Genomic DNA, 56,140 nt, shown 5'->3' on the forward strand with positions numbered 1-56,140 from the left:
CCGCGTCCTGGAACTTCTTGTTGTCCTTGAGCGCGTCGACCGTGTCCGCCACCTTGATCAGGTAGCTGTCCTTGGCGAGGTCGTCCTTCGTCTCCTCGGGGTGGTACTTCGTCGAGTACAGCGCGGTCTTGAACTCCAGGAACGCCTCGGGGCTGACGTTCAGCGCGGCGCCGAGCGCGCTCACCCCGTTCTTCGAGCCCTCACCGCTGAGGTTGCCGTCGAGGAAGGTGCCGAGGGTGAAGGAGAGCTTGTAGTCGCCGTCCGTCATGCCCTTGTTGACGGTCTCGCCGATGGTCTGCTCGAAGGAGGCGCAGGCCGGGCAGCGGGGGTCCTCGTAGAGGTGGACCGTGTTGTCGGTCTTGGAGTCGCCGATGACGACGGTCGTGCCGTTCTTGCCGCTGGTGTTGGCGGGGGCGACGACCTTCGCGTCGGCGGCCTCGTCCCACTTGGAGGGCTCGTTGTTCTGTACGACGGCGTAACCGATGCCGCCGGCTATCGCGAGGACCGCGACGATCGAACCGGCGACGATGATCTGCCGCTTGGCCTTGTCGCGCTTGGCCTGGCGCTCGCGCTCGACGCGCAGCCGCTCACGGGCCGCCGACTTCGAGGCCTGGCTGTTCCGCTTGCTCATGGTGTTCTCCGTGGGATGCGTCAGCTGCCCGGTGGGGCAGGTGTACGGGACTGGTGTGCTCAGGCGGGAGAGGCCGAGCACGGCGGTCCACGCCGTCCCAGGGAGTGCACGAAGAGCCGCGTGCGCGTGGCGGCGAGGCGGCGCGTGGGCCGCTCGAGCCGGCGCACCGGAGTGAGGCGGACGGCCACCGCGGTGAACGCGACCGTCAGCGGACGGAAGGTGGTGGCGGCCACCGCGTCCAGGAACTGGGCCAGCGCCCGCTCGCCGCGGCGGAGCCAGGCCGCCGCGAGGAAGCCGACGCCGACGTGCGCGCCGAGCAGCAGCCAGGCGGCGCCCGGGTCGGCGTGCGCGAGGAGGGCCGCGGCGGGCGGGGCCTCGCCGCCCGTCACCCGGGCCAGCGGGGTGCCGACCTCGCCGCCACCGCAGAGCACGTCGAGACCGACGGAGCGCAGCGGTCCGGCGATCGGCCCGCCCGCCTTGCCGTAACAGGCGTGCTGGCCCGCGGTGAACAGCGTGTCGGCGGCCAGCTCCAGCGGGATCAGCAGCGCGGCGATCCGCCCGAAGCCGCGCTCCCGGCCCGCCAGCGCGTACGCGACGACGAAGACGGCACCGGTGATCGCGGCGACGGTGGTCAGCGGCAGGGGGACCCGGGACAGCAGCACGTGCGACGCGGTGCTGAGCGTCACGACCAGTGCCGTGAACAGCGCCGCGCGCACGGCTCTGAGCTGGGTCCCGGATATGTCCATAGCACTGACGAGTCTGTCACGTACTCCGGTAAGGGACCCCTAAAGGGTTCCTGTGGGTGTTCCTCTGGGTGGGGGGACGGTCACAGGCCCGGGATCCGTCCGTTGCGGAAGAGGTCCACGAAGATCTGGTGGTCCTCGCGCGCGCGTGCCCCGTACGCATGGGCGAAGTCCACGAGGAGGTCGCCGAAGCTGTCCTCGTCGCCGGCGATCGCCGCGTCGATGGCGCGCTCCGTGGAGAACGGCACCAGCTCCGAGTGGCCGCTCTCGTCGTCCGCGGCGGCGTGCATGGTGGCGGTGGCCCGGCCGAGGTCGGCGACGACCGCGGCGATCTCCTCCGGGTCGTCGATGTCGCCCCAGTCGAGGTCCACGGCGTACGGCGAGACCTCGGCGACCAGCTGGCCCGCGCCGTCCAGCTCGGTCCAGCCCAGCCACGGGTCGGCGTGCGCCTGGAGGGCGCGCTGGGAGATCACCGTGCGGTGGCCCTCGTGCTGGAAGTAGTCACGGATCGAGGAGTCCGTGATGTGCCGGGAGACGGCCGGGGTCTGGGCCTGCTTGATGTAGATCACCACATCGTTCTCCAGGGCGTCGGTGGCGCCCTCCAGGAGGATGTTGTACGAGGGCAGCCCCGCCGAGCCGATGCCGATGCCGCGGCGGCCCACGACGTCCTTCACCCGGTAGGAGTCCGGGCGGTCGAGGGACGACTCGGGCAGTGTCTCCAGGTAGCCGTCGAAGGCGGCGAGGACCTTGTAGCGGGTGGCCGCGTCCAGCTCGATGGAGCCGCCGCCCGGCGCGAAGCGGCGCTCGAAGTCGCGGATCTCGGTCATCGAGTCGAGCAGCCCGAAACGGGTCAGCGAGCGCGCGTCCCGCAGGGCGTCCAGGAGGGGGCCCTGCGCGGTGTCCAGCGTGAAGGGCGGCACCTCGTCGCTCTTGGCGCCCGTCGCGAGGGCGTGGATGCGCTCGCGGTAGGCGGCCGCGTACGTCCGGACGAGGGCGGTGATCTGCTCGTCGCTCAGCGCCTTCGCGTAGCCGATCAGGGCCACGGAGGCGGCGAGGCGCTTGAGGTCCCAGGTGAAGGGGCCCACGTAGGCCTCGTCGAAGTCGTTCACGTTGAAGATCAGACGGCCCTGCGCGTCCATGTACGTGCCGAAGTTCTCCGCGTGCAGGTCGCCGTGGATCCACACCCGGGAGGTGCGCTCGTCCAGGTAGGGACCGCCGCGCTTCTCCTGCTCCAGGTCGTGGTAGAAGAGCCCTGCCGTCCCGCGGTAGAACGCGAACGCCGAGGCGGCCATCTTCCGGAACTTCACGCGGAACGCGGCCGGATCGGCGGCCAGCAGATCGCCGAAGGCGGACTGGAAGACGGCGAGGATCTGTTCGCCGCGCTGCTCGGCGCTGAGCTGCGGAACCGACATCGCTGGGTGCCTCCTGGTGCAGGTGGGTGCATGACGAGTGGGGACGAGGGGGGACGGAACACGCCGTCCCCGGGGACGGATGTCTCCGTCCCCGTCAACGGACGAAGGAACGCGGGAGTGCCCGCTTCCCCCCGTACGAAGGTACGCATGAAGGTACGGGGGACAGCTCTCGGAGTGTCAGTCCTCAGGCATAGACTTCCGTGCTGTCCCCCGGACTGTCCGCAGCTCGTAGGGACGCCGTCGACGCCAGTTCTTCTTGGAGGCCGAAGCCGTGTCAAAGCCGCCGTTCACGCACCTGCACGTCCACACCCAGTACTCGCTCCTGGACGGTGCCGCGCGGCTGAAGGACATGTTCGACGCGTGCAACGAGATGGGCATGTCCCATATCGCGATGTCCGACCACGGCAACCTCCACGGGGCGTACGACTTCTTCCACTCGGCCAAGAAGGCGGGCGTCACCCCGATCATCGGCATCGAGGCGTACGTCGCCCCCGAGTCGCGGCGCAACAAGCGCAAGATCAAGTGGGGCCAGCCGCACCAGAAGCGCGACGACGTGTCCGGCTCCGGTGGTTACACCCACAAGACGATCTGGGCGGCGAACAGCACGGGGCTGCACAACCTCTTCAAGCTCTCCTCGGACGCGTACGCGGAGGGCTGGCTGCAGAAGTGGCCCCGCATGGACAAGGAGACCATCTCCCAGTGGTCCGAGGGGCTGATCGCCTCCACCGGGTGCCCCTCCGGCGAACTGCAGACCCGGTTGCGCCTGGGCCAGTTCGACGAGGCCGTGAAGGCGGCCTCGGAGTACCAGGACATCTTCGGCAAGGACCGGTACTTCCTGGAGCTGATGGACCACGGCATCGAGATCGAGAGCCGGGTCCGTGAGGATCTGCTGCGGGTCGGCAAGAAGCTGGGCATCCCGCCGCTGGTGACGAACGACTCGCACTACACGTACGCGCACGAGGCCACCGCCCACGACGCGCTGCTGTGCATCCAGACCGGTAAGAACCTCTCCGACCCGGACCGCTTCCGCTTCGACGGGACCGGTTACTACCTGAAGTCGACCGACGAGATGTACGCAGTCGACTCCTCGGACGCCTGGCAGGAGGGCTGCGCGAACACCCTCCTGGTCGCCGAACAGATCGACACCGCGGGCATGTTCGAGGCGAAGAACCTCATGCCGAAGTTCGACATCCCGGACGGCTTCACCGAGGTCACCTGGTTCCAGGAGGAGGTGCGCCGCGGCATGGCGCGCCGCTTCCCCGGCGGCGTCCCCGACGACCGCCAGAAGCAGGCCGAGTACGAGATGGACGTCATCATCCAGATGGGGTTCCCGGGGTACTTCCTCGTCGTCGCCGACTTCATCATGTGGGCCAAGAAGCAGGGCATCGCGGTGGGTCCGGGCCGTGGTTCCGCGGCCGGTTCGATCGTGTCGTACGCCATGGGCATCACCGACCTCGACCCCATCCCGCACGGACTGATCTTCGAGCGGTTCCTGAACCCCGAGCGCGTCTCCATGCCCGACGTCGACATCGACTTCGACGAGCGTCGGCGCGTCGAGGTGATCAGGTACGTGACGGAGAAGTACGGCGCCGACAAGGTCGCCATGATCGGCACGTACGGCAAGATCAAGGCGAAGAACGCCATCAAGGACTCCGCGCGCGTGCTGGGCTACCCGTACGCGATGGGCGACCGGCTCACCAAGGCCATGCCCGCCGACGTCCTCGGCAAGGGCATCGACCTGAACGGCATCACCGACCCCAAGCACGCGCGCTACGGCGAGGCCGGCGAGATCCGGGGGATGTACGAGAACGAGCCGGACGTGAAGAAGGTCATCGACACCGCCAAGGGCGTCGAGGGCCTGGTCCGGCAGATGGGCGTGCACGCGGCCGGCGTGATCATGTCCAGCGAGCCCATCGTCGACCACGCCCCGCTCTGGACGCGGCACACCGACGGCGTCACGATCACCCAGTGGGACTACCCGCAGTGCGAGTCGCTCGGCCTGCTGAAGATGGACTTCCTGGGCCTGCGCAACCTCACGATCATGGACGACGCCATCAAGATGGTGAAGGCCAACAAGGGCATCGACCTGGAGATGCTCGACCTCCCGCTGGACGACCCCAAGACCTTCGAACTGCTCTGCCGCGGTGACACCCTGGGCGTCTTCCAGTTCGACGGCGGCCCGATGCGCTCGCTGCTCCGCCAGATGCAGCCCGACAACTTCGAGGACATCTCCGCCGTCTCGGCCCTCTACCGGCCGGGCCCGATGGGCATGAACTCGCACATCAACTACGCGGAGCGCAAGAACAAGCGCCAGGAGATCACCCCGATCCACAAGGAGCTGGAGGAGCCGCTCGAAGAGGTCCTGGCGGTCACCTACGGTCTGATCGTCTACCAGGAGCAGGTCCAGAAGGCCGCCCAGATCATCGCCGGCTACTCGCTCGGCGAGGCCGACATCCTGCGCCGCGTGATGGGCAAGAAGAAGCCCGAGGAACTGGCGAAGAACTTCGTCCTCTACCAGGCGGGCGCCCGGAAGAACGGCTACAGCGACGAGGCGATCCAGGCCCTGTGGGACGTCCTGGTCCCGTTCGCCGGATACGCCTTCAACAAGGCCCACTCCGCCGCGTACGGACTGGTGTCGTACTGGACCGGCTATCTGAAGGCGAACTACCCGGCCGAGTACATGGCCGCGCTGCTCACCTCGGTCAAGGACGACAAGGACAAGTCGGCCGTCTACCTCAACGAGTGCCGGCGCATGAAGATCAAGGTCCTGCCGCCGAACGTCAACGAGTCCGAGCAGAACTTCGCCGCACAGGGCGACGACGTGATCCTCTTCGGCCTCTCGGCCGTCCGCAACGTCGGTACGAACGTGGTGGAGTCGATCATCCGCAGCCGCAAGGCCAAGGGGAAGTACGCCTCGTTCCCCGACTACCTCGACAAGGTCGAGGCGGCCGCCTGCAACAAGCGCACCACGGAATCCCTCATCAAGGCCGGCGCCTTCGACACGATGGGGCACACCCGCAAGGGCCTCACCGCGCACTTCGAGCCGATGATCGACAACGTGGTCGCGGTCAAGCGCAAGGAGGCCGAGGGCCAGTTCGACCTCTTCGGCGGCATGGGCGAGGCGGACAACACCGAGCCGGGCTTCGGGCTGGACGTGGAGTTCACCACCGACGAGTGGGACAAGGCCTACCTGCTCGCCCAGGAGCGGGAGATGCTCGGCCTGTACGTCTCCGACCACCCGCTGTTCGGCCTGGAGCACGTGCTGTCCGACAAGGCCGACGCGGGCATCAACCAGCTCACCGGCGGTGAGCACGGGGACGGCGCGGTCGTCACCATCGGCGGCATCATCTCCGGCCTCCAGCGCAAGATGACCAAGCAGGGCAACGCCTGGGCGATCGCCACCGTCGAGGACCTCGCCGGCTCCATCGAGTGCATGTTCTTCCCCGCGACCTACCAGCTGGTCTCGACCCAACTCGTCGAGGACGCCGTGGTCTTCGTCAAGGGACGCCTCGACAAGCGCGAGGACGTGCCGCGGCTGGTCGCCATGGAGCTGCAGGTCCCGGACCTGTCGAACGCGGGCACCAACGCGCCCGTGATCCTTACCATCCCGGCCCTGAAGATCACCCCGCCGATGGTCAGCAGGCTCGGCGAGATCCTCAGCCACCACCGGGGCGAGAGCGAGGTGCGGATCAGGCTCCAGGGCCCGAGCAAGACCACCGTGCTGCGGCTCGACCGGCACCGCGTGAAGCCGGACCCCGCGCTCTTCGGCGACCTGAAGGTCCTGCTGGGCCCGGCCTGCCTGACGACGGCGACCGCGGCGGCGACCGGCTGATCCGTTCTGCTCTCTTCTGGCCGTTTGTGGACCGATGGTCATTTGTGGACCGACGCGAGGGGCGTACCCGGTACCGGGTACGCCCCTCGGCGTGTGACAGCGCCCGGGGCCTCAACGGCCCGTGCGCCTGTCTCAGTTGTGGCGCCTCAGTTGTGGCCGAAACGCTTCTGGTGCTTGCGGGCGACATCGGCGGGGCTGCCCTGCGCCTGCGAGATCGGCGACTGCTGGGCCTCGGCCGAGGACCGCTCCGCCTGCTCCTGCGCGCGCTCGGCCTGCGAGGAACGGTCCCGTTCGCCGCCCTGCTTACGGTTCTTGTTCTTGGCCATGGTGATCTGCCTCCTGCGGGGGATCTAGGGGCCAGGGCCGGAACCAGCCTCACATAGGATGAGAAGCCACGCATTTCGGAGAATTACCGTGCGTAATAAGGCCTGTAGCTGAGTGATCGCCCGATCCGCCACGCCGAAGATCGAGTTCCGGCCGTTAACCTCCGCGTGGTCGGGCAGACTCGAAGGAAGCCCGAAGCAAACCTCCCGGAAAGAGGGTGGATCGCGTGGACCGCTGCATTGTCCTGGTGGACGCCGGTTACCTGCTCGGGGCCGCCGCCAGTCTCCTCGCCGGTGAACCCTCGCGATCCCGGATCACCGTCGACCACTCCGCCCTCATCCAGGGGCTGCGCGACCGCGCCGAGTCCGAGACGGAACGGCCCCTGCTGCGCATCTACTGGTTCGACGGGGCCCCCGACCGCGTACCGCAGCCGGAACACCGCAGGCTGCGCGTGATGCCCCGGGTCACGGTGCGCCTGGGCGCGCTGACCCGCAGTGACGGGCGGTGGGCGCAGAAGGGCGTGGACGCCGCCATGCACGCCGAGCTCACCGAGCTGGCGCGCAACCGGGCCTGCTCCGACGTCGTGCTCGTCACCGGTGACGGGGATCTGCTGCCCGGCATGATGGCCGCCAAGGAGCACGGCGTCGCCGTGCACCTGTGGGCCGTCCAGGCCGCGGACGGCGACTACAACCAGTCGGAGGACCTCGTCGCCGAGGCCGACGAGCGGCGGGTGCTCGACCGGGTCTGGATCACCAAGGCCGTCCGGGCCAAGGAGATCGGCGGGGTCTGCGCGCCGCCGCCCGTGCCGCGGCCCGAGATCGCCGCGATCCTCTCCGCGCCGCTGCCCGAGTCCGCGCTGGGCACCGCGGGTGAGCGGCCCGTACGCGCGACGGAGCACGCGCAGGCAGCCCCGAGCGAGAACGGCACGGACGCGCGGGTGCCGGCCGGCAAGGGGGTTCCGACGCCGAAGGACCTGGCCGCGCTGCGCGCCCCCGGCGCACAGACGCCGCAGCACCCTCCGAACGCGACGCTGCGCTGGTCCTCCGACAAGGGGTGGGTCGACCGGCCCGGCAGCACCGCGAGCGAGACCGCGGAGGCCGCGCTGCTGCCGACGCTGGCGCAGCTCACCTCGGCGGAGCAGCGGTGGGCCGACCGTGAGGAGGACATCACGACGGTGGGCGGCGATCCGTTCGAGGTCGGGCAGGTGTTCGCCCGGCGGTGGATGGAGCGGCTGTCCGACCAGACGCAGCTGCCGAAGCTGTCCACGATGTATCCGCGGGTGCCGCATCGGATCGACGGGGAGCTGTTGCGGTACGCGGCGCGGTTCGGGCTGCTCGCGCACAAGGACGACCAGATCGACGAGCACGACCGGTATGCGATCCGGGCGGGGTTCTGGCGGGAGATCGAAGCACGAACCACCACGGAGCACGCTCCCGCGGGGGAGTAGGTGGGGTCGGCCCCCGCCGGGCGTAGGGGGCGGGTGCGGGTTCGTTGTGGCTGGGTGCGCAGTTCCCCGCGCCCCTTGCGGGGCTTCTTCGGGGCGATAGTGGGGGGTATGGCCGCCCCGGGCGTTGTTCGGGGGGTGGGACCCCGTACTCTCGGTTCTCGTGAGTACGCGCACCGCACAGGCAGTCCGGGACGGGCATGGTCGGGATGTCGTGTGCGCGGTGCGGGATCTCGCGAAGACCTATCCGGCGGTGCGCGGACGGCGCGGAGCACCCGGCACACCCGAGGTGCGGGCCACCGACGGGGTGCGGATCGACATCCGGCGGGGCGAGATCTTCGGGCTCCTCGGGCCGAACGGCGCCGGCAAGACCACCCTCGTACGCCAGCTGACCGGGCTGATGCGCCCCGACCGCGGCAGTGTCGAGATCCTCGGGCACGACATCGTGCGGCACCCCGAGCGGGCCGCGCGGATCCTCGCGTACCTCGGGCAGGAGTCCACCGCGCTCGACGAGCTGACCGTGTCGCTCGCCGCGGAGACCACCGGCCGGCTGCGCGGCCTCGACGTGCGCAGCGCACGGGCCGAGCGGGACGGGGTCCTGGAGGAACTGGGCCTGACCGCGATCGCCTCGCGGCCCCTCAAGAAGCTCTCCGGCGGACAGCGACGGCTCGCCTGTTTCGCCACCACCCTCGTCGGCGCCCGGCCGTTCCTCGTCCTCGACGAGCCGACCACCGGCATGGACCCCGTCGCCCGCCGTGCCGTCTGGGCCGCCGTCGACCGGCGCCGGGCCGAGCACGCCACGACGGTCCTCCTGGTCACCCACAACGTCATCGAGGCGGAGACCGTCCTCGACCGGGTCGCCGTCCTCGACCGGGGCCGGGTCATCGCCTGCGACACCCCCTCCGGGCTGAAGGAGAAGGTGGCCGGCGAGGTGCGCCTCGAACTGGTCTGGCGCGAGCGCGCCCCGCTCGACGTGCCGGAGGTCGCGGCCCTGCGCGACCGGGCCGTAGAGTCGGGCCGGCGCTGGTCGCTCAGGCTCTCCCCCGAGGAGGCCCGCGCGGCCGTCGCGGCGGTCACCGGCGGAGCCGCCTTCGCGGCCCTGGACGACTTCACGCTCTCCACCCCGAGTCTGGAGGACGTGTACCTGGCGCTGGGCGGCAGCGCCGGAAGCGTACGGGGGTTGGTCAAGGCGTGAGCACGCGGGCCCCCGCAGCCGTACCGAACAAGGACAGGCACAGCTACCACGGCAGCCGAAGCGAACAGGAGCCGCTCGACGTGAGTGTCGTACCCGCCGAGGTCCTGCCCGGCGCAGCCCGCGCGGACGGGAACCGGTCCGGTCATGACACGGACACCGAGGACGGTGTCCGTGCCGTCGCCGAGCTCGGACCGCGCGCCCGGCTGTGGCCGGCGCTGGCCGCCGTCTACCGGGCGCAGCTCTCCCGGGCCAGGGTGGCGCGGATCCCGCTGCTGTTCGTGGCGACCTTCCAGTCCATCGGGATCATGGTCCTGATGCGGGGGGTGGTGGACGGCGGCGGCGAGGCGCGGGCCGTGGTCGCCGGTTCGTCGGTCCTCGTGGTCGCGTTCGTCGCGCTCAACCTGCTCGCCCAGTACTTCGGCCAGCTGCGGGCCAGCGGCGGCCTCGACCACTACGCGACGCTGCCGGTGCCGCCCGCCGCCGTCGTGCTCGGCGCGGCCGCGGCGTACGCCTCCTTCACCGTGCCCGGCACGTTCGTGACCGCGGTCGTGGGCAGCGTGCTCTTCCAGCTGCCGCTGACGCACCTGTGGATCCTGTTCGCCGTCGTCCCGCTCTCGGGCGCGGCGCTCGCCGGCCTCGGGGCGGCGCTCGGACTGCTCGCGCCCCGTGCGGAACTGGCCACGCTGCTCGGTCAGTTGGGCATGTCCGCCGCGCTGCTGCTCGGTGTGCTGCCGCCGGACCGGCTGCCGACGCTCCTGCAGTACGCGCGTGACCTGATGCCTTCCACCTACGGGGTCGAGGCTCTCGCGCTGACCTTCGGGCCCGATCCGGACTGGGCCGTCGTCCTGCTCGACCTCGGTGTGTGCGCGGCGGTCGGCGTCGCCTCGCTGGCCGTCGCGACCTGGGCCTACCGCCGGGCGGCCGTCCGGTGACGCGGCCGACGGGCGGGCCTGGCACGATGTCCGTGTGACCGCACCGCTGACTCCGCCTCCGCCGCCGCACCACCAGCCGCCGCACGACGCCTGGCAGGCGCCGCCCGCCGGGTACGGGCTCGGTCATGAGGAGGACGGTCCCGGGATGAAGACAGAGCTGCGTGAGGCCGCGATCATCACGGTCGCGATGACGGTCGGGGGGCTGCTGCTCGGCGTCCTGTGGTGGCGGCTGGCCCCGCACGTGCCGCTCGTCTCCGACAGCTCCGCGGTCTACCTCAAGGACACCGAGGGGGAGCAGGCCATCGGGGTGGACGGTACGTTCACGCTGCTGGCGCTCGCCTTCGGCCTGGTCAGCGCGCTGGTGGTGTTCCTTCTGCGGCGCCGGGGCGGGATTCCGCTGGTCGTCGCGCTCACCGTCGGCGGCGTCCTGGGCTCGCTGGTCGCCTGGCGGCTGGGGGTCTGGCTCGGGCCCACCCAGGACGTGGTCGGGCATGCCAAGGAGGTGGGCAAGGGGGTCACCTTCGACGCGCCTCTGGAGCTCAACGCCAAGGGTGCGATGTTGGCGTGGTCGCTTTCGGCGCTGCTGATCCATCTGGGGCTGACGGCTCTCTTCGCTCCGCGGGACCCGGATCCCTACCAGTCTCCTTATCCTCCGCAGGGGCCTCCGAGCTGACCGCCGGTCCACTCCGGTGTGCGGGGCCTCTCGACGGGGGTGGGGTTCTCGGTTAAGTACCGAGGACATGTCGAAGAAGACGCGTAAGCGGAAGTGGCGGGTCAGGCGGGGGCGGGCGAATCATGGGCGCCGCCCCGCGTGAGCGCTCCGCTGGGTTGTGCGGGGCTGCCGTGGGGGTTGGTGACGTGCGGGTCCCGTGTGGCTGGGTGCGCAGTTCCCCGCGCCCCTTGGGGGTTGGGGTTCGGGTTTGCCTGAAGGTGTGGTGCCGGCGTGTTCGGGGCGGGGTGACGTGCGGGTCCCGTGTGGCTGGGTGCGCAGTTCCCCGCGCCCCTTGGGAGTTGGGGTTCGGGTTTGCCTGAAGGTGTGGTGTCGGCGTGTTCGGTGACGTGCGGGTTCGTTGTGGCTTGGCGCGCCGTTCCCCGCGCCCCTCGGCGGCGCCTTCGGCGGCCGCCCGGGGGCGGGTCAGGGGCGGGCCACCGGGGACAGGGTTGCGTTTGTGAGGTTTTTGAGGGTTTGTGGGGGGAGTTCCAGTTCCAGGCCTCGGCGGCCTGCTGATACGCAGATCGTGGTGTGGTCGCTCGCGGACGTGTCCAGGACCGTGCGGAGTCTCTTGCGCTGGCCCAGTGGTGAGATGCCCCCACGGACGTAACCCGTGGTGCGCTCCGCGGCGGCCGGGTCGGCCATCGTGGCCCGTTTGCCGCCCACCGCGGCCGCCAGCGCCTTCAGGTCGAGGGAGCCCGCCACGGGCACGACGGCGACCGTCAGCTCGCCGTCGACGTCCGCGATCAGGGTCTTGAAGACCCGGTCGGGGGACACCCCCATCGCCTCGGCGGCCTCCTCCCCGTACGAGGGATGCGCCGGATCGTGTTCGTAGGCGTGCACCGTGAACTCGACGCCCGCCGCGGTGAGCGCCACGGTCGCCGGCGTCCCGCCCGGCTGCTGCTTCTGACGCTTCTGCTGCTTCTTCGCCAAGAGGTCCTTCTCCTCGGGTCAGTTGAGGTTCGTCGGCCCGCGGGTCAGTTCCGACGCGGGCAGCGACGGCAGATTGCGGATGATCGCGGTCTCGGCCCGCAGCAGCGTCAGCTCCTCGCGCAGCCGGGACGCCGTGTCCGGGGCCTGGAGCAGCCGCTGCCGCGCCGGCACGTCGAGCATCACCGCCGCCGCGACCAGGTACGACACGACGGCCGGCTCGTCCGGCAGATCGGCCCCGGTCGACAGGGACCGCTCCCGCGCGCCGGCCAGCCGCTTCTGGTACTGCCTGAAGGCCCGCAGCACCCCCTCGGCGAGCGCCCCCGCCTCCTCGCCGGGTTCCTCCGGCAGTTCCTCCAGTTCGGCCGTCAGATAGGCCCCTGAGGTGTCCACGGAGACCAGCCGTACCCGGGTCGTCCCGGTGGCCAGCACCTCGAAGCTGCCGTCGGCCCGTTCCCGGACGGTCGCGGCGTCGGCGACGCAGCCGACCTCGTGGAAGGCCTTCACCGGGTCGTCGCCGAAGCCGGCCGAGGGCCCGCGGCGCGGCACGGTCGTCTGGTCCGGCATACCGGGCGAGGTGGTCGCCACCTCGTGGCCGTCGCGGATGGCGACGACGGCGAACCGGCGCGGTTCGTCCTCGGGGGTCTTCAGGAGATCGCGCATCATCGCGCGATAGCGCTCCTCGAAGATGTTCAGGGGCACGACGAGCCCGGGAAACAGCACCGAGTTCAGGGGGAAGAGTGGGAGCCGGACGGTGGTCACGACCCGAAAGCCTAATGGTCACCGGACGGCTCACGTCCGTCGCGCTCACTCCGTGGATACGGACGATCCCGCCCGCGTGCCCTCAGGGGCCTGTCCGAGGCCACCTGGAGCCTGATCCCGTCCCGCAGTTCGAGGAACTGTCCGAGCGGATCGTCGCTGACGCGGTCCCAGGGGAACGAGGTGGCGTACGGTCCGATCCGGCGCAGCTGTTCCAGCGCGTCCTCCCAGCGTTCGAGCCGGACCAGTACATAGGTGAGCAGGTTGCGGACCTGCGCGGGCCACGGGTCGGCGTCCGCGTACTGCGCGGAGAGGGCGACCGCCAGGTCGGCCGCCGAGTCGAGGCGCTCGCGGCTCACGGCGGCCCCGCCGCCCTCGGTCAGATAGGCGAAGGCCGCGCGTACGGGCAGTGCCTGGACCAGTGAACCGGGCAGCGCGTCCTGGGCGGCCCGCTCGGCGAAGTCGAAGCACTCGCGGTGCGAGCCGTACCAGGCGGCCGACAGGTACTGAAGGGCCGCCACATGGCAGCCGTAGTGGTGCGGGGAGCGGCGGACGGCCTGCGCCCACAGCTGCTCGAACTCGGTGTGCGACGCGTTGGTGCCCCGGGCGTGGTCCAGCGCGACACGCCAGGGCACCGGGTCGCGCGGATCGCCCTCGGCGGCGGCGGAGATCAGCGGCGCGACCTGGCGCAGCAGCTCGGCGCGGGCCGGTGACCGCCAGCTCCGGCACACCGCCAGCTCGGCCTTGACCAGAGCCGTGTCCGGGTCGCGCGGAGCGGCGGCGCGCCATGCGTCGAACCACTCGCCCCGGGAGAGGGCGAAGGTGGCGAGGCGGGTCGTGTACCGGTCGCGGTTCTCCCACTCGGCGCCCTCGCGGGTGGTGGACAGCAGCTTGCCGGCGGGCCCGTACTCACCGCGGCCCGCCGCGACCAGGGCCGGACCGAGCCGCTCGTCCGGGGCGTCGAGGAGCACCTCGTCGTCGTCGGGCAGACCGGTGGCGAGACTCGCGGTGTTCCGCGCCATCCGGACCGTACGGAGGAGCGCTCGCAGCAGTGCCATGGTGGTGCCCATTGAAAGCCGCAGGTGGGGCGGGTACCAGAGGGTGAGCGATGACGCTTTTGTAACCATGGTTTGGTTGTCTGAGGAACAGTCAAGGGCGCGTAAAAAGTGACTGCCGCTCAGGTGTTGCGCGGCCGTACGGAACGTGTACGCGGCATGTACGGCACCCGGGAGGCTCAGCCTCTGCGGAGCGTCCGGGTGGCGCCCGCCGCCACCGTCGTCGCCAGGATCCAGCCCAGCAGGATCACCACCGCGGACAGCCACTGCCAGCCGCCGCGCAACTGCCAGAAGCCGACCTGCCCCAGGTCGATGACCGGCAGCAGCAGGTCGAGGGCGAACAGCGACGGGTTCCACGGCGGGTGCTCACCGCTCTTGAGCGGCGGATGGTCGGCGTGCGCGAAGGCGACCGAGGTGGCCGCCCACAGCACGGCCATCCACACGGCCGCGCGCCCCGGCCGGTATCCGTAGGCGACCGTCCAGTCCTGCGCGTAGCCCCACAGCTTGGCGGCGATCGGCAGGTTCTCGCGCCGGTGGCGCTGCTTGGCGAGCAGCACCTCGCGCGCGTCCTCGTCCTCGCCGCCGTTGCGCAGCACCGTGGCCAGCCGCTCGTACGGCTCCGGGCTGTACTCCGGAGTGGCCGCGGCCACCCACTGCAGCCGTCTGACCAGTGGGAACGGGCCGCGTGGCACCAGGTTCTCGTACTGGAAGCCGCCCATCTGCAACTGGCCTGCGCCCGGCCAGCTGGCCGCCTGGTCGATGAGGGTGACCACCCGCGCTCCGTTCAGCACGATCCGGCCGCGCCGCGGACGCCGGCCGAGGAACCGCAGCTCGGGCACCTGGACGCGGCGCAGCGACACCTCCTGGTCGTCCCGCAGGGTCAGCTGGGCCTGCTCGAAGTCCACCGCGTCCCCGAACCTGCCGTCGTCGAGGCGGATCCCGCCCGTGCACTCGAACCGCTGCATCCGGGTGCCGCGTGCGGGGGTCCGGCCGCTGGTCAGCACGGGGTCGCCGAGGCCCGCGGGGGTCAGGTACAGGGTGCGTCCGACGGTCAGCTGCGGCGCGTTGAGCGCCCGGCGTCCGTAGGGGTTGGCCAGCCGGCTGCCGCGCAGGCTGAGCGAGACGCCCACCTTCGCGCCGCGCAGGCTCAGCTCGCCGTGCGACTCCAGCATCTCGGCCTGGAGGTCCTGCCCGATCGCCATCCCGTCGCCCGCCAGGGAGTTGTCGCGGCGGTCCCGGTAGATCACCGCCTGGTTGAGCAGCAGGTCCGTGCCGATGTGCGCGTCGGTCAGCCGGACGCCGTTGTGGAAGCGGCAGCGCGGCAGATGCAGATCGCCCTCGGTGTGCAGCCGGGCCGCCTCCAGCCGGGGTATCGAGCAGTCCACCAGCCGCAGGGTGGTGAACCGGGCCTCCGGCAGCAGGATCTCCTTCTCGAAACGGCAGCCCTTCAGCTCGACGTACGGCTCGATACCGCCGCCCGCGAGATCGAGCGTGTCGACCATCCGCACCCCCGTCAGCTTGAGGGAGGCCACGCGGCCGTCCAGCGCGGGCGGCCCGTCCAGCAGCAGCCACGCCACGATCCGGGCCCGCACCGTGCGCTCCGGGCCCCATGGATGGCCGCCGTGCGGATCGTCGACGACGGGGTCGCCCGCCCGCAGGTCGTACACGCTGCCGTTGCGGAACGCCTGCCACATGCCGGCCTCGGCGCCGCTCAGGTCGTCCGGCAGCTCCCCGGCGCGGAGTATGGTCCCATCGGTCACGGTCTTCTCTTCCTCCTCTGCTACTCGCGGGTTTCGTACAGACGTCCCTGTGATGCCCGCTGGGCGACCGCCTGAAAGCTGAGAGTGACGATGGTCGCTGTCAGTGACGACGAGGGGCTGGATCAGGCCATGTGCCGATCGGTGACCACGGCGCGTATCAGCGATTGATACAGGCGTCCGGCGCCCGGCGGCGGTCTGCGAGAATTGACCATGTGATCTCCCGAATCGATCTGCGCGGCGAGGCCCTCCCCGAGGGTGCCGCCCTGCGCGACCTGCTGCCCCGAGCCGACTTCGACGTCTCGGCCGCCCTGGAGAAGGTGCGTCCGATCTGCGAGGCCGTGCATCATCGGGGCGACGCGGCGCTGATCGACTACGCGGAGAAGTTCGACGGCGTCCGCCTCACGTCCGTACGGGTGCCGGCGCAGGCCCTCACGGACGCGCTCGACCAGCTCGACGGGGCCGTCCGCGCGGCCCTGGAGGAGTCGATCCGGCGCGCCCGCGTCGTCCACCGCGCGCAGCGCCGCACCCCGCACACCACCCAGGTCGTCCCCGGCGGCTCGGTCACCGAGAAGTGGCTGCCCGTCGACCGAGTCGGGCTGTACGCGCCGGGCGGCCGCTCGGTCTACCCCTCGTCCGTGATCATGAACGTGGTCCCGGCGCAGGAGGCGGGCGTCGAGTCGATCGCGCTCGCCTCGCCCGCCCAGGCCGACTTCGGCGGCCTGCCGCACCCGACGATCCTGGCCGCCTGCGCGCTGCTCGGCGTCGACGAGGTGTACGCGGCCGGCGGTGCGACCGCCGTGGCGATGTTCGCGTACGGCACCGAGTCCTGTCCGGCCGCTCCCATGGTCACCGGACCGGGCAACATCTGGGTCGCGGCCGCCAAGCGCTACTTCGCGGGCCGGATCGGCATCGACGCCGAGGCCGGACCGACCGAGATCGCGATCCTCGCGGACGGAACGGCCGACCCGGTGCACGTCGCCGCCGACCTGATCAGCCAGGCCGAGCACGACCCGCTCGCGGCCGCCGTCCTGGTCACCGACTCCGTCACGCTGGCCGACGCGGTCGCCGCGGAACTGGCGCCGCAGGTCGCCGCCACCAAGCACGTCGAGGACCGGATCGTCCCGGCGCTCGGCGGCCGGCAGTCCGCGATCGTGCTGGTCGACGGCGTGGCGGAGGGCCTGCGCGTCGTCAACGCGTACGGCGCCGAGCACCTGGAGATCCAGACGGCCGACGCCCCCGCGGTCGCCGACCGGGTCAGGAACGCCGGGGCGGTCTTCGTCGGACCCTGGGCGCCCGTCTCCCTCGGCGACTACGCGGCCGGCTCCAACCACGTCCTGCCGACCGGCGGCTGCGCCTGCCACTCCTCGGGACTGTCGGTGCAGTCGTTCCTGCGCGGCATCCACATCGTCGACTACACGCGCGACGCGCTCGCCGAGGTCGCCCACCACGTGGTGACCCTGGCGGAGGCGGAGGACCTGCCGGCGCACGGCGCGGCGGTCAAGGCCCGGTTCGGCTGGAAGGTGCCAGGCAAGTGAGCAGCTCATTCGACAGCGACCTCAGCGGTGACCTCGACAGCGGTCCCGGCGGCCCCGGCGGCGCCGCCGGGGCCGCCGGCCGCGGCTTCGGCATCGACGACCTGCCCGTCCGTGACGAGCTGCGCGGCAAGTCCCCGTACGGCGCGCCCCAGCTCGACGTCCCCGTACGGCTCAACACCAACGAGAATCCGTACCCGCTGCCCGAAGCGCTCGTCGAGCGGATCACCGAGCGGGTGCGCGAGGCCGCCCGCCACCTCAACCGCTACCCCGACCGGGACGCGGTGGAGCTGCGCACCGAACTGGCCGCCTACCTGACGAAGACCGGCAGGTCCGTGGTCGGCGTCGAGAACGTCTGGGCGGCCAACGGCTCGAACGAAGTGATCCAGCAACTGCTCCAGACCTTCGGCGGGCCCGGCCGCACCGCGATCGGCTTCGAGCCCTCGTACTCGATGCACGCCCTGATCTCGCGCGGCACGGGCACCGGCTGGATCTCCGGGCCCCGCAACGACGACTTCACGATCGACCTCGCCGCCGCCGAGCAGGCGATCGCCGAGCACCGGCCCGACGTCGTGTTCATCACGACCCCCAACAACCCCACGGGCAACGCGGTTCCGCCCGCCACGGTCCTCGCCCTGTACGAGGCGGCGCAGGCGGCCAGGGCCGCGACCGCCGGGGCGATCGTCGTCGTCGACGAGGCGTACGTCGAGTTCAGCCACGGCGAATCGCTGCTGCCGCTGCTCGAAGATCGGCCGAATCTCGTCGTCTCCCGCACGATGTCGAAGGCGTTCGGCGCGGCGGGGCTGCGCCTCGGCTATCTCGCCGCCCACCCCGCGGTCGTGGACGCCGTCCAGCTCGTACGGCTGCCGTACCACCTGTCGGCCGTCACCCAGGCGACCGCGCTGGCCGCCCTGGAGCACACCGACACCCTGCTGGGCTATGTCGAGCAGCTGAAGGCGGAGCGGGACCGGCTGGTCGTGGAGCTGCGCTCGCTGGGCTTCCAGGTGACCGAGTCCGACGCCAACTTCGTCCAGTTCGGCCGGTTCGACGGCGAGAGCGGCTCCCACGAGGCCTGGCGGCGGATTCTCGACCGGGGCGTCCTGGTCCGGGACAACGGAGTGCCGGGCTGGCTGCGGGTCACCGCAGGCACCCCCGCCGAGAACGACGCGTTCCTCGACGCGGCCCGTGAAGTGGCCGGCGAAGTGGCCCGTGAAGTGGCCGGTGACGCCGCCCGTGAGCTGCCGACATCCATGGGGGCCACCTCATCCGTGGGGTCCGCCCCCACACCCTCGAAGGACCCGAAGGAGCAGAACGCATGAGCCGCGTAGGCCGTGTCGAACGGAACACCAAGGAGACGTCCGTCGTCGTCGAGATCGATCTCGACGGCAGCGGAAAGGTCGATGTGTCGACAGGCGTCGGCTTCTACGACCACATGCTCGACCAGCTCGGCCGGCACGGTCTGTTCGACCTGACGGTGAAGACCGAGGGCGACCTGCACATCGACTCGCACCACACCATCGAGGACACCGCCCTCGCGCTGGGCGGCGCCTTCAAGCAGGCGCTCGGCGACAAGGTGGGCATCTACCGCTTCGGCAACTGCACCGTCCCGCTGGACGAGTCGCTCGCCCAGGTGACCGTCGACCTGTCCGGACGCCCCTACCTCGTGCACACCGAGCCCGAGAAGATGGCGCCGATGATCGGCGAGTACGACACGACGATGACCCGGCACATCCTGGAGTCCTTCGTCGCTCAGGCGCAGATCGCCCTGCACGTCCACGTGCCCTACGGGCGCAACGCGCACCACATCGTGGAGTGCCAGTTCAAGGCCCTCGCGCGGGCCCTGCGGTACGCCTCCGAGCGCGACCCGCGCGCGGCGGGCATTCTTCCCTCCACGAAGGGTGCGCTGTAAAGCCATGAGCGGCCTCTCCGCGGTACTGATCGTCGTCGGGCTCTTCCTGCTCGGAGGCATCTACTCCTTCGTCAAGCAGGAGATGCCCAAGAGCCTCATCGTGTTGTTGTCGATCGGCGCAGCGATGTGCCTCGTGGCAGGCGTCATGCGGCTGGAGGTGTGGAATTGAGTACCCCTTCGAAACGAAGCTCCTCGAAACGAGTGGTCGTCTTCGACTACGGCTTCGGGAACGTCAGGTCCGCCGAACGCGCACTCGCGCGCGCGGGCGCCGAGGTCGAGATAACGCGCGACTTCGACACGGCCATGAACGCGGACGGGCTCCTGGTCCCGGGCGTCGGCGCCTTCGCCGCCTGCATGCGGGGCCTGAAGGAGGCGCGCGGCGACTGGATCGTCGGCCGTCGCCTCGCCGGCGGCCGCCCGGTCATGGGCATCTGCGTCGGTATGCAGATCCTCTTCGAGCGCGGCATCGAGCACGGCGTCGAGACCGAGGGCCTCGACGAGTGGCCCGGATCGGTCGAGCCGCTCCAGGCCGAGATCGTGCCCCACATGGGCTGGAACACCGTCGAGCCGCCGGCCGGCACGCAACTCTTCGCCGGCCTCGACGCCGACGCGCGCTTCTACTTCGTCCACTCGTACGCCGTCCACGACTGGTCCCTCGAAACCGCGAACCCGGCGATGCGCTCACCCCTCGTCACCTGGTCCACCCACGGCAAGCCCTTCGTGTCGGCCGTCGAGAACGGCGCCCTGTGGGCCACCCAGTTCCACCCCGAGAAGTCCGGCGACGCCGGAGCGCAGCTCCTCACCAACTGGATCGGAACCCTGTAGACCATGGCCAAGCTCGAACTCCTCCCAGCCGTCGACGTCCGTGACGGCCAGGCCGTCCGGCTCGTGCACGGCGAGTCCGGCAGCGAGACCTCGTACGGTTCCCCCCTGGAGGCGGCTCTCGCCTGGCAGCGGTCGGGCGCCGAGTGGCTGCACCTGGTGGACCTGGACGCCGCGTTCGGCACGGGCGACAACCGCGCGCTGATCGCCGAGGTCGCCGGCGCCATGGACATCAAGGTGGAGCTGTCCGGCGGCATCCGCGACGACGACACGCTCGCCGCGGCCCTCGCCACCGGCTGCACCCGCGTGAACCTCGGCACCGCGGCCCTGGAGACCCCCGAGTGGGTCGCGAAGATCATCGCCGAGCACGGCGACAGGGTCGCGGTCGGCCTCGACGTCCGCGGCACCACGCTGCGCGGCCGCGGCTGGACCCGGGACGGCGGCGACCTCTACGAGACGCTGGAGCGCCTCGACAAGGAGGGCTGCGCGCGGTACGTCGTCACGGACATCGCCAAGGATGGCACGCTCCAGGGCCCCAACCTGGAGCTCCTGAAGAACGTCTGCGCGGCGACGGACCGGCCCGTGGTCGCCTCCGGAGGCGTGTCCTCGCTGGACGACCTCCGCGCCATCGCGGAGCTCGTGTCCCTCGGCGTCGAGGGCGCCATCGTCGGAAAGGCGCTGTACGCCGAGGCGTTCACGCTGGAAGAGGCCCTGGCGGCGGTGTCCGCGTGAGCGCCCTGCGACGCGTCACCACCGGCGCGCCCTGGGAGGAGGCCTTCGGCTACTCCCGCGCGGTGGAGCTGCCGAACGGTCTGGTGCTGGTCTCCGGGTGCACCTCCGTGGTGGACGGCGAGATCGTCGGGGGCGACCCCTACGAGCAGGCCGTCAACTCGTTCAACGTCGCCCTGTCGGCCCTGGCACAGCTGGGTCTGGGCCGCGAACACGTCGTCCGTACCCGTATGTACGTCACGCACGCCCGTGACGTGGAGGACATCGGACGCGCCCACAAGGAGCTGTTCGACGCGGTCAGGCCCGCGGCATCGATGATCATCGTCTCCGGTTTCGTGGACCCCGGTCTGGTGGTCGAGGTCGAGGTGGAGGCGTACCGAGAGGCATCCCAGTCATGACCCTGGCCGTACGTGTGATCCCCTGCCTGGACGTCGACAACGGCCGGGTCGTCAAGGGCGTCAACTTCCAGAACCTGCGCGACGCGGGCGACCCCGTCGAGATGGCCAAGGTGTACGACGCCGAGGGCGCCGACGAGCTGACGTTCCTGGACATCACCGCGTCCTCCGGCAACCGCGAGACCACCTACGACGTGGTGCGCCGCACCGCCGAGCAGGTGTTCATCCCGCTCACGGTGGGCGGCGGCGTGCGCACCGCCGAGGACGTGGACAAGCTGCTGCGGGCCGGCGCGGACAAGGTCGGCGTCAACACGGCCGCCATCGCCCGCCCCGAGCTGATCCGCGAGATCGCGGAGCGGTTCGGCCGGCAGGTGCTGGTCCTGTCGGTGGACGCGCGCAGGACCTCCGAGGGCACCTTCGAGGTGACCACCCACGGCGGCCGCAAGGGCACCGGCATCGACGCCGTGGAGTGGGCGCACCGGGCCGCCGAACTGGGCGCGGGCGAGATCCTGCTCAACTCGATGGACGCCGACGGCACCAAGGACGGCTACGACATCGAGATGATCGAAGCCGTCCGGGCCCACGTCTCGGTCCCGGTCATCGCCTCCGGCGGCGCCGGCCGCCTGACCGACTTCCCGCCGGCGGTCACCGCGGGCGCGGACGCCGTGCTGGCCGCGTCGGTCTTCCACTTCGGAGACCTGCGGATCGGCGAGGTGAAGCAGGCGCTGCGGGCAGCGGGACATCCCGTGCGGTGACACCGCGTCGACACTTGGGGCGACGCTCTGGGCGTACTGGTGAGAGCCCCGGCACCGTACGCGGGCAGCGGGGCTCCGCTGCCGCTGTGTCGGGTGGTGGTTTTCGTGTGCCCTTCGCCGTGTGCGTGGTCGCGGAGGGGTCCGGGCGGGCTACAGGCCCAGCTGTTTCGTCTCCTGGAGCTTGGCGATCGCGTCCTTGTCGCCGTCCACCTCCACGTCCGCCACGCTCTGCCGGCCGTGGGCGAAGACGACCAGCTCGGAGGGTTCGCCGGTGACCGTGACCACGGGGGTGCCCCGGTGCGCGACGGCCGTCTGCCCGTCCGGGCGGCGCAGGACCAGGCCGGTGGGCGCGCCGCGGCCCATCAGCCGGGCCGATCGCTCCAGGCGGGACCAGAGGGCGTCCTGGAAGACCGGGTCGAGCACCCGCGGAACCCAGTCGGGCCGGGCCCGGCGCACGTCCTCCGTGTGGACGTAGAACTCGATCGCGTTCGACGCCTCGTCGATCTGCTTGAGGGAGAACGGCGAGAAGCGCGGCGGCCCCGTACGGATCAGCTGGATCAGCTCCTCGTACGGCTTCGCGGCGAACTCCGCCATCACCCGCTCCAGACGGGCCGCGAGCTGTTTGACGAGGATGCCGCCGGCCGCGTCCGGGCGGCGCTCGCGCACCACGACGTGGGCGGCGAGATCACGGGTGTTCCAGCCCTCGCACAGAGTGGGGGCGTCCGGTCCCTCGGCCTCCAACAGGTCGGCGAGGAGAAGTCGTTCACGCTTGGCATGGGTCGACATGTCTGCCAGCCTACGACCGCCCTCGCGCTCCGCCCACTTCTTCGGGCATCCCGTTCACCCAGTGGACGCCGTCCGGGCGGGCGCGGCCGGCGCGGCACAATGGGCGCCATGACCAGCACGCCCACGCCCAGCACACCCAGCGGCCTGGATCCCGAGATCGCCGCCCGCCTCAAGCGCGGCGCCGACGGGCTCGTACCCGCCATCGCCCAGCAGTACGACACCGGTGAGGTGCTCATGCTCGGCTGGATGGACGACGAGGCGCTGCATCGCACTCTGACGACCGGCCGGTGCACCTACTGGTCGCGCAGCCGCCAGGAGTACTGGGTCAAGGGCGACACCTCCGGCCACTTCCAATGGGTCAAGTCCGTCGCCCTGGACTGCGACGCCGACACCGTGCTGGTCAAGGTCGACCAGGTCGGCGCGGCCTGCCACACCGGCGACCGCACCTGCTTCGACGCCGACCCGCTCCTCGACGGGCCGGCCGGGGACGCCGATTCCGGCGTACCGGCAGTGGATCAGTAAGGTCAGCCGCCATGGACCTCGAGACCTTCCGCAAACTGGCCACCGACCGGCGTGTCGTCCCCGTCAGCCGCAAGCTCCTCGCGGACGGCGACACGCCCGTCGCGCTCTACCGCAAGCTCGCCGACGAGCGCCCCGGCACCTTCCTCCTGGAGTCCGCGGAGAACGGCCGCACCTGGTCCCGCTACTCCTTCGTGGGCGTCCGCTCGGCCGCCACCCTCACCGCGCGCGACGGCCAGGCGCACTGGCTGGGCACCCCGCCCGTCGGGGTCCCGACCGACGGCGACCCCCTCGCGGCCCTGCGCGCCACCATCGAGGCCCTCCACACGCCGCACGACCTCGTCGACGGCTCCGACGCGTCCGGACCGTCCGGGCTGCCCCCGTTCACCGGCGGCATGGTCGGCTACCTCGGGTACGACATCGTGCGCCGCCTGGAGAACATCGGCCCCGGTGAGCGCGACGACCTCGAACTGCCCGAGCTGACCATGCTGCTCACCAGCGACCTCGCGGTCCTCGACCACTGGGACGGCTCGGTCCTGCTGATCGCCAACGCGATCAACCACAACGACCTCGACTCGGGCGTCGACGAGGCCTACCACGACGCCGTGGCCCGCCTCGACGCCATGCAGGCCGACCTCTCACGGTCCGTCTCGCAGCCCCCGGCCGCGCTCCCGCCGTCCGAACTCCCGGAGTACACCGCGCTGTGGGGCGGCCCCGACTACCAGGTCGCCGTCGACGACATCAAGGAACGCATCCGGGCGGGCGAGGCCTTCCAGGTCGTGCCGTCCCAGCGCTTCGAGACGCCGTGCACGGCGAGCGCGCTGGACGTCTACCGGGTGCTGCGGGCGACCAACCCGTCCCCGTACATGTACCTCTTCCGGTTCGACGGCTTCGACGTCGTGGGCTCCTCCCCGGAGGCCCTGGTCAAGGTCGAGGACGGGCAGGCGATGGTCCACCCCATCGCGGGCACCCGGCCGCGCGGCGCCACGGTCCAGGAGGACCAGGCCCTCGCCGACGAGCTGATCTCCGACCCCAAGGAACGCGCCGAGCACCTGATGCTCGTCGACCTGGGCCGCAACGACCTGGGACGGGTCTGCCGGCCCGGCTCCGTGGAGGTCGTCGACTTCATGTCCATCGAGCGCTACTCGCACGTCATGCACATCGTGTCGACGGTCACCGGCAAGGTCGCCGAGGGCCGTACCGCTTTCGACGTACTGACCGCCTGCTTCCCCGCGGGCACCCTCTCCGGCGCCCCCAAGCCCCGCGCGATGCAGATCATCGACGAACTGGAGCCCTCACGGCGCGGCCTGTACGGCGGCTGCGTCGGCTACCTCGACTTCGCGGGCGACTCCGACACCGCCATCGCCATCCGTACGGCCCTGCTGCGCGACGGCACGGCGTACGTACAGGCGGGCGCCGGGGTCGTCGCCGACTCGGACCCCGTCGCCGAGGACACCGAGTGCCGCAACAAGGCGGCGGCGGTCCTCCGCGCGGTCCACACGGCCAACCGGCTGGGCCGGTAGGCCGACAGGGCCGCGATCGGACGGCGATCAGGCGGCGATAGGGCGGCGATAGGACGGCAGGAATCGGATATACGTGGACAGTGCGACGCGGGTCACGTGAACCCGGGTGACGGTTCGCCCGGAGTTCAGGCGATAGTGGGGTACGTGACTGCCGTACCGCACCCCCGATCCGAAGCCCCCGGACCCGAACGGTCCGGCCGCCGAAGTCTCGCCCTGGCCCTGTTGTCGGGCGCGCTCGGCGCGGCCGTCGTGCTGCTCGCCACCCGGCGTGGCTGGTCGGCCGGCACCGCGACCGTGGCCGGCGGCGACTTCCCGCTGAGCGCCGACGGCAGCGATGTCACGGGCGTCCCCGCCTCCCTGGCGATCGTGGCACTCGCCTCCCTCGTCGCCGTCTTCGCCGTCCGCCGGGCCGGCCGCTTCCTGGTCGCCGGGCTCCTCGCGCTCTCCGGCGCGGGCACGATCGCCGCCGCGCTGCTCGGTCTCTCCGACAGCTCCGCGCTCGACGAGAAGGCCGCCGAGGCGACCGGGGACACCGCCGCGACCGTGGACACCATGACGCACACCGGCTGGCCGTACGTGGCCGCGGTGGGCGGTCTGCTGCTGCTGCTCGCGGGGCTGCTCGCGCTGCGGTACGGGAGGCTGTGGCCGACCATGTCGGGGCGGTACGAGCGGGACGGGACGCCGCGGGTGCGGCGGGCTCGGGCACCGGTCGATCCCGACCGGCCGGAGGAGATCTGGAAGGCGCTGGACCGGGGCGAGGACCCCACCGGAGCGTGAGCGCTCCGCTCGGCTGCGGGTTCGGTGGGGGCTTGTCGCGCCGTTCCCCGCGCCCCTGAAGGCAAAAGACCGCGCCGTTCCCCGCGCCCCTGGAGATCGCGCCGTTCCCCGCGCCCCTTGATCCGTGGCCCTGAACCCGGGCTCCTGAACCGGTGGCCCTGGGCGGTGGTACCCCCGGGGCAGAGGTGGGTCGGGGGTGCGGGACAATGGTGGGGAGCGTTCGGCTCAATCACTTACAGCAACGAGGAGCAAGTCATGGCGGGCAGCAGCCACGGTCACACCCCGGCCGCCTGGACCGGTGTCATCATCGCCTTCATCGGTTTCTGTGTCTCCGGTGCCTTCATGGTGATGGCCAACCCGCTGGGCTTCTGGGCCGGAATGGTCATCGTCGTCCTCGGTGGCGTGGTCGGCATGGCCATGCGCGCGGCGGGCCTCGGCCAGCCGAAGAGCACCCGCCCGGCCGCCCAGGTGGCGTCGGCCGAGAGCTGACCGGACAGCACCGCAGCGCCGCGGCACCACGGCACACACGGGTGAGCTCCGGAGCCCGCCTGTGTGCGCCGTTCGCCCCGGCGCGGCAGAATGCGACAGGTGAACGCCGAACCCCAGGCCGCGCCCCACCCCGGATCCGTGTCGCGAAGACTGGCCGTGCCCGGCGGGATCCTCGTGGCCGTCGTCGGCGCCTTCGCCTATGTGGGCACCGTCGACCCGAACGAACCCGGGCACTACCCCGCCTGCCCGCTGTACCAGTACACCGGCCTGTACTGCCCCGGCTGCGGCGGACTGCGCAGCGCCCACGCCGTCGTGCACGGCGACCTCGGGACGGCCCTCGGCGCCAACGCGCCCGCGGTGCTCGGCTACCTCGCCTTCGCCGTGCTGTGGACGCTCTGGGTGGCCCGCTCGATCCGCGGGCGGCCGACACGGATCGATCCCGGAACGCCACTGATGTGGACACTGGGCGTGTTGCTCCTGGCCTTCACCGTTGTCCGGAACCTACCGTTCGGTGGCTGGCTCCACCCTTGATCAAACAGTGAACGTCCAGGTAGTGGGACCGGCGTCAACCGGATGTGAGGACCTGGTCCTCCTCCGGATACCATCGCAGTGACCACCGGTTTCGTCCGACGTGACGGAACCCGGGTCGCCGCAGAACAGCTTCGACCAGCTTCAACCGTTCACCGTCAGGGAAGGGGGCCGCTCGCGTGAGTGTGCTCGACGAGATCATCGACGGAGTCCGTGCCGACCTCGCGGAGCGGCAGGCGCGCGTCAGCCTCGACGAGCTCAAGGAGCGCGCCGCGAAGGCCCGGCCTGCCAAGGACGGTGTCGCGGCCCTGCGCGGCGACGGCGTCAAGGTCATCTGCGAGGTCAAGCGCTCCAGCCCGTCCAAGGGCGCCCTCGCGGCGATCGCCGACCCCGCCGCCCTCGCCGCGGACTACGAGGCGGGCGGCGCGGCCGTCATCTCCGTGCTCACCGAGCAGCGCCGCTTCGGCGGCTCGCTGGCCGACCTGGAGGCCGTCCGGGCCAAGGTCGACATCCCGGTGCTGCGCAAGGACTTCATCGTCACGTCGTACCAGCTGTGGGAGGCCCGCGCGTACGGCGCGGACCTGGTGCTGCTCATCGTGGCCGCCCTCGACCAGCCCGCCCTGGAGTCCCTCGTCGAGCGCGCCGAGTCCATCGGGCTCACGCCGATCGTCGAGGTGCACGACGAGGACGAGGTCGAGCGGGCGGTGGACGCCGGGGCGAAGGTCATCGGCGTCAACGCGCGCAACCTCAAGGACCTCAAGGTCGACCGCGACACCTTCGAGCGCGTCGCACCCGAGATCCCGGACCACATCGTGAAGATCGCGGAGTCCGGTGTGCGCGGGCCGCACGACCTCATCGCCTACGCCAACGCCGGGGCCGACGCCGTCCTGGTCGGTGAGTCCCTGGTGACCGGCCGGGACCCGAAGACGGCCGTCTCCGACCTGGTCGCCGCGGGCGCGCACCCCGCGCTGCGGCACGGACGGGGCTGACACCCCCGATGCCCGCCGACCGCCCGCTCGCCACGGCCACCACTCGTCCGGGCCCCCGCCCCGACGGCGGTCCGGCGTGTGTACGGTCCGCCGCGGTGCCCTCGGTGGCCCGCGGCCCCTACGCCCGGCTCGCCCGCGGCTGCCGTCCGCGTGGCTGCCGGGCGCCCGCGCGGCGCGTGCACGGACGCCGGGTGCGGTACGTCATCGGCGACGAGCCCGGCCAGGTGAACGGCATGCGATGGCCGGGGCGGGTACGCGCCACCGCCACCACTGCCGCCACCGCCACAGCCGAGATCACAGCCGTCACCACGGCCGCCGCCACCGCCGACAGGCTCCGCCCCGCCCTCTGACGGGAGCGGAAGCCCGGCACGCCGTCCTGCGGCCGGTCCCGGCCCGATGCGGCATTCCGCGAGCCGTCGGCGGACACGGCGCACCCGTGACCGTCATCCGACCTGTCGACCGGGGCCGACGCCCCTGCGAGGTAACCGCATGTCCAGTGAGTTCTTCATTCCCGACCCCGAGGGCCAGGTGCCCAGCGCCGAGGGGTACTTCGGCGCGTTCGGCGGCAAGTTCATCCCGGAGGCGCTGGTCGCCGCCGTGGACGAGGTCGCCGTCGAGTACGACAAGGCCAAGTCCGACCCCGAGTTCGCCCGGGAACTGGACGACCTGCTCGTCCACTACACCGGCCGGCCCAGCTCCCTCACCGAGGTCCGGCGCTTCGCCGAACACGCCGGTGGCGCCCGGGTGTTCCTGAAGCGGGAGGACCTCAACCACACCGGATCCCACAAGATCAACAACGTGCTCGGCCAGGCCCTGCTCACCCGGCGCATGGGCAAGACCCGTGTCATCGCCGAGACCGGCGCGGGCCAGCACGGTGTCGCCACGGCCACCGCCTGCGCGCTGTTCGGCCTCGAATGCACCATCTACATGGGCGAGATCGACACTCGGCGGCAGGCCCTGAACGTGGCCCGGATGCGGATGCTCGGCGCCGAGGTCATCGCGGTGAAGTCCGGCAGCCGGACGCTGAAGGACGCCATCAACGAGGCCTTCCGCGACTGGGTCGCCAACGTCGACCGCACCCACTACCTGTTCGGCACGGTCGCGGGCCCGCACCCGTTCCCCGCGATGGTCCGCGACTTCCACCGCGTCATCGGCGTCGAGGCCCGGCGGCAGATCCTGGAGCGCGCGGGCCGCCTCCCCGACGCGGCCGTCGCCTGCGTCGGCGGCGGCTCCAACGCCATCGGCCTCTTCCACGCCTTCATCCCCGACGCGGACGTCCGCCTCATCGGCTGCGAGCCCGCCGGACACGGCATCGAGACCGGTGAGCACGCCGCCACGCTGACCGCGGGCGAGCCGGGCATCCTGCACGGCTCCCGCTCGTACGTCCTCCAGGACGACGAGGGCCAGATCACCGAGCCGTACTCGATCTCGGCCGGACTCGACTACCCGGGCATCGGCCCCGAGCACGCCTACCTCAAGGACAGCGGCCGGGGCGAGTACCGGGCCGTCACCGACGACGCGGCCATGCAGGCGCTGCGGCTGCTCTCCCGCACCGAGGGCATCATCCCGGCGATCGAGAGCGCCCACGCGCTGGCCGGCGCCCTGGAGGTCGGCAGGGAACTCGGCCCGGACGGGCTGATCGTCGTCAACCTCTCCGGCCGCGGCGACAAGGACATGGACACGGCCGCCCGCTACTTCGGTCTGTACGACTCGGAGGCGGACGCCGTCGTCGAGGCGGACGCCGACAGCGACACCGCCGAGATCGAGGGGGACGCCAAGTGAGCGGCAACATCCAGCTGTTGAGTGACACCCTCGCCGCCGCGAAGGCGGCGGGACGGTCCGCGCTCATCGCGTACCTGCCCGCCGGCTTCCCCACGGTCGACGGCGGCATCGCGGCGGTCGAGGCCGTCTTCGACGGCGGCGCGGACGTCGTCGAGGTGGGGCTGCCGCACAGCGACCCCGTCCTGGACGGCCCCGTCATCCAGACCGCCGACGACATCGCCCTGCGCGGCGGCGTCAGGATCGCCGACGTGATGCGCACGGTCCGCGAGGCGTACGAGGCGACCGGGAAGCCGGTGCTCGTGATGACGTACTGGAACCCCATCGACCGCTACGGCGTCGAGCGCTTCACCGCGGAGCTGGCCGAGGCGGGCGGCGCCGGGTGCATCCTGCCCGACCTGCCCGTGCAGGAGTCCGCGCTGTGGCGGGAGCACGCCGAGAAGCACGGTCTCGCCACCGTCTTCGTCGTCGCGCCCAGCAGCAAGGACGCCCGGCTCGCCGACATCACCGCGGCGGGCTCCGGCTTCGTGTACGCGGCCTCGCTGATGGGAGTCACCGGCACGCGCGCGTCCGTGGGCGCCCAGGCGCAGGACCTCGTCCGGCGCACCAAGGCCACCACCGACCTGCCGGTCTGTGTCGGCCTCGGCGTCTCGAACGCCGTACAGGCGGCCGAGGTCGCCGGCTTCGCCGACGGCGTCATCGTCGGTTCGGCCTTCGTGAAGCTGATGCTGGACGCCCCCGACGAGGCCGCGGGCCTGGACGCGGTACGCGCTCTCGCCGCCGACCTGGCCAAGGGCGTACGCGGCACGGCCTGAACGATCCGCTCACTCGAACGGGTGGACCTGGGGCCGGGGAGGCGCGTTGCGCCTCCCCGGTTCGTTCTGCGGGATGTGAGCGAGAAGAACCGTGAGGGAAAGCGCACCGCCCGCGAGCGGCTGGCGGAAGAGCGAGACAAGCAGAGGACGGCGGACAAGCGACGCCGGGTCCTGGTGGTGGGCGGCGCGGTCGTCTGCGTCCTGGGCCTGGCCGCGGTGATCGGCGTCCTCGCCGCGAACTCGGGCAAGGACAAGGCGGACACCGCGGGCCCGCTGACGGCACCCTCGGGGGCGAAGGGCGACGACAGCCTCGCCATCCCGGTGGGCGAGGAGAGCGCGAAGTCGACCCTGACCGTGTGGGAGGACTTCCGCTGCCCGGCCTGCAAGAGCTTCGAGGACGGCTACCGCTCGACGATCCACGAGCTGACGGACTCCGGACAGCTGAAGGTCGAGTACCACCTGGCGACCCTGATCGACGGGAACATGGGAGGCAGCGGCTCCGTACACGCGGCCAACGCCGCGGCGTGCGCCCAGGACGCCGGGAAGTTCCCCGCGTACCACGACGTGCTGTTCGAGAACCAGCCCGCCGAGACGGACGACGCGTACGCGCGGAACGGCAAACTGATCGAGCTGGCAGGCAAGGTCGAAGGACTCGCCACCGGCACGTTCAAGAAGTGCGTCGACGACGGCACGCACAACAGCTGGGTCGCCAAGTCCAACAAGGCCTTCCAGGGCGGCGGCTTCAGCGGCACCCCGACGGTCCTGCTGAACGGGAAGAGCATCTACGAGGACCAGACGATGACCCCGGCCAAGCTGAAGCAGCTGGTGCAGCAGGCCGACAAGGCGTGATCAGGGTGATCCGGCCGGACCGCGGGGGACCGCAGGGGCTTCCCCGGTACGTCCTGGGCACGTCCCGGGCGTCCCGGGCGCTCCAGTCGTCCCCGCGGTCCCGCCGGTCCCGTCGCCTGTCTCGTTATGGACCCGTAGCCCGTGCGGGTTGCCGTACGTGCCGCCCGGCAGGGTAGCGTCGACTCCGCCATGGAACTTGCCTATATCCCCAGCCCGTCGCACGGTGTGCTGCACCTCGGCCCCATTCCGCTGCGCGGCTACGCGTTCTGCATCATCATCGGCGTCTTCGTGGCCGTCTGGCTCGGCAACAAGCGGTGGGTCGCACGCGGGGGCCGTCCAGGCACCGTGGCGGACATCGCCGTGTGGGCCGTGCCGTTCGGCCTCGTCGGCGGGCGGCTGTACCACGTCATCACCGACTACCAGCTGTACTTCAGCGAGGGTCAGGACTGGGTCGACGCCTTCAAGATCTGGGAGGGCGGCCTCGGTATCTGGGGGGCCATCGCGCTCGGCGCGGTCGGTGCCTGGATCGGCTGCCGCCGCCGTGGCATCCCGCTGCCGGCCTGGGCCGACGCCCTCGCCCCCGGGATCGCCCTCGCCCAGGCCATCGGCCGCTGGGGCAACTGGTTCAACCAGGAGCTGTACGGGCGGGAGACCGACCTGCCCTGGGCGCTGCACATCACGTCCATGACGGGCGGCCGGGAGCCCGGCTACTACCACCCGACGTTCCTGTACGAGTCGCTGTGGTGCCTCGGTGTCGCGGCCCTGGTGATCTGGGCGGACCGCCGCTTCAAGCTCGGCCACGGGCGTGCCTTCGCGCTGTACGTCGCGGCGTACTGCGTGGGCCGCTTCTGGATCGAGTACATGCGGGTCGACGAGGCGCACCACGTCCTGGGGCTCCGGCTGAACGGCTGGACCTCGATCGTGGTCTTCCTCCTCGCCGTGGTCTTCATCGTGCTGTCGGCGCGACGCAGGCCGGGCCGCGAGGAGATCGTCGAGCCGGGCGCGTCCGACGAGGACACCGACGACGACGGCGCCGCGGTGGACCTGGACAAGAAGTCGGACGACGAGAAGTCAGGCGACGAGAAGTCCGTCGACGGAAAGTCGCAGGACGAGAAGTCCGAGGATGAGAAGTCCGAGGACGACGAGGCAGCGGCTGTGTCCGATACCGGCTCCGACGCCGGCTCTGATGCCGACTCCGGTTCCGCCGAGGAGAAGGCCGAAGCGGAAGAGGCGAAGGACGAGGCGAAGGACGAGGCCGGGTCGGCCAAGAAGGCCTGACCGCCGCACCGACGCACTCCGCCTGTACGTGGAAGGGGGCGCCCCAAGCACTTGGGGCGCCCCCTTCCACGTATCCGAGTATCCGACGGGACGTCCTAGCCGCGGCGGGCCATCGCCAGGGTGCGGTGCGCCCCCGCCACCACCGCCGTGTCGACGAAGCGGCCGTCGGGGAGGGCCTGGGCGCCGGGGCACGAGGCAGCCGCTTCGAGGACCGACTCGGCCTTTTCGATCTCCTCCGGGGTCGGGAGGTAGGCGGCCTCGATCACGGCGAGCTGGCGGGGGTGGATGGCCGCGCGGCCGAGGAACCCCAGGGCGCGGCCGTGGGCGCACGACGCGGCCAGCCCCGCGAGGTCCCGCACGTCGGGGTGGACGGACTGCGGCGGTGCGGCGAGTCCCGCCGCGCGGGCGGCCAGGACCACGCGGGAGCGCGGCCAGTCGAGGGCCGTGTCGTCGCGTACGCCGAGGTCGGCGCGGAGGTCGGCCTCACCGAGCGCGATGCCGCGCAGGGCGGGGTGGGCCGTGGCGATGGCGTAGGCGTGCTCGACGGCGAGGGCCGATTCCAGGAGGGCGTACAGGGGGAGGTGCGGCGCGCGTTCCGCCGTACGCGGGATCTGGGCGGGGGAGCAGACCTTCGGCAGACGCAGGCCGGTGAGGCCCGCGAGCCCGGCCAGGGCGTGGAGGTCGGCGGCGGACTCCGGGCCGTCCAGGGCGTTGACGCGGACGTGCACCGGGACCGGGACCGGGAGCGGTTCGGCGAGGAGGTCCGCGGTGGCGGCGCGGGCGTACTCCTTGCGGTCGGGGGCGACCGCGTCCTCCAGGTCGACGACGACCACGTCGGCGCCCGCCACCAGGGCCTTCGCCACCACGTCGGGGCGGTCGCCGGGAACGTACAGCCAGGTCAGCGGTGCGGCGCGGGTGGCTCCGCGGTCTCCCGCGGTCACAGGGCGCCCTCCACCCGGAGCTTGGTGATCTCGTCGTCCGTCAGGCCGAGTTCGGTGAGGACCGCGTCGGTGTCGGCGCCGTGCGGGCGGCCGGCCCAGCGGATCCCGCCGGGGGTGTCGGTGAGGCGGAAGAGGACGTTCTGCATGCGCAGCGGGCCCAGTTCGGGATCGTCGACGGTGGTGATCGAGTCGAGCGCCGCGTACTGCGGGTCCTCCATGACGTCGCGGACGTCCTGGACGGGGGCCACCGCCGCCTCCGCCTTCTCGAAGGCGTCGATGACGTCGGCGCGGGTGTGAGCGGCGATCCAGGTGCCGACCGCCTCGTCGAGGACGTCGGTGTGCCGGGCCCGGTCGGCACCCGTGGCGAACCACGGCTCGGTGATCAGGTCGGGGCGGCCGACCAGGCGCATCACGCGTTCGGCGACCGACTGGGCCGAGGTCGAGACGGCGACCCAGGTGCCGTCGGCGGTGCGGTAGGTGTTGCGCGGCGCGTTGTTCTGGGAGCGGTTCCCGGTGCGGGACTGGACATGGCCCAGCTGGTCGTACCAGAGCGGGTGCGGGCCGAGGACGGTGAGGATCGGCTCGATGATCGCCATGTCCACGACCTGACCGCGGCCCGTGCGGTCGCGGGCGGCCAGGGCCGTCATCACCGCGTACGCCGTGGCCAGGCCCGCGATGGAGTCGGCGAGGCCGAAGGGCGGCAGGGTCGGCGGGCCGTCCGGTTCACCGGTGATCGCGGCGAATCCGCTCATCGCCTCGGCGAGCGTGCCGAAACCGGGGCGGTGCGCGTACGGGCCGAACTGGCCGAAGCCGGTGACCCGGGCGAGGACCAGCCGGGGGTTCGCGGCCGAGAGCTCCTCCCAGCCGAGGTCCCACTTCTCCAGCGTGCCGGGGCGGAAGTTCTCGATGATCACGTCGGCGGAGGCGGCGAGGCGCAGCAGGGTGTCCCGGCCGCCGTAGGTGGAGAGGTCCAGGGTCATCGTGCGTTTGTTGCGGCCGAGGAGTTTCCACCACAGCCCGATGCCGTCCTTCGACGGGCCGTGGCCGCGGGACGGGTCCGGTCTGCGGGGGTGCTCGACCTTGACGACCTCCGCGCCGAAGTCGCCGAGCATGGTGGCGGCGAGGGGGCCGGCGAAGAGGGTCGCCAGATCGAGCACGCGGAGGCCGTCGAGGGGCGCCGGGGTGGGAGCGGGCGTGGGGGTGGTCATGGGTGCGGGGCCTCCGGGGGACTGGGGCGGGGGGCCGGACCGGGCGTCAGCCGGGCTGTCTGTCGGATCGTCAGGCGGGCCAGGGCGTCGAAGCCCGTTCCGTCGAAGTCGCCGATCGAGGTGGCCAGTCGGTTCTTCAGCGGGGTCGTCCAGCGGGACGGGAGCGCCTCCGGGGAACCCGCGAGCAGTCCCGCGATCGAACCGGCCGTCGCGCCGTTCGAGTCGGTGTCCCAACCACCCGACACCGCACGGCAGATGGCGGCCGTGAAGTCGCCGTCCGCGTGGGTGAGGGCGGCGGCGAGCAACGCCGTGTTGGGTACGGCGTGCACCCAGTGGTACGTGGCGTGGACGGCGTGCAGTTGGTCCACGACCTCGTCGAAGTCCTCGTGTGCCGTGGCCAGTTGTACGGCCTGGCGGACGGCGTGGGCGAGGCGGGACGCGGGGGGTACGACGCTGAGCCCCGTACGGAGGCAGGCGTGGACGTCGCTCGTGCCGGTGGCCGCCTCGGCGATGACGGCGGCCGTGAACATCGCCGCGTAGACGCCGTTGGCGGTGTGGGTGAGCGTGGCGTCCCGGTGGGCCTGTTCCGCGGCGGCCGCGGGGTCGCCGGGGTTGGTCCAGCCGTGGACGTCCGCGCGGATCAGGGCGCCGATCCACTCGCGGAACGGGTTGCGGTACCGGGCCGTGTGCGGGGGTTCGACCCCGTCGAGCAGGTTGCGGTAGGCGACGCGCTCCGCGGTGAACGTACGGCCGGCCGGCAGTTCGTCCAGCCAGAGGCGGGCGACGTCGGCGGTGGTGAAGTGCCTGCCGTGGCGTTGCAGCAACAGGAGGTTCAGGAGCGGGTAGTTGAGGTCGTCGTCCTCCGGCATGCCGTCGATGTTCTCGGCGAGGGAGGTGGCGGCGGAGCGGCGGTTCCAGGGGAACTCGGCCTTGAGTTCCGGGGGCAGACCCCGTTCCGTGAACCAGGTGGTGAGGGGCCAGTTGCCGGTGGCTCGGGCGAGCCGGCGGATGCCGTCCAGGGGGAGCTTCTCCACCGGTTTGCCGAGGAGGCAGCCGGCGGCCCGGCCCAGCCAGGCGGCTTCCAGGGCGGTTTCCAGGGCGGATTCTTCCCCCGTCCCGCCCCGTCCCGAAGGCGGGGGCGGTGCCTCCATGCCCCCGGACGGCCGGGTGGACACAGCGTTGTCGGCGGTCGGCCACGTCGGCCACGTCGGACAGAGGGCCCGGATCCGGGTCAGGTCCGTCGGCTCGCTGTCTGCCGAACGGCGCGGCAGGTCCGCCAGTTCGTCCAGGAGGTCCTGGGCCAGGGCTCGGAGGTAGGGGGAGGCCGGGCGGGGGGATGCGCCCGCTCGTCGGGGGGACCGGGGGCCGCCCGCCCGCTGCCAGCGGGCCGTGATGGCAGCGGGCTGCCGGCCGTCCTCCTCCGCCTGGCGGAGTTCATGGCCCAGCAGGTCCTCCGGCTGGACCCAGGTCAGGCGCAGCGGGGCCGACGGGGGCGGCGGGGGCGGCCTCATGACAGCTCCGCGTACGCCGTCTCGTGGGCGCGGCGGCGGGTGACGTCCCGTCTGAAGATCTCGTGGGTCACCTCGGTGAGGGCCTTCGCGGGAGCCACCAGGTCCAGCCGGCTGGCCTCCGCGACCGTCTTGGCCCAGTCGGACGGGATCTGCGAACCGAGCGCGCCGGCGAGGGCGCCGGACATCGTGGCGATGGAGTCGCAGTCGCGGCCGTAGTTCACCGAACCCAGCACGGTGTGCCGGTAGTCGCCGCCGGCGACCAGCAACATGCCCAGGGCCACCGGCAGTTCCTCGACGGAGTGGATCCGGGAGGGGCGGCGCGCGCCCAGGGACGGGCTGCGGTAGTCCGGGCCGACCGTGTCGTAGGGGGCGACCGCCTCCCGCAGGGGGCGCAGCGCGGACTCGAAGTCCGAGTAGCGGGTGGCCGTGTCGCAGACCGTCTCGATCGCGGCCCGTGTGCCGTCCTTCGCCACGGCGAGGCAGGCCTCGACCACCGAGTCCGGGGTGGCGCCCGGGGCGCAGGCCGCCGCCACGGCCGCCGCGAAGACACCCGCCGCCTCCCGCCCGTACGACGACTGGTGGGCGCCCGCGATGTCGAGGGCCTCGGCGTACGCGCCCGCCGGGTTCGCCGCGTTGACCAGGCCGACCGGCGCCATGTACATCGCGGCACCGCAGTTGACGATGTTGCCGGTGCCGGCCTCGCGGGGGTCCACGTGCCCGTAGTGGATCCGGGCCACCAGCCACTTCTCGGCGAGGAAGATCCGCTGGAGGGGCAGTGCCTCCGCTTCGAGTTCCGGGATCCAGCGGGGTGTCGTCATCAGGTCGGGCACCAGGTGCTCGGCGACGGCGTACGCGTCGAGGTGGTCGCGGACCGTCCCGTACACCCGGACCAGTGCGTGGGTCATCAAGGTGTCGTCGGTGACGTGCCCGTCGCCCTTGTGGTACGGGGCGACGGGGCGTGCCGTGCGCCAGGCGTCGCCGTGCCAGGGGCCGACGACGCCATGGACGCGGCCGCCGTGCCGCTCGACGATCTGGTCGGGGGACCAGCCCTCCACCGGGCCGCCGAGCGCGTCGCCGACGGCCGCTCCGACGAGGGTGCCGGTGATCCGTTCGTCGAGAGCCCCTGTTCCGGTTTGTGCTGTTCTGGGTGTCATCGACGAATCATCCCTCCGGGAAGGCCAGTTCCGTCGCTTCCAGCAGTTCGGCGAGTCCGATGAGGTCCGTGCCGGTCAGCCGGGGCAGCGTGCAGCCGGAGAGGGTGCGGCAGGCGTCCCGCCAGGCGGTGGGGACGGCGCCGCCACCGCCGAGCGCGCCGGTCAGCGCGCCGGCGAGGGCCGGGGCCGAGTCCGCGACCCGGGACAGGCACGCCGCCGCGGGCACCGCCTCGGCGATCCGGCCGTGCGCGGCGACGGCGAGCGCGAGGGCGACCGGGACGGTCTCGGCCGCGGCGATGCCGTAGCTGTAGACGTGGTCGACGATCTGGTGTTCCAGCAGGGGGACGAGGCCGAAGGTGCCGTCGCCCTGCGCCAGGGAGTCGTGGGCGAGCGCGAGGGCGTGCCGTGCGTTGCGGCCGATCTCCGTGGCCTCGGGGAGCTCCGCGAGGGCCGCGTCCGCGCAGGCGTCGACGTCCGCGCCGCTCAGCGCGAGGGCGATCGCCGCGGCCATCGCGCGGGCGCTGTGCACGCCGTCGCCGTCCTGGGTGTAGCGGGCGTCGAACTCGGCCAGTTCCGCGGCGGACCGGGGGTCTCCCGGGTGGGCGACGGCCAGGACGCAGGCCCGTACGCAGGCCGCGTCGTCGAAGTAGTGGGGGTTGTCGTGGCCGGAGGCCGGTGGGCGCAGGCCGTTGGCGAGGTTGCCGAGGCCGGCCCGTACGGAGATGCGGGCACGCAGGGGGAGTACGGCCGACTCGACCTCGGGTGCGCGGTCGGCGGCGGCGGCGACCTCGCTGGCGACGGCGTTCCAGGACAGGTCGATGGCGGCGCGCATCCGGCGGGCCCGGCTCAGGTCGCCGAGTGCGGCGGCGTCGGCGGCCCGCAGGACCGCCTCCGCTGCGAACGCCGCCCACTCGGCGTCGTCCGAGGGGCCGAGTCTGAGGGGCTCCGGTGGTTGGTTCAGGGCGATGGGGACGGGGAGGGTGGTGGTCGCGTTCTGCTCCGCGAAGGTGTCCAGTTCGCGGGTGAGGCGCCTTGTCCATTCGGGCATGCGGGTCGCTCTGTGGCGGGCGGCGGGCCACCCGGCGGCGTCGCCTGCGGCTAGGCCGAGCAGGAGGCCCTCGATGCGGCGGGGTGTGTGGGGGTGGGTGGGTGCGTGCGGGTGCGTTGTGGCTGGTCGCGCAGTTCCTCGCGCCCCTGAGGGGGTGGGGGGTTGGGGTGGGTTCGTCGGGTGCGGGTCCGCTGGGGCTGGGCGCGCAGTTCCCCGCGCCCCTGACGGGCGCGTTCGTGGCGGGTGCGTTCCTGAGGGGGAGGGGGCTGGGGGCGATGGTGTCGGGTGCGGGTCCGCTGGGGCTGGGCGCGCAGTTCCCCGCGCCCCTGACGGGCGCGTTCCTGGCGGGTGCGTCTCTGACGGGGGTGTGTCTGTCGGTGTGCCGGGGGTGAGGGTGGTGTCTGTCAGTTCTGGGGGCATTCGGGGTCCTTCTGTGGGGTCAGGAGGTCTGCCACGTCCTGGATGCGGTGGCCGCGGATCGAGGGGAGGCACGTGCCGTCGGCCGGGCCGATGGCCGCCGCCCAGGCCGGGGGGATCGACGCGATGCCTCGTGTCGCGCCGGCCAGGGCGCCCGCCACCGCCGCCGTCGTGTCGGCGTCCCGGCCCATGTTCACCGCCATGAGGACCGCCTCCGTGAAGTCGCCGTCGGCCGCCGCGTACGCGCCGAAGGCCAGGGCCACGGCCTCGGGGGCCAGGTCCGTCCAGGGGTAGCCGCCGATGACGACCGCCGAGCGCACCGCGCGTTCGCCGCGGTGCGCGCAGGCCACGGCCCGGCGCAGGGAGCGGGCCGTCCACGAGTCGTCGGGGACGACGGCCAGAGCGGACGCGACGACCGCGATCGGGGGCGCGCCCGCCATCGCCGCGGCGACGCCCGCCGCGACGGCCTGGCCGCCGTAGATGCCCTCGCCGTCGTGGCTCACCGAACCGTCGATCGCCACCAGCCGGGCCGCCTCCGCGGGGCGGCCCGCCGCGAAGACGCCGAAGGGCGCCGCGCGCATCGCGAGGCCGTCGCTCCAGGCGTGCCGGTGCTGGGCGGAGATCGGCGCGGCCAGCCCTCTGCGCAGGTTCTCCAGCGTGCCCCGCTCGCTGAAACCCGCACCCCGGAACGGTCCCTCGTCCCGGTCCGCGATCCACCGGTGCCAGGCCCCTTCCACGTGCGCGACCGTGAGCGCGGAGCCGTGCCGGGCCAGCAGCAGCCCCGAGAAGATCGCGTACTCCGTGTCGTCGGTGCCGGCCGGCTTCTCGGCCACGTACCCCGTGATGCGTCCCCAGCGCGCGCGGATCTCCGACGGTTTCATGTTCTCGGCCGGTGCCCCCAGGGCGTCCCCCACGGCGAGTCCCAGCAGTGAGCCGCGCGCACGGTCCCGGAGGGTGGCGGCGTCCCCGGGTGCCGGTACCGGCGGGACGCAGGCGATGGAAGCCATGGCGGTGCCTCTCCGTCGCGGGGCCCCAATGATCAAAGGCCCCTTTGCGCATGTGTCCCCGCCGAGCCGTTCACCGGCCCCTCGCGCACCTCAGTTCACCCGGTCGACATATGTGCGCAGGTCGCCACGGATGAGCGAAAGGAAGTGAAAGCCCAGGTAAGTAAGCCTTTCCTTGCTGGCGGGCGCGGAATGCGAGGCGTATCTTCAATGTTGTCCAAGAGTAGAAGAAGTCCAAACAAGCACCCTGGGGGATCCCGGCATGGCCATCATCGAGACCGAGGCGACGCTGCACGAGGCGCACCGCGACAACCACACCCACCGGGACGTGAACGGTGGCTGGCTGCGCCCGGCCGTCTTCGGCGCGATGGACGGCCTCGTCTCCAACCTGGCGCTGATGACCGGTGTGGCGGGCGGCGCCGTCTCCCACCGGACCGTCGTCATCACCGGACTCGCGGGTCTGGCCGCCGGTGCCTTCTCGATGGCCGCGGGCGAGTACACCTCCGTCGCCTCCCAGCGCGAACTCGTCGAGGCCGAACTCGACGTCGAGCGGCGGGAGCTGAGAAAGCACCCGCTGGACGAGGAGCGCGAACTCGCCGAGCTGTACGAGGCCCGTGGCGTCGAGAGCGCCCTCGCGGGCGAAGTCGCCCGGCAGCTGTCCAAGGATCCCGAGCAGGCGCTGGAGATCCACGCGCGGGAGGAGCTGGGCATCGACCCCGGCGACCTGCCCTCCCCGGCCGTCGCCGCCGTGTCGAGCTTCGGCGCCTTCGCGCTGGGCGCGCTGCTCCCCGTCCTGCCGTACCTGCTGGGTGCGACGACCCTCTGGCCGGCCCTGTTCCTCGCGTTCGCCGGGCTCTTCGCCTGCGGTGCGATCGTGGCCAAGGTGACGGCCAGGTCCTGGTGGTTCAGCGGACTGCGGCAGCTCGCGCTCGGCGGAGCCGCCGCCGGTGTGACGTACGCTCTGGGCAGTTTGTTCGGTACGGCCGTAGGGTGACCCCACTGCGCGTCGCACCCACGTCGCACCGTGCGTCGCACCCGCGTCGCACCTCCGGGGCGGAGCGTGGAACGAACCGCAGGTCGTGCCGGTGATCGAGCCCCTATGCGCGGGACCGCATAAGTAGCCGTTACTCGGCGGTTTCGATTCGTCGACCACGGGGCATGAGCCGTAAGCGCTGCGGGCAATGACGCCCGTACGACACATGAAGCACATGAAGCGGTGGGTGACGTTGCCCGCCGCCACCGGGCCGCAGGTCATTGATCTGGCCGAAAAGGCCCCCTTTTTCAGCCGCCACGAGCGGCCCTCGCTGCGAGCCGCGGCGTCCGCATGATGGAACGCAGTATCCGGTTCACGGGAATCGCTCCATCATGTAACCTGCTCGAAATTTTGCACCTACCGCTAAGGGCCAACGTCGTCCCTCGGCATCTGCATATGCCACGACGACGACGGGAGAGCCGATGCGTACGCCGCGCCAGCCGTCCCAGCACTCCACGAATGGCCAGAACTGGTCGTTCATGGATGCTCGCCCTGCCGCGCAGGGGATGTACGACCCGCGCAACGAGCACGACGCCTGTGGCGTCGGCTTCGTGGCGACCCTCACCGGTGAGGCGAGCCACGCGCTGGTCGAACAGGCGCTGACCGTGCTCCGTAATCTGGAGCACCGCGGCGCGACCGGCTCGGAACCCGATTCGGGGGACGGGGCCGGCATCCTGTCCCAGGTACCCGACGCCTTCTTCCGCGAGGTGGCCGAATTCGAGCTGCCCGAGGCAGGCTCGTACGCGGTCGGTATCGCCTTCCTGCCGGAGGGCGTCGCCGGTCACGACACCGCCGAAGCCGTCTCACGGATCGAGACGATCGCCGCCGAGGAGGACCTCACCGTCCTCGGCTGGCGTGACGTGCCGGTCGCCCCGGAACTCCTCGGCGCCACCGCCCGCTCGACGATGCCGCTCTTCCGGCAGGTGTTCGTGGGGGACGGATCCAGCCAGGGCATCGATCTCGACCGCAAGGCGTTCGTGCTGCGCAAGCGCGCCGAACGCGAGGCCGGCGTGTACTTCCCGTCGCTCTCGGCCCGCACGATCGTGTACAAGGGCATGCTGACCACCGGCCAGCTGGAGCCCTTCTTCCCGGACCTGTCCGACCGCCGCTTCGGCTCCGCGATCGCGCTCGTGCACTCCCGGTTCTCGACGAACACCTTCCCGAGCTGGCCGCTCGCCCACCCGTACCGCTTCGTCGCGCACAACGGCGAGATCAACACGGTCAAGGGCAACCGCAACTGGATGGTCGCCCGCGAGTCCCAGCTCGTGTCGAACCTCTTCGGCGCCGACAAGGACCTGGAGCGGATCTTCCCGGTCTGCACGCCCGACGCGTCCGACTCCGCCTCCTTCGACGAGGTCCTGGAGCTGCTGCACCTCGGCGGCCGGTCCCTCCCGCACTCCGTGCTGATGATGATCCCGGAGGCGTGGGAGAACCACGACACCATGGACCAGGCCCGCCGGGCCTTCTACCAGTTCCACTCCACGATGATGGAGCCCTGGGACGGCCCGGCCTGCGTCACCTTCACCGACGGCACCCAGGTCGGCGCGGTCCTCGACCGCAACGGCCTGCGCCCCGGCCGCTACTGGGTCACCGACGAGGGCCTCGTCGTCCTCGGCTCCGAGGTCGGCGTCCTCGACATCGACCCCGCGAAGGTCGTCCGCAAGGGCCGCCTGCAGCCCGGCCGGATGTTCCTCGTGGACACCGCCGAGCACCGGATCATCGAGGACGACGAGATCAAGGCAGGCCTCGCGGCCGAGAACCCGTACGCGGAGTGGCTGGAAGCCGGCGAGATCGAGCTCTCCGACCTGCCCGAGCGCGAGCACATCGTGCACACGCACGCCTCGGTCACCCGCCGCCAGCAGACCTTCGGCTACACCGAGGAAGAGCTGCGCGTCATCCTCGCCCCGATGGCCAAGACCGCGGGCGAACCGCTCGGCTCCATGGGCACGGACTCGCCGATCGCGGCCCTCTCCGCGCGTCCCCGGCTGCTCTTCGACTACTTCACCCAGCTGTTCGCGCAGGTCACCAACCCGCCGCTGGACGCCATCCGCGAGGAGCTCGTCACCTCGCTGCGCTCCTCGCTGGGCCCCGCGGGCAACCTCCTCGAACCGACCGCCGCGTCCTGTCGAAGCGTCACCCTGCCCTTCCCGGTGATCGACAACGACGAGCTGGCCAAGCTCATCCACATCAACGCCGACGGCGACATGCCCGGCATGAAGGCCGCGACGCTCTCCGGCCTGTACCGCGTCTCCGGCGGCGGCGACTCGCTCGCCGCCCGCATCGAGGAGATCTGCGCCGAGGCCGACGCCGCCATAGACAACGGCGCCCGCCTGATCGTCCTCTCGGACCGGCACTCCGACGCCGAGCACGCGCCGATCCCCTCGCTGCTGCTCACCGCGGCCGTCCACCACCACCTCATCGGCACCAAGCAGCGCACCCAGGTGGGCCTGCTCGTCGAGGCGGGCGACGTCCGCGAGGTCCACCACGTGGCCCTCCTCATCGGCTTCGGCGCCGCCGCCGTCAACCCGTACCTGGCGATGGAGTCCGTCGAGGACCTGGTCAGGGCCGGCACGTTCCTCTCGGACATCGAGACCGAACAGGCCCTGCGCAACCTGATCTACGCCCTCGGCAAGGGCGTCCTCAAGGTCATGTCCAAGATGGGCATCTCCACCGTCGCCTCCTACCGGGGCGCCCAGGTCTTCGAGGCCGTCGGACTCGACACGGCCTTCGTCGAGAAGTACTTCAGGGGCACCGCCACCAAGATCGGCGGCGTCGGCATCGACGTCGTCGCCAAGGAGGTCGCCGCCCGGCACGCGAAGGCGTACCCGGCCAGCGGCATCGCGCCCGCGCACCGCGCCCTGGACATAGGCGGCGAGTACCAGTGGCGCCGTGAGGGCGAGCCGCACCTGTTCGACCCGGAGACGGTCTTCCGCCTCCAGCACTCCACGCGCAGCAACCGCTACGACATCTTCAAGAAGTACACCGGCCGCGTGAACGAGCAGTCCGAGCGGCTCATGACGCTGCGCGGCCTCTTCGGCTTCAGCTCGGGCCGCGAGCCGATCTCCCTCGACGAGGTCGAGCCGGCCGCCGAGATCGTCAAGCGCTTCTCCACCGGCGCCATGTCGTACGGCTCCATCTCCAAGGAAGCCCACGAGACGCTCGCCATCGCGATGAACCAGCTGGGCGCCAAGTCCAACACCGGTGAGGGCGGCGAGGACCCGGACCGCCTCTACGACCCGGCGCGCCGCTCGTCGATCAAGCAGGTCGCCTCCGGCCGCTTCGGCGTCACCTCCGAGTACCTGGTCAACGCGGACGACATCCAGATCAAGATGGCCCAGGGCGCCAAGCCCGGCGAGGGCGGCCAGCTGCCCGGCCACAAGGTCTACCCGTGGGTCGCCAGGACCCGGCACAGCACCCCCGGCGTGGGCCTCATCTCACCGCCCCCGCACCACGACATCTACTCCATCGAAGACCTCGCCCAGCTGATCCACGACCTGAAGAACGCGAACCCGCAGGCGCGGATCCACGTGAAGCTGGTCTCCGAGGTCGGCGTCGGCACGGTCGCCGCGGGTGTCTCCAAGGCCCACGCGGACGTGGTCCTGATCTCCGGCCACGACGGCGGCACGGGCGCCTCCCCGCTCACCTCCCTCAAGCACGCGGGCGGCCCCTGGGAGCTCGGCCTCGCCGAGACCCAGCAGACGCTGCTCCTGAACGGCCTGCGCGACCGCATCGTCGTCCAGACCGACGGTCAGCTGAAGACCGGCCGGGACGTCGTCATCGCCGCGCTGCTCGGCGCCGAGGAGTTCGGTTTCGCGACCGCGCCGCTCGTCGTCTCCGGCTGCGTCATGATGCGCGTCTGCCACCTCGACACCTGTCCGGTCGGCATCGCCACCCAGAACCCGGTCCTGCGGGAACGGTTCACGGGCAAGGCCGAGTACATCGTGAACTTCTTCAAGTTCATCGCCGAGGAGGTCCGCGAGATCCTCGCCGAGCTGGGCTTCCGCACCATCGAGGAGGCCGTCGGCCACGCCGAGGCGCTCGACGTCACCCGGGCCGTGGACCACTGGAAGGCACAGGGCCTGGACCTGGCCCCGCTCTTCTACGTACCCGAACTGCCCGAGGGCGCCGCCCTCCACCAGGTCGTCGAGCAGGACCACGGCCTGGCGAAGGCCCTCGACAACGAGCTGATCAAGCTCGCCGCCGACGCCCTCAACGCGGCCGGCGCCACCGACGCCCAGCCGGTCCGCGCCCAGGTCGCCATCCGCAACATCAACCGCACGGTCGGCACCATGCTCGGCCACGAGGTGACCAAGAAGTTCGGCGGCGCGGGTCTGCCCGACGACACCGTCGACATCACCTTCACCGGCTCCGCCGGCCAGTCCTTCGGCGCCTTCCTGCCGCGCGGCGTGACGCTGCGCCTGGAGGGCGACGCCAACGACTACGTCGGCAAGGGCCTCTCCGGCGGCCGGGTCGTCGTCCGCCCCGACCGGGGCGCCGACCACCTCGCCGAGTTCTCCACGATCGCGGGCAACACCATCGCGTACGGCGCGACGGGCGGCGAACTCTTCCTGCGCGGCCGCACCGGCGAGCGCTTCTGCGTCCGCAACTCCGGTGCGACCGTGGTCGCCGAGGGCGTGGGCGACCACGGCTGCGAGTACATGACCGGCGGTCACGCCGTGGTGCTCGGCGAGACCGGCCGCAACTTCGCGGCCGGCATGTCGGGCGGCATCGCGTACGTCATCGACCTGAGCCGCGACAACGTCAACGCCGGCAACCTCGGCGCCGTCGAGAAGCTGGACGACGCCGACAAGCAGTGGCTGCACGACGTGGTGCGCCGCCACCAGGAGGAGACGGCCTCCACCGTCGCCGAGAAGCTCCTGGCCGAGTGGGACACCGCGGTGGAGCGCTTCAGCAAGATCATCCCCAGTACGTACAAGGCAGTGCTCGCCGCCAAGGACGCCGCCGAGCGAGCCGGACTCGACGAGTCCGCGATCACCGAGAAGATGATGGAGGCGGCGACCAATGGCTGATCCCAAGGGCTTTCTCAACCACGGCCGAGAGGTCGCCAGGACCCGCCCCGTCGAGGAGCGGGTGAAGGACTGGAACGAGGTCTACGTCCCGGGCTCCCTCCTGCCCATCATCCCCACGCAGGCCTCGCGCTGCATGGACTGCGGCATCCCCTTCTGCCACAACGGCTGTCCGCTGGGGAACCTCATCCCCGAGTGGAACGACTTCGCGTACCGCGAGGACTGGTCCGCCGCCTCCGAGCGGCTGCACGCCACGAACAACTTCCCGGAGTTCACCGGGCGGCTGTGCCCCGCTCCCTGCGAGTCGGCGTGCGTGCTCGGCATCAACCAGCCCGCCGTGACCATCAAGAACGTCGAGGTCTCGATCATCGACAAGGCGTGGGACAGCGGCGACGTCGCGCCCCAGGCCCCCGAGCGCCTCTCCGGCAAGACGGTCGCGGTCATCGGCTCGGGCCCGGCCGGCCTGGCCGCCGCGCAGCAGCTGACCCGGGCGGGCCACACGGTCGCCGTGTACGAGCGCGCCGACCGCGTCGGCGGCCTCCTGCGCTACGGCATCCCCGAGTTCAAGATGGAGAAGCGGCACATCAACCGCCGCATAGAGCAGATGCGCGCGGAGGGTACCCGCTTCCGCACGGGCGTCGAGATCGGCCGCGACCTCAAGGCCACCGACCTGCGCAAGCGGTACGACGCCGTGGTCATCGCGGCCGGCGCCACCGTCTCCCGCGACCTGCCGGTCCCGGGCCGTGAGCTGAACGGCATCCACTTCGCCATGGAGTACCTGCCGCTCGCCAACAAGGTGCAGGAGGGCGACTTCGTGGCGCCCCCCATCACCGCCGAGGGCAAGCACGTCGTCGTCATCGGCGGCGGCGACACCGGCGCGGACTGCGTGGGCACCGCCCACCGGCAGGGCGCGGCCTCCGTCACCCAGCTGGAGATCATGCCCCAGCCGGGCGAGGACCGGAACCCGGGCCAGCCCTGGCCGACGTTCCCCATGCTCTACAAGGTGACCTCCGCGCACGAGGAGGGCGGCGAGCGGGTCTACTCCGTCTCCACCACCCACTTCGAGGGCGACGAGGACGGCAACGTGCAGTGGCTGCACCTCGTCGAGGTCGAGTTCGTGGAGGGCAAGCTCACGCAGAAGCCGGGCACGGAGCGCACGATCCCCGCCCAGCTCGTCACCCTCGCGATGGGCTTCACCGGCACCGACCAGGAGAACGGGCTGGTCTCCCAGTTCGCCCTGGAACTCGACGAGCGCGGTAACATCGCCCGCGACCGTCAGTACGCGACCAACGTCCCCGGTGTGTACGTCGCCGGTGACGCCGGGCGTGGTCAGTCGCTCATCGTGTGGGCCATCGCGGAGGGCCGCTCGGCCGCCCGCGGGGTCGACCGCTTCCTGACCGGGACCAGCGAGCTGCCGGCTCCGGTCCGCCCCACGGACCGTTCCCTGATGGTCTGACGCTCCCCCTCCCAAAGACGTCCCGTACAACGGCGTACGGAACTGAGCGCGGCGCCTGCTTGTCCCCGACCGGACTTGGTAGGCGCCGTGGTGCGTCCGGGAGCCACCTGGAAACTCGGTGTCTCCCCACTGGGGGCTGCCGCCCCCAGACCCCCGCGTTGTGGCCTGCGGCCGGCTTTCGGGTGCGGGTCGGTCGGTGCTGGTCGCGCAGTTCCCCGCGCCCCCAGGTACCTGGGGGCGCGGGGAACTGCGCAACGGGGGTTCGGGGGCGGAGCCCCTGAGACTGGTCGGGAATGGGAAGGGGCGGCGGGGGCGAGGAAAGGGCCGGCTAGCCCACCTCGTACGACTGGCCGTAGACCTTCCACTTCAGCGGGGTGTCCAGGTCCAGGTTCCCGTCGTACAGGAAACGACGCTGCGCCGTGTCCACCCGGGACGTGTCCCGCTTCTCGGCCTTCATGGTCGTGCGCCGGACATCCAGGAAGATGTCCAGGTACGCCTTCTCGCGGCCCCCCTCCGCAGGAGTGTCCGCCTCCGCCATCGCCCGCTCGCGGATCCCGTAGAAGCCGGGGTCGGACCCGGGCCCGTGCATGACCATCGCGTCGTAGTAGATGAACTGGCCGAGCACACCGAGCCCGTCGCGCTTCGCGAGCCGCACCGCCGGGTCGAAGTAGACACGGTCGCGTTCGGCGTCCTGGGCCGTGCGGAACGCCGCCTTCCGGGACTCCGCCTGCCAGGCCGCGACGAACTCGGACCCCAGCCCCTCATGGGAGTCGGAACCGTCGACCTCCCGGAGGGCGGGGAGGAAGGGGGCCAGCGAGTTGTCCGGGTGGGATTTCGTGTAGCGCTCGACCAGGACGAGCAGATCGTGTGTGCCGGTGGTGAAGCCGATGATCCCGGCGGTGTAGCCGCGGCCGTCGCCGATGTCCTCGACGTAGTCGTACTGTCCACGCCAGTCGAGGCTGGAGTTCTCCGCGCTGGACACGATCCGCTGTGCCAGCTCCTTCTTCTCGGGGGAGTCCAGACCGGCGGCGTCAGCGGCGGCGTCGGCGGAGGCGGAGGCCCGGGGGTCCGGGCGTGCGCCGTCGCCGTCCTCGCCGGGTACGACGAAGCACGCCGCCACCGTGAGGAGGGGAACGGTGACGAACAGCAGACGGCCAGCGCGTTTCATACGCAAAGAGTACGATCGGCGCAGGGTGCCACGCCGCATCGGGTGGACCAGCTGTGAGCATCGGGGGAGGACCTGTGGGCGCGGAGGAACGGGCGCTGCTTCAGGCGGAGTTGGGCGCTCCGTTGCCGGAGGGCTTCGGGGCGCTGGACGGCCCGCAGGCCCTTCTGCTCGCGGAGGCGCTGCGCCGGGCACGGGAGCGGCGGGCGTCCGCGCTGGGCGAGGCGGTCGACGACGCCCTCACCCTCGTACCGGCCCTGACCAGGGAACCTGTCCGGCGGATGTTCTTCCGGCAGGGGTGATCCGGATGGACACGTTGCGTGGCAGAGCCGAAACCCTGAAACTCGCCCGGTTGCTGGACGTCGAGCCACAGCAACTGACGTACCTCGTAGAGCTGTCCGCCGACGACGTACGCCTCTTCCGTGAGCAGGTCGTCACCGCGCTCTTCGGCGGGGACCCCGAGCTGCTCGACCGCATCGCCGCGATGACGAAGCTGCTGCCGGCCGGGGTCGCGGCGGGTATCGCGCAGAAGGCGCTGGGGCCCCGGCTGGCCGCCGCGCTGGCCGGGCGCCTCGAACCGGCCCGCGCGGCCGAGATCATCGACAGGCTTCCCGCCGAGTTCACGGCCCGCTGCTGTCATCACGTCGACCCGCGCCGGATCGCCGGGATCATGGGTCTGCTGGACGACGACATCGTCGTACGCATCGCCCTCGTGCTCGCCGAGCGCGGCGACCACCTCACGATGGGCCGGTTCGTCGGCCACCTGCGGGAGTCGGCACTGCGAAGTGTGCTGCCGCGGCTCGACGAGACCACGCTGCTGCGTACGGGTTTCGTGATCGACCATCCCGAACAGATCGGGCCCATCGTCGGGTTGCTGGACGACGAGCGGATCGGCTCCGTCATCGCGGCCGCGGACGATCACGGTCTGTGGCCCGAGGCCATGGCCGTCGCGGGGATGGCGAGCGGTGAGCAGCGGGCCCGGATCGCGGCGCTGACGGCCGCGCAGCCGGAGGCGCGGCTCGACTCGCTGATCCGCGCGACGTCGGAGGAGGGGCTGTGGGAGTCGCTGCTGCCGATCGTGTCGTTGCTGGGCGAGGGGGAGTTGCGGGCCGTCGCGGCGTTGCCCGCGCTGCGGGATCCCGCGGTGCTGGACGGGCTTGTCGCGGGGGTGGTGGCGACCGGGCTGTGGGGTGATTTCCTGCCGATGGTGCGGGTGTTGCCGCCGACGGCTCGGCGGATCGTGGCGAAGGTGGCCGGGGCGTTGGACGACGCGGGCCTCGATGCGTTGGCCCGTGGCATCGATGAGGAGGGGCTCTGGGAGTTGGCTGCGCCGCTCGTCGAGCTGATGGACGGGCCGACGAGACGGCGTCTCACGGAACTGCCGACGTTGCGGGGGCGCTTGCGCGGCTAGAACCGGTTGGGTGTTTTGGTGCGGGTTCGGTGGGGGCTGGTCGCGCAGTTCCTCGCGCCCCTGGAGGTGCGGGGTGGGGCGGGGGCGCGCCGGGGCATCCGAACGCCGCTCTCGCAAAGTCAGGTCGAACCACCTTGCCGCGACGCCCGCACGCCCCGACACACCCCCTCACGCCGGAGACATACCTACACCCCGGCGGGGGCCGAGCACAGAGCACAGAGCACAGAAGACCCATGACAGACGCCGACAACCGCGTTCTTGGGCAGGAATGCGGGGTCACGCTGCGAACCGGCCGCGTTTTTTTGGGGGCGCGGGTAACGGCGCGATCAACCGCGACGGACGGGCCGCGTTTTTAGGGGCGCGGGGAACTGCGCACCCAGCCCCCACCGGCGGTCAGGGTGCGAACCGGCCGTGTTTTTTGGGGGCGCGGGGAACGGCGCGATCGACCGCGACGGGCGGTCACGGTGTGGACGGGCCGCGTTTTTAGGGGCGCGGGGAACTGCGCACCCAGCCCCCACCGGCGGTCAGGGTCCGAACCGGCCGTGTTTTTTGGGGGCGCGGGGAACGGCGCGATCAACCGCGATGGGCGGTCACGCTGCGGACGGGCCGCGTTTTTAGGGGCGCGGGGAACTGCGCACCCAGCCCCCACCGGCGGTCACGGTGTGGACCGGCCGGGTTTTTAGGGGCGCGGGGAACTGCGCACCCAGTTCAACCGGCGGTCAGCCACACCGCGGCTGAACATCCCCTTTGGGTTCGCAGAACCCCGTGTCACCCTGAACTGAGCCGTGGGGAGGGCCACGTATGGACGCACGACGCGCCGAACGGACAGCCGACGCCGGCAAGGGCGAGCGCCTCGCGGACTGGGCCGACGGCCGCCTCGGCGTCTACTCCCTCGCCAAGACCCAGATGCGCAAGGTGTTCCCGGACCACTGGTCCTTCATGCTCGGCGAGGTCTGCCTCTACAGCTTCCTCATCCTCGTCCTCACCGGCGTCTACCTCACCCTCTTCTTCGAACCGAGCGGCGCCGAAGTCGTCTACAACGGCTCGTACGAACCCCTCAACGGCATCATCATGACCCGCGCGTACGAGTCCACCCTCGACATCAGCTTCGACGTCCGCGGCGGACTGCTGATCCGCCAGATCCACCACTGGGCCGCGCTCGTCTTCGTCGCCGGCATGCTCGTCCACATGATGCGCGTCTTCTTCACCGGCGCGTTCCGCAAACCCCGCGAGCTGAACTGGGCCTTCGGCTGGACCCTGCTCTTCCTCGGCATCGTCACCGGCCTGACCGGCTACTCGCTCCCCGACGACCTGCTCTCCGGCACCGGCATCCGCTTCGCCCAGGGCGCGATCCTGTCCGTGCCGATCGTGGGCACGTACCTCGCCTTCTTCCTCTTCGGCGGAGAGTTCCCGGGACACGACATCATTCCCCGGCTCTTCCCCGTCCACGTCCTGCTGCTGCCCGGGATCATGCTCGGCCTGATCGTCGCCCATCTGATCCTGGTCTTCTACCACAAGCACACGCAGTACCCCGGGCCCGGCCGCGACCAGAAGTCCGTCATCGGCATGCCGTTCATGCCGGTCTACATGGCCAAGGCCGGCGGTTTCTTCTTCCTGGTCTTCGGCGTCCTGTCGATGATGGGCGCGCTCGCCACCATCAACCCCGTGTGGGCGTTCGGGCCCTATCGGCCCGACCTGGTCACCACCGGCGCCCAGCCCGACTGGTACCTCGGCTTCTCCGAGGGGCTGATCCGGGTGATGCCGGGATGGGAGATCACCGCCTGGGGCCACACCCTGGAGCTGGGCGTCTTCATCCCGTTCTCCCTCTTCCCGCTGATCCTGCTGGCGATGGGCGTCTACCCGTTCGTCGAGGCCTGGATCACCGGCGACCAGCGCGAACACCACATCCTGGACCGGCCCCGCAACGTCCCCACCCGCACCGCCCTCGGCGTGGCCTGGCTCAGCCTGTACGCCGTCCTGCTGATCGGCGGCGGCAACGACATCGTCGCCACGCACCTCCACCTGTCGATCAACTCGATCACCTGGTTCGTCCGGATCGGCTTCTTCCTGGTCCCGGTCATCGCCTTCGTCGTCACCAGACGCGTCTGCCTCGGGCTGCAACGCCGGGACCGCGACAAGGTGCTGCACGGCAGGGAGTCCGGCACCATCAGGAAACTCCCGCACGGCGAGTACGTCGAGGTGCACGAACCCCTCACCCAGGCCCAGCGGTTCACCCTCACCCAGCACGACCAGGACCCGCCCTACGACGTGGGCCCGCTCGTCGACGCGAACGGCGTCCGGCGGAAGGTCACGCCCTCCCGGCGACTGCGCGCACGGCTGGCCCGAGCCATGTACGGGCAGAACGCGCACATCCCCAAACCGACCGTCGAGGAGTACCGCGAACTCACGACGAGCGACGACCACCACCACTGAGCAGGCCCGAACGGAGCACCTCCGCCCGGCACTCACCCGGGCCGCCCCACGCCGAGAGCAGCGCCCGCGCCTTGGTCAGCCACAGCGACAGGTCGTACTCCGCGGTGTAGCCGATCGCGCCGTGCAGCTGTAAGGCCGTACGAGCGGTGGCGTACGCCGCCTCGCAGGCCGTGACCTTGGCGGCGGCCACGTCGGCCGGTGTCATCGACAGCGCGGCGCCGAAGACCAGCGGGCGCGCGAACTCCAGGGCGATCTTCGCGTCGGCCAGCCGATGCCTGACCGCCTGGAACGAGCCGACGGGCACCCCGAACTGGCTGCGCTGCTTGACGTACGCCACGGTCCTGTCGAGCAGGGCGAGCCCCACCCCGAGCGCCTGGGCGGCGGTCGCGAGCCGCGCCCAGCGAAGGGCCTCGGCGGCGCTCGCGCCGATCCACGGTCCGGTGGCCAGCAGCTCACCTCCGGGCCGCGGAGGACCGACCCGGCGAGCGGGGTCCAGGGACCGCCTGGCGTGAGGATCGCGGTCCCCGCGGGGCGTCAACCACAACTCGCCGTCCCCGGCCCCGTCGGAGGCCGAGGTCACGGTCAGTTCCACGTCCGCCACGTCCGCGTCCAGGACGTACGGCCCCCCGCCCGGCAGGGCCACCGTCGCGACCGTGGCCCCGGACGCCACCCCCGGCAGGAACCTCTTCGCGGGACCCGCCGGCTGCCCGGCGAGCAGCGCGGCCGCCGCCACCGTCTCCACCAGTGGCCCCGGCACCGCATGTCTCCCCAACTCCACGAACGCCACCGCGAGTTCGACGGGCCGCGGCCCCAGACCCTCGTACGCCTCGGGCACCGCCAGCGAGAACACCCCCACGTCGGCGATCCGCGACCACAGCGCACGCCCGGCCGCGGGGTCCCCGGCGCCCCAGGACCGTACGGCGGCCGGGGTGTCCGCCGCCGTCAGCAGCGCGTCCAGGGAACGGGCGAGGGCCGTCTGCTCGTCGTCCAGCAGGAAACGCATCAGCGGCGCCCCTTCGGCAGGCCGAGGAGCCGCTCGGCGATGATGTCGCGCTGGATCTCGTTCGTACCGGCGTAGACGGGCCCGGCGAGCGAGAAGACGTACCCCTCGGACCACTCGGTGTCGGCCAACTCCCCGTCCGCGCCCAGGAGGTCGAGCGCCGTCTCGTGCAGGGCGAGGTCGTACTCCGACCAGAAGACCTTGTTCAGACTGGACTCGGGGCCGAGGGGCTCGCCGTCGAGGAACCGGGACGCGGCCGCGTACGTGAACAACTGGTAGGCGCGCGCGCCGATCACCGCGTCGGCCACCCGGTCACGGGTGAACGGGTCCCGGCCGCGCGCGTCCCACAGCGCGACCAGCCGCCCCGCCGACGCCAAAAACCGGCCGGGCGCGCGCAGCGTCAGCCCGCGTTCGTTGCCCGCCGTCGACATCGCCACCCGCCAGCCCTGGCCCGGCTCGCCGATCACGTCCTCGTCCGGCACGAACACCTCGTCCAGGAAGAGCTCGGCGAAGGCCGGTTTCCCGTCCAGCCTGCCGATCGGGCGGACGGTCACACCCGGCGCCCGCAGGTCGAACATCAGGTAGGTGAGGCCCTGATGGCGCCTCGGGGTGTCGGGCTCGCTGCGGAACAGGCCGAACGCGCGGTCGGCGAACGCGGCCCGCGACGACCACGTCTTCTGCCCGCTCACCAGCCAGCCCCCGTCCGTGCGCACCGCCCTGGACCTCAGTGAGGCGAGGTCGGACCCGGCCTCCGGCTCGGACCAGGCCTGCGCCCAGACGACGTCGCCGCGGGCCATCGGCGGCAGGATCCGCGCGCGCTGCTCCTCGGTGCCGTGGTCGAAGAGAGTCGTCGCGAGGAGGCTGACGCCGTTCTGGCCGACCCGGCCCGGGGCGCCCGCCGCCCAGTACTCCTCCTCGAAGACCAGCCAGCGGACGAGACCGCAGTCCCGCCCGCCGTACGCCGCCGGCCAGGACACCACCGACCAGCGGTCCGCGGCCAGTTCGGCCTCCCAGCGGCGGTGCGCCGCGAAGCCCTCCTCGGTCTCCAGGGAGGGCAGCGGCTCGGCCGGCACGTGCGCGCCGAGCCAGGCACGGGCCTCGGCGCGGAACGCCTCGTCGGCGGGGGAGTACGTGAGATCCACGGTCACCAGCTCTCGGGCGGGTAGTCACAGCCTTCCCTAACAAGTGTTTGGTAGGTTAGCGTGGCTCCATGACAGACGTCGAGAGGCCGGTGTACGTGCCTGGGCACGGGCTGCTGAAGGGACGTACCGCCGTCGTCACGGCCGCCGCCGGCGCGGGCATCGGCGGCGCCACGGCCCGCCGCTTCCTGGAGGAGGGCGCGCGCGTGCTGATCAGCGACGCGCACGAGCGGCGGTTGAAGGTGCACGAGGCGGAGCTGGCAGGGGAGTTCGGCACAGTGGCCGCGTTCCCCTGCGACGTCACCGACGAGGCCCAGGTGCGGGCCCTCTTCGCCGAGGCCCTGCGCCTGCACGGGCGACTCGACATCGTGGTCAACAACGCCGGCCTCGGCGGGACGTCGGACCTCGTCGACATGAGCGACGAGCAGTGGTCGCGGGTGCTCGACGTGACCCTGACCGGCACCTTCCGCTGCACCCGCGCGGCCCTGCGCGCCTTCCGCGAGGGCGGCCACGGCGGGGTGATCGTCAACAACGCCTCCGTCGTCGGCTGGCGCGCCCAGGCGGGCCAGGCGCACTACGCGGCCGCGAAGGCGGGCGTGATGGCGCTGACCCGGTGCGCGGCGATGGAGGCGGCCGAGTTCGGCGTGCGGGTCAACGCCGTCTCACCGAGCCTCGCCATGCACCCGCACCTGGTGAAGGTGACGACTCCCGAACTGCTGGAGGAACTGACGGCCCGCGAGGCCTTCGGGCGCCACGCCGAGCCGTGGGAAGTGGCCAACGTGATCGTGTTCCTGGCGTCCGGCTACTCCTCGTACCTCACGGGCGAGGTCGTCTCCGTCAGCAGCCAGCACGCGTGAGCGCTTCGCCGCGGTGCGAGGAGGACCACAATGGAACCGTGCCTACCAAGAAGAAGCCCCAGGTGACCGCCTCGCCGGAGCGGCGCCGTGAACTCCTCGGCACCGCCGCCGAGGTCTTCGCCGAGCAGGGTTACAACGCCACCACCGTGCGCAAGATCGCGGACCACGCCGGCATGCTCGCGGGCAGCCTCTACTACCACTTCGACTCCAAGGAATCGATGCTGGAGGAGATCCTGCGGACCTTCCTGGACGAGCTGTGGGGCGGGTACGACACCGTCCTGGCCGCCGAACTGGACCCGCGCGAAACGCTGGAGGCCCTGGTCACCGAGTCCTTCCGGGAGATCGACCGGCACCGGGCGGCCGTCGCGATCTACCAGAAGGAGTCCAAGCAGCTCGTCGCGCAGGAGCGCTTCGCGTTCCTCGCCGACTCGCAGCGCAAGTTCGAGAAGGCGTGGCTGGCCACGCTGGAGCGCGGCGTGGCCGGCGAGGTCTTCCGGGACGACCTCGACATCCGGCTGACCTACCGGTTCGTGCGCGACACCGTATGGGTCGCCGCGTCCTGGTACCGGCCCGGCGGACAGCACAGCCCGGACGAGATCGCCCGCCAGTACCTGTCGATGGTGCTGGACGGAATCGCCGTACGAGAACCGGTCCGAGAGTCAGTGCAAGAGCCAGTGCGAGAGCCAGTGCACGAGCAGCGGAAGCAGTTGCCGTAGAGAGCAGTTGAACCAGGGGAGTCGTCATGGCCGAGGCCTACATCGTCGAAGCGGTCCGTACGCCCGTGGGGCGTCGCAAAGGTGGTCTGAGCGCGGTCCATTCCGCGGACCTGGGCGCACATGTCCTGAAAGCCCTGGTCGCGCGCTCCGGAGTCGACCCGGCAGCCGTCGAGGACGTCGTCTTCGGGTGCCTGGACACCGTGGGGCCCCAGGCCGGTGACATCGCACGGACGTGCTGGCTGGCGGCCGGGCTGCCCGAGGAGGTGCCGGGGGTGACGGTCGACCGGCAGTGCGGCTCCTCGCAGCAGGCCGTGCACTTCGCCGCACAGGGCGTCCTCTCGGGCACACAGGACCTCGTGGTCGCCGGCGGTGTCCAGAACATGACGCAGATCCCCATCGCCTTCGCCTCCCGTCAGG

51 protein-coding genes and 1 pseudogene (2 of these 52 only partly in view) are annotated in these 56,140 nt (G+C 71.5%); 34 read left to right on the plus strand and 18 right to left on the minus strand.

Translation table 11 applies throughout. The annotated features are described in order from the left end of the window. The 3 genes from ACLVWQ_RS30420 to ACLVWQ_RS30430 all read right to left on the minus strand — a co-directional run. A protein-coding gene (locus ACLVWQ_RS30420) for a DsbA family protein (protein WP_414112438.1) crosses the window boundary here: on the minus strand, positions 1 to 631 show its 5' portion. Its footprint begins 170 nt before the window's first position; the window shows 631 of its 801 coding nt (coding positions 1-631); the start codon lies at positions 629 to 631; the stop codon falls past the left edge of the window. Positions 632 to 690: 59 nt separating this feature from the next. Next, a complete protein-coding gene (locus tag ACLVWQ_RS30425; protein WP_414112439.1) occupies positions 691 to 1,377 on the minus strand; it encodes a hypothetical protein in 687 nt (228 codons plus the stop codon). An 80-nt stretch (positions 1,378 to 1,457) separates the two neighbouring features. Then, on the minus strand, positions 1,458 to 2,786 hold the full coding sequence (locus ACLVWQ_RS30430) for a DUF2252 domain-containing protein (RefSeq protein ID WP_414112440.1): 1,329 nt from the start codon (positions 2,784 to 2,786) through the stop codon (positions 1,458 to 1,460). Positions 2,787 to 3,057: 271 nt separating this feature from the next. Here ACLVWQ_RS30430 and dnaE point away from each other — a divergent pair, with 271 nt between their 5' ends. Continuing rightward, positions 3,058 to 6,618: a DNA polymerase III subunit alpha gene (dnaE, locus tag ACLVWQ_RS30435; protein WP_414112441.1), complete on the plus strand. Its 3,561-nt coding sequence runs from the start codon at positions 3,058 to 3,060 to the stop codon at positions 6,616 to 6,618. Between the two features lie 146 nt (positions 6,619 to 6,764). On the opposite strand, the gene ACLVWQ_RS30440 is transcribed toward dnaE, so the two are convergent. Beyond that, positions 6,765 to 6,944, minus strand: coding sequence for a hypothetical protein (locus ACLVWQ_RS30440; RefSeq protein WP_414112442.1), 180 nt, complete (start codon positions 6,942 to 6,944; stop codon positions 6,765 to 6,767). A 224-nt stretch (positions 6,945 to 7,168) separates the two neighbouring features. On the opposite strand from ACLVWQ_RS30440, the gene ACLVWQ_RS30445 reads away from it, so the two are divergent. The 4 genes from ACLVWQ_RS30445 to ACLVWQ_RS30460 all read left to right on the plus strand — a co-directional run bounded on the left by ACLVWQ_RS30445 (position 7,169) and on the right by ACLVWQ_RS30460 (position 11,186). Then, complete coding sequence (locus tag ACLVWQ_RS30445; RefSeq protein WP_414112443.1) at positions 7,169 to 8,389, plus strand: NYN domain-containing protein; 1,221 nt, start codon at positions 7,169 to 7,171, stop codon at positions 8,387 to 8,389. Positions 8,390 to 8,549: 160 nt separating this feature from the next. Then, a complete protein-coding gene (locus ACLVWQ_RS30450; RefSeq protein ID WP_414112444.1) occupies positions 8,550 to 9,581 on the plus strand; it encodes an ABC transporter ATP-binding protein in 1,032 nt (343 codons plus the stop codon). A gap of 80 nt (positions 9,582 to 9,661) precedes the next feature. Then, positions 9,662 to 10,513 (plus strand): ABC transporter permease, encoded by an 852-nt coding sequence (locus ACLVWQ_RS30455; protein ID WP_414112445.1) that lies wholly within the window; start codon positions 9,662 to 9,664, stop codon positions 10,511 to 10,513. Between the two features lie 34 nt (positions 10,514 to 10,547). Further along, positions 10,548 to 11,186, plus strand: coding sequence for an AAA family ATPase (locus ACLVWQ_RS30460; protein WP_414112446.1), 639 nt, complete (start codon positions 10,548 to 10,550; stop codon positions 11,184 to 11,186). A gap of 462 nt (positions 11,187 to 11,648) precedes the next feature. On the opposite strand, the gene ybaK is transcribed toward ACLVWQ_RS30460, so the two are convergent. The 4 genes from ybaK to ACLVWQ_RS30480 form a co-directional block, all read right to left on the minus strand. After that, positions 11,649 to 12,158 carry a Cys-tRNA(Pro) deacylase gene (ybaK, locus tag ACLVWQ_RS30465; protein WP_414112447.1) on the minus strand — a complete coding sequence of 170 codons (510 nt, stop codon included), beginning with the start codon at positions 12,156 to 12,158 and terminating at the stop codon, positions 11,649 to 11,651. 18 nt (positions 12,159 to 12,176) lie between these two features. After that, positions 12,177 to 12,917 (minus strand): LON peptidase substrate-binding domain-containing protein, encoded by a 741-nt coding sequence (locus ACLVWQ_RS30470; RefSeq protein WP_414112448.1) that lies wholly within the window; start codon positions 12,915 to 12,917, stop codon positions 12,177 to 12,179. Positions 12,918 to 12,928: 11 nt separating this feature from the next. Next, positions 12,929 to 13,984, minus strand: coding sequence for a hypothetical protein (locus ACLVWQ_RS30475; protein ID WP_414112449.1), 1,056 nt, complete (start codon positions 13,982 to 13,984; stop codon positions 12,929 to 12,931). A gap of 164 nt (positions 13,985 to 14,148) precedes the next feature. Further along, positions 14,149 to 15,663, minus strand: coding sequence for an oxidoreductase (locus ACLVWQ_RS30480; protein WP_414112503.1), 1,515 nt, complete (start codon positions 15,661 to 15,663; stop codon positions 14,149 to 14,151). Positions 15,664 to 15,941: 278 nt separating this feature from the next. Between ACLVWQ_RS30480 and hisD the strand changes: the two genes are divergently transcribed. From hisD to hisF, 8 genes and pseudogenes are all read left to right on the plus strand, one after another. Beyond that, positions 15,942 to 17,264: a histidinol dehydrogenase gene (hisD, locus tag ACLVWQ_RS30485; protein ID WP_414112450.1), complete on the plus strand. Its 1,323-nt coding sequence runs from the start codon at positions 15,942 to 15,944 to the stop codon at positions 17,262 to 17,264. Positions 17,265 to 17,356: 92 nt separating this feature from the next. Beyond that, positions 17,357 to 18,463 (plus strand): annotated as a pseudogene (locus tag ACLVWQ_RS30490) (histidinol-phosphate transaminase); the annotation flags it as partial. A 113-nt stretch (positions 18,464 to 18,576) separates the two neighbouring features. Beyond that, positions 18,577 to 19,170 carry an imidazoleglycerol-phosphate dehydratase HisB gene (gene hisB, locus ACLVWQ_RS30495; protein ID WP_055518513.1) on the plus strand — a complete coding sequence of 198 codons (594 nt, stop codon included), beginning with the start codon at positions 18,577 to 18,579 and terminating at the stop codon, positions 19,168 to 19,170. Positions 19,171 to 19,174: 4 nt separating this feature from the next. Beyond that, entirely contained in the window at positions 19,175 to 19,339 is a 165-nt protein-coding gene (locus ACLVWQ_RS30500) for a hypothetical protein (protein ID WP_414112451.1), read from the plus strand. Beyond that, positions 19,336 to 19,995: an imidazole glycerol phosphate synthase subunit HisH gene (gene hisH, locus ACLVWQ_RS30505; RefSeq protein WP_414112452.1), complete on the plus strand. Its 660-nt coding sequence runs from the start codon at positions 19,336 to 19,338 to the stop codon at positions 19,993 to 19,995. Before ACLVWQ_RS30500 ends, hisH begins: the two co-directional genes overlap by 4 nt. Positions 19,996 to 19,998: 3 nt before the next feature. Further along, positions 19,999 to 20,724 carry a bifunctional 1-(5-phosphoribosyl)-5-((5-phosphoribosylamino)methylideneamino)imidazole-4-carboxamide isomerase/phosphoribosylanthranilate isomerase PriA gene (gene priA, locus ACLVWQ_RS30510; protein ID WP_414112453.1) on the plus strand — a complete coding sequence of 242 codons (726 nt, stop codon included), beginning with the start codon at positions 19,999 to 20,001 and terminating at the stop codon, positions 20,722 to 20,724. Next, positions 20,721 to 21,119, plus strand: coding sequence for a RidA family protein (locus tag ACLVWQ_RS30515; RefSeq protein ID WP_414112454.1), 399 nt, complete (start codon positions 20,721 to 20,723; stop codon positions 21,117 to 21,119). Before priA ends, ACLVWQ_RS30515 begins: the two co-directional genes overlap by 4 nt. Continuing rightward, complete coding sequence (hisF, locus tag ACLVWQ_RS30520) at positions 21,116 to 21,871, plus strand: imidazole glycerol phosphate synthase subunit HisF (protein ID WP_414112455.1); 756 nt, start codon at positions 21,116 to 21,118, stop codon at positions 21,869 to 21,871. Before ACLVWQ_RS30515 ends, hisF begins: the two co-directional genes overlap by 4 nt. 150 nt (positions 21,872 to 22,021) lie before the next feature. Here the strand turns inward: hisF and ACLVWQ_RS30525 are convergent, their stop codons facing one another. Then, a complete protein-coding gene (locus ACLVWQ_RS30525) occupies positions 22,022 to 22,657 on the minus strand; it encodes a TIGR03085 family metal-binding protein (RefSeq protein ID WP_414112456.1) in 636 nt (211 codons plus the stop codon). 108 nt (positions 22,658 to 22,765) lie between these two features. Here ACLVWQ_RS30525 and hisI point away from each other — a divergent pair, with 108 nt between their 5' ends. From hisI to lgt, 11 genes are all read left to right on the plus strand, one after another. After that, on the plus strand, positions 22,766 to 23,179 hold the full coding sequence (hisI, locus tag ACLVWQ_RS30530; protein ID WP_414112457.1) for a phosphoribosyl-AMP cyclohydrolase: 414 nt from the start codon (positions 22,766 to 22,768) through the stop codon (positions 23,177 to 23,179). Between the two features lie 11 nt (positions 23,180 to 23,190). Next, entirely contained in the window at positions 23,191 to 24,699 is a 1,509-nt protein-coding gene (locus tag ACLVWQ_RS30535) for an anthranilate synthase component I (protein ID WP_414112458.1), read from the plus strand. A 135-nt stretch (positions 24,700 to 24,834) separates the two neighbouring features. Then, positions 24,835 to 25,476, plus strand: coding sequence for a TIGR02234 family membrane protein (locus tag ACLVWQ_RS30540; RefSeq protein WP_414112459.1), 642 nt, complete (start codon positions 24,835 to 24,837; stop codon positions 25,474 to 25,476). Positions 25,477 to 25,731: 255 nt separating this feature from the next. Beyond that, entirely contained in the window at positions 25,732 to 25,965 is a 234-nt protein-coding gene (locus ACLVWQ_RS30545) for an HGxxPAAW family protein (protein ID WP_414112460.1), read from the plus strand. Between the two features lie 90 nt (positions 25,966 to 26,055). Further along, entirely contained in the window at positions 26,056 to 26,496 is a 441-nt protein-coding gene (locus ACLVWQ_RS30550) for a DUF2752 domain-containing protein (RefSeq protein WP_414112461.1), read from the plus strand. Positions 26,497 to 26,672: 176 nt separating this feature from the next. After that, the gene (trpC, locus tag ACLVWQ_RS30555; RefSeq protein WP_414112462.1) at positions 26,673 to 27,482 is read left to right on the plus strand and encodes an indole-3-glycerol phosphate synthase TrpC; all 810 of its coding nucleotides are present in this window, start codon (positions 26,673 to 26,675) and stop codon (positions 27,480 to 27,482) included. Between the two features lie 8 nt (positions 27,483 to 27,490). Further along, the gene (gene trpM, locus ACLVWQ_RS30560; protein WP_414112463.1) at positions 27,491 to 27,832 is read left to right on the plus strand and encodes a tryptophan biosynthesis modulator TrpM; all 342 of its coding nucleotides are present in this window, start codon (positions 27,491 to 27,493) and stop codon (positions 27,830 to 27,832) included. A gap of 139 nt (positions 27,833 to 27,971) precedes the next feature. Next, positions 27,972 to 29,264: a tryptophan synthase subunit beta gene (trpB, locus tag ACLVWQ_RS30565; protein WP_414112464.1), complete on the plus strand. Its 1,293-nt coding sequence runs from the start codon at positions 27,972 to 27,974 to the stop codon at positions 29,262 to 29,264. After that, positions 29,261 to 30,076, plus strand: coding sequence for a tryptophan synthase subunit alpha (gene trpA, locus ACLVWQ_RS30570; RefSeq protein ID WP_414112465.1), 816 nt, complete (start codon positions 29,261 to 29,263; stop codon positions 30,074 to 30,076). Before trpB ends, trpA begins: the two co-directional genes overlap by 4 nt. A 75-nt stretch (positions 30,077 to 30,151) precedes the next feature. Next, entirely contained in the window at positions 30,152 to 30,925 is a 774-nt protein-coding gene (locus ACLVWQ_RS30575; RefSeq protein WP_414112466.1) for a DsbA family protein, read from the plus strand. A 189-nt stretch (positions 30,926 to 31,114) separates the two neighbouring features. After that, positions 31,115 to 32,203, plus strand: a complete 1,089-nt coding sequence (lgt, locus tag ACLVWQ_RS30580; RefSeq protein ID WP_414112467.1) for a prolipoprotein diacylglyceryl transferase — start codon at positions 31,115 to 31,117, stop codon at positions 32,201 to 32,203. A gap of 95 nt (positions 32,204 to 32,298) precedes the next feature. Here lgt and ACLVWQ_RS30585 read toward each other — a convergent pair whose 3' ends face one another. From ACLVWQ_RS30585 to ACLVWQ_RS30610, 6 genes are read right to left on the minus strand one after another with little or no spacing between them, the layout of a single operon-like run. Continuing rightward, complete coding sequence (locus tag ACLVWQ_RS30585) at positions 32,299 to 33,144, minus strand: HpcH/HpaI aldolase/citrate lyase family protein (protein WP_414112468.1); 846 nt, start codon at positions 33,142 to 33,144, stop codon at positions 32,299 to 32,301. Then, positions 33,141 to 34,352: a CaiB/BaiF CoA transferase family protein gene (locus ACLVWQ_RS30590; protein ID WP_414112469.1), complete on the minus strand. Its 1,212-nt coding sequence runs from the start codon at positions 34,350 to 34,352 to the stop codon at positions 33,141 to 33,143. The genes ACLVWQ_RS30585 and ACLVWQ_RS30590 overlap by 4 nt, the downstream gene beginning before the upstream one ends. Next, positions 34,349 to 35,863 carry an ADP-ribosylglycohydrolase family protein gene (locus ACLVWQ_RS30595; RefSeq protein ID WP_414112470.1) on the minus strand — a complete coding sequence of 505 codons (1,515 nt, stop codon included), beginning with the start codon at positions 35,861 to 35,863 and terminating at the stop codon, positions 34,349 to 34,351. The genes ACLVWQ_RS30590 and ACLVWQ_RS30595 overlap by 4 nt, the downstream gene beginning before the upstream one ends. After that, positions 35,860 to 37,017, minus strand: coding sequence for an ADP-ribosylglycohydrolase family protein (locus ACLVWQ_RS30600; protein WP_414112471.1), 1,158 nt, complete (start codon positions 37,015 to 37,017; stop codon positions 35,860 to 35,862). The genes ACLVWQ_RS30595 and ACLVWQ_RS30600 overlap by 4 nt, the downstream gene beginning before the upstream one ends. Before the next feature lie 7 nt (positions 37,018 to 37,024). After that, entirely contained in the window at positions 37,025 to 38,485 is a 1,461-nt protein-coding gene (locus ACLVWQ_RS30605) for an ADP-ribosylglycohydrolase family protein (RefSeq protein WP_414112472.1), read from the minus strand. Then, on the minus strand, positions 38,470 to 39,489 hold the full coding sequence (locus ACLVWQ_RS30610) for an ADP-ribosylglycohydrolase family protein (RefSeq protein ID WP_414112473.1): 1,020 nt from the start codon (positions 39,487 to 39,489) through the stop codon (positions 38,470 to 38,472). The genes ACLVWQ_RS30605 and ACLVWQ_RS30610 overlap by 16 nt, the downstream gene beginning before the upstream one ends. A gap of 259 nt (positions 39,490 to 39,748) precedes the next feature. Between ACLVWQ_RS30610 and ACLVWQ_RS30615 the strand changes: the two genes are divergently transcribed. The 4 genes from ACLVWQ_RS30615 (at position 39,749) to ACLVWQ_RS30630 (ending at position 47,002) form a co-directional block, all read left to right on the plus strand. Next, on the plus strand, positions 39,749 to 40,480 hold the full coding sequence (locus tag ACLVWQ_RS30615) for a VIT1/CCC1 transporter family protein (protein ID WP_414112474.1): 732 nt from the start codon (positions 39,749 to 39,751) through the stop codon (positions 40,478 to 40,480). A 205-nt stretch (positions 40,481 to 40,685) separates the two neighbouring features. Continuing rightward, positions 40,686 to 40,814, plus strand: coding sequence for a hypothetical protein (locus ACLVWQ_RS30620; protein WP_414112475.1), 129 nt, complete (start codon positions 40,686 to 40,688; stop codon positions 40,812 to 40,814). Positions 40,815 to 40,941: 127 nt separating this feature from the next. Then, positions 40,942 to 45,549 carry a glutamate synthase large subunit gene (gene gltB, locus ACLVWQ_RS30625; protein ID WP_414112476.1) on the plus strand — a complete coding sequence of 1,536 codons (4,608 nt, stop codon included), beginning with the start codon at positions 40,942 to 40,944 and terminating at the stop codon, positions 45,547 to 45,549. Then, positions 45,542 to 47,002: a glutamate synthase subunit beta gene (locus ACLVWQ_RS30630; protein WP_414112477.1), complete on the plus strand. Its 1,461-nt coding sequence runs from the start codon at positions 45,542 to 45,544 to the stop codon at positions 47,000 to 47,002. The genes gltB and ACLVWQ_RS30630 overlap by 8 nt, the downstream gene beginning before the upstream one ends. Before the next feature lie 328 nt (positions 47,003 to 47,330). Here ACLVWQ_RS30630 and ACLVWQ_RS30635 read toward each other — a convergent pair whose 3' ends face one another. Further along, complete coding sequence (locus tag ACLVWQ_RS30635; RefSeq protein WP_414112478.1) at positions 47,331 to 48,170, minus strand: chitosanase; 840 nt, start codon at positions 48,168 to 48,170, stop codon at positions 47,331 to 47,333. Positions 48,171 to 48,244: 74 nt separating this feature from the next. Between ACLVWQ_RS30635 and ACLVWQ_RS30640 the strand changes: the two genes are divergently transcribed. The 3 genes from ACLVWQ_RS30640 to ACLVWQ_RS30650 all read left to right on the plus strand — a co-directional run bounded on the left by ACLVWQ_RS30640 (position 48,245) and on the right by ACLVWQ_RS30650 (position 52,011). Then, positions 48,245 to 48,469: a hypothetical protein gene (locus ACLVWQ_RS30640; RefSeq protein ID WP_414112479.1), complete on the plus strand. Its 225-nt coding sequence runs from the start codon at positions 48,245 to 48,247 to the stop codon at positions 48,467 to 48,469. Positions 48,470 to 48,474: 5 nt separating this feature from the next. Beyond that, the gene (locus ACLVWQ_RS30645) at positions 48,475 to 49,578 is read left to right on the plus strand and encodes a hypothetical protein (protein WP_414112480.1); all 1,104 of its coding nucleotides are present in this window, start codon (positions 48,475 to 48,477) and stop codon (positions 49,576 to 49,578) included. 801 nt (positions 49,579 to 50,379) lie between these two features. Next, the gene (locus ACLVWQ_RS30650) at positions 50,380 to 52,011 is read left to right on the plus strand and encodes a cytochrome b (RefSeq protein WP_414112481.1); all 1,632 of its coding nucleotides are present in this window, start codon (positions 50,380 to 50,382) and stop codon (positions 52,009 to 52,011) included. Here the strand turns inward: ACLVWQ_RS30650 and ACLVWQ_RS30655 are convergent. Together ACLVWQ_RS30655 and ACLVWQ_RS30660 are read right to left on the minus strand one after the other, a co-directional pair. Further along, positions 51,983 to 53,014 carry an acyl-CoA dehydrogenase family protein gene (locus tag ACLVWQ_RS30655; protein ID WP_414112482.1) on the minus strand — a complete coding sequence of 344 codons (1,032 nt, stop codon included), beginning with the start codon at positions 53,012 to 53,014 and terminating at the stop codon, positions 51,983 to 51,985. The two genes, ACLVWQ_RS30650 and ACLVWQ_RS30655, sit on opposite strands and share 29 nt — an antisense overlap. After that, positions 53,014 to 54,153 (minus strand): acyl-CoA dehydrogenase family protein, encoded by a 1,140-nt coding sequence (locus ACLVWQ_RS30660; protein ID WP_414112504.1) that lies wholly within the window; start codon positions 54,151 to 54,153, stop codon positions 53,014 to 53,016. The genes ACLVWQ_RS30655 and ACLVWQ_RS30660 overlap by 1 nt, the downstream gene beginning before the upstream one ends. A 68-nt stretch (positions 54,154 to 54,221) precedes the next feature. On the opposite strand from ACLVWQ_RS30660, the gene ACLVWQ_RS30665 reads away from it, so the two are divergent. The 3 genes in view from ACLVWQ_RS30665 to ACLVWQ_RS30675 are tightly spaced (at most 38 nt apart) and all read left to right on the plus strand, a layout consistent with a single transcriptional unit that may run on beyond the window. Next, positions 54,222 to 55,007 (plus strand): SDR family oxidoreductase, encoded by a 786-nt coding sequence (locus ACLVWQ_RS30665; RefSeq protein ID WP_414112483.1) that lies wholly within the window; start codon positions 54,222 to 54,224, stop codon positions 55,005 to 55,007. A gap of 38 nt (positions 55,008 to 55,045) precedes the next feature. Beyond that, on the plus strand, positions 55,046 to 55,723 hold the full coding sequence (locus ACLVWQ_RS30670; RefSeq protein ID WP_414112484.1) for a TetR/AcrR family transcriptional regulator: 678 nt from the start codon (positions 55,046 to 55,048) through the stop codon (positions 55,721 to 55,723). Positions 55,724 to 55,749: 26 nt separating this feature from the next. Next, positions 55,750 to 56,140, plus strand: the start of a protein-coding gene (locus ACLVWQ_RS30675) for an acetyl-CoA C-acetyltransferase (RefSeq protein ID WP_414112485.1). It continues 767 nt past the right edge of the window; 391 of the gene's 1,158 nt are visible here — the first part of the coding sequence; the start codon lies at positions 55,750 to 55,752; its stop codon lies beyond the right edge, outside the window.

Source organism: Streptomyces sp. CWNU-52B, assembly GCF_047444975.1.
In the GTDB taxonomy this organism is placed as follows: Bacteria; Actinomycetota; Actinomycetes; order Streptomycetales; family Streptomycetaceae; genus Streptomyces.

Excerpts from the sequence above, each read along its gene's own strand:
- hisB (WP_055518513.1), top strand. The coding sequence starts at position 18,577 with ATGAGCCGCGTAGGCCGTGTCGAACGGAACACCAAGGAGACGTCCGTC.
- ACLVWQ_RS30620 (WP_414112475.1), top strand. The coding sequence starts at position 40,686 with ATGAAGCACATGAAGCGGTGGGTGACGTTGCCCGCCGCCACCGGGCCG.
- trpM (WP_414112463.1), top strand. The coding sequence starts at position 27,491 with ATGCCCGCCGACCGCCCGCTCGCCACGGCCACCACTCGTCCGGGCCCC.
- hisI (WP_414112457.1), top strand. The coding sequence starts at position 22,766 with ATGACCAGCACGCCCACGCCCAGCACACCCAGCGGCCTGGATCCCGAG.
- ACLVWQ_RS30600 (WP_414112471.1), bottom strand. The coding sequence starts at position 37,017 with ATGACACCCAGAACAGCACAAACCGGAACAGGGGCTCTCGACGAACGG.
- ACLVWQ_RS30635 (WP_414112478.1), bottom strand. The coding sequence starts at position 48,170 with ATGAAACGCGCTGGCCGTCTGCTGTTCGTCACCGTTCCCCTCCTCACG.
- ACLVWQ_RS30610 (WP_414112473.1), bottom strand. The coding sequence starts at position 39,489 with ATGGCTTCCATCGCCTGCGTCCCGCCGGTACCGGCACCCGGGGACGCC.
- gltB (WP_414112476.1), top strand. The coding sequence starts at position 40,942 with ATGCGTACGCCGCGCCAGCCGTCCCAGCACTCCACGAATGGCCAGAAC.
- ACLVWQ_RS30590 (WP_414112469.1), bottom strand. The coding sequence starts at position 34,352 with ATGACCACCCCCACGCCCGCTCCCACCCCGGCGCCCCTCGACGGCCTC.
- hisF (WP_414112455.1), top strand. The coding sequence starts at position 21,116 with ATGACCCTGGCCGTACGTGTGATCCCCTGCCTGGACGTCGACAACGGC.
- trpB (WP_414112464.1), top strand. The coding sequence starts at position 27,972 with ATGTCCAGTGAGTTCTTCATTCCCGACCCCGAGGGCCAGGTGCCCAGC.
- ACLVWQ_RS30650 (WP_414112481.1), top strand. The coding sequence starts at position 50,380 with ATGGACGCACGACGCGCCGAACGGACAGCCGACGCCGGCAAGGGCGAG.
- ACLVWQ_RS30645 (WP_414112480.1), top strand. The coding sequence starts at position 48,475 with ATGGACACGTTGCGTGGCAGAGCCGAAACCCTGAAACTCGCCCGGTTG.
- lgt (WP_414112467.1), top strand. The coding sequence starts at position 31,115 with ATGGAACTTGCCTATATCCCCAGCCCGTCGCACGGTGTGCTGCACCTC.
- ACLVWQ_RS30535 (WP_414112458.1), top strand. The coding sequence starts at position 23,191 with ATGGACCTCGAGACCTTCCGCAAACTGGCCACCGACCGGCGTGTCGTC.
- ACLVWQ_RS30545 (WP_414112460.1), top strand. The coding sequence starts at position 25,732 with ATGGCGGGCAGCAGCCACGGTCACACCCCGGCCGCCTGGACCGGTGTC.
- ACLVWQ_RS30655 (WP_414112482.1), bottom strand. The coding sequence starts at position 53,014 with ATGCGTTTCCTGCTGGACGACGAGCAGACGGCCCTCGCCCGTTCCCTG.
- ACLVWQ_RS30425 (WP_414112439.1), bottom strand. The coding sequence starts at position 1,377 with ATGGACATATCCGGGACCCAGCTCAGAGCCGTGCGCGCGGCGCTGTTC.
- ACLVWQ_RS30665 (WP_414112483.1), top strand. The coding sequence starts at position 54,222 with ATGACAGACGTCGAGAGGCCGGTGTACGTGCCTGGGCACGGGCTGCTG.
- ACLVWQ_RS30550 (WP_414112461.1), top strand. The coding sequence starts at position 26,056 with ATGCGACAGGTGAACGCCGAACCCCAGGCCGCGCCCCACCCCGGATCC.
- ACLVWQ_RS30430 (WP_414112440.1), bottom strand. The coding sequence starts at position 2,786 with ATGTCGGTTCCGCAGCTCAGCGCCGAGCAGCGCGGCGAACAGATCCTC.
- ACLVWQ_RS30615 (WP_414112474.1), top strand. The coding sequence starts at position 39,749 with ATGGCCATCATCGAGACCGAGGCGACGCTGCACGAGGCGCACCGCGAC.
- ACLVWQ_RS30480 (WP_414112503.1), bottom strand. The coding sequence starts at position 15,663 with ATGTGGCAGGCGTTCCGCAACGGCAGCGTGTACGACCTGCGGGCGGGC.
- ACLVWQ_RS30525 (WP_414112456.1), bottom strand. The coding sequence starts at position 22,657 with ATGTCGACCCATGCCAAGCGTGAACGACTTCTCCTCGCCGACCTGTTG.
- ACLVWQ_RS30605 (WP_414112472.1), bottom strand. The coding sequence starts at position 38,485 with ATGCCCCCAGAACTGACAGACACCACCCTCACCCCCGGCACACCGACA.
- ACLVWQ_RS30630 (WP_414112477.1), top strand. The coding sequence starts at position 45,542 with ATGGCTGATCCCAAGGGCTTTCTCAACCACGGCCGAGAGGTCGCCAGG.
- ACLVWQ_RS30440 (WP_414112442.1), bottom strand. The coding sequence starts at position 6,944 with ATGGCCAAGAACAAGAACCGTAAGCAGGGCGGCGAACGGGACCGTTCC.
- ACLVWQ_RS30475 (WP_414112449.1), bottom strand. The coding sequence starts at position 13,984 with ATGGGCACCACCATGGCACTGCTGCGAGCGCTCCTCCGTACGGTCCGG.
- priA (WP_414112453.1), top strand. The coding sequence starts at position 19,999 with ATGGCCAAGCTCGAACTCCTCCCAGCCGTCGACGTCCGTGACGGCCAG.
- ACLVWQ_RS30500 (WP_414112451.1), top strand. The coding sequence starts at position 19,175 with ATGAGCGGCCTCTCCGCGGTACTGATCGTCGTCGGGCTCTTCCTGCTC.
- ACLVWQ_RS30595 (WP_414112470.1), bottom strand. The coding sequence starts at position 35,863 with ATGAGGCCGCCCCCGCCGCCCCCGTCGGCCCCGCTGCGCCTGACCTGG.